The organism is Sphaerotilus sp. (genome assembly GCF_031429695.1).
GTDB lineage: Bacteria > Pseudomonadota > Gammaproteobacteria > Burkholderiales > Burkholderiaceae_C > Sphaerotilus.
In genome coordinates this window covers 1-57,552 of record NZ_JANPAB010000025.1, presented here as the reverse complement: position 1 = coordinate 57,552, position 57,552 = coordinate 1, and the positions used below count along the sequence as shown (strand labels likewise).

Annotated in this window: 50 protein-coding genes and 1 tRNA gene (1 of these 51 only partly in view); 35 read left to right on the top strand and 16 right to left on the bottom strand. The window is 66.2% G+C overall.

Features of this window, described 5'->3' with window-relative positions; translation table 11 throughout:
- Together fdhF and RMP06_RS05215 are read left to right on the top strand one after the other, a co-directional pair.
- Positions 1–53: the 3' portion of a formate dehydrogenase subunit alpha gene (gene fdhF / locus RMP06_RS05220; protein ID WP_409050101.1), read on the top strand. 2,896 nt of this gene lie to the left of the window's left edge; only the last 53 of its 2,949 coding nucleotides appear in the window; its start codon lies beyond the left edge, outside the window; its stop codon occupies positions 51–53.
- Positions 50–304, top strand: coding sequence for a formate dehydrogenase subunit delta (locus RMP06_RS05215; RefSeq protein WP_310460713.1), 255 nt, complete (start codon positions 50–52; stop codon positions 302–304). The genes fdhF and RMP06_RS05215 overlap by 4 nt, the downstream gene beginning before the upstream one ends.
- Here the strand turns inward: RMP06_RS05215 and RMP06_RS05210 are convergent.
- Positions 301–1,992, bottom strand: a complete 1,692-nt coding sequence (locus RMP06_RS05210) for a S8 family peptidase (protein ID WP_310460712.1) — start codon at positions 1,990–1,992, stop codon at positions 301–303. The genes RMP06_RS05215 and RMP06_RS05210 overlap by 4 nt on opposite strands.
- A 283-nt stretch (positions 1,993–2,275) precedes the next feature.
- Here RMP06_RS05210 and RMP06_RS05205 point away from each other — a divergent pair, with 283 nt between their 5' ends.
- The 4 genes from RMP06_RS05205 (at position 2,276) to RMP06_RS05190 (ending at position 6,233) form a co-directional block, all read left to right on the top strand.
- Positions 2,276–3,037, top strand: coding sequence for a WecB/TagA/CpsF family glycosyltransferase (locus RMP06_RS05205; protein ID WP_310460711.1), 762 nt, complete (start codon positions 2,276–2,278; stop codon positions 3,035–3,037).
- Between the two features lie 3 nt (positions 3,038–3,040).
- The gene (locus RMP06_RS05200; RefSeq protein ID WP_310460710.1) at positions 3,041–3,856 is read left to right on the top strand and encodes a WecB/TagA/CpsF family glycosyltransferase; all 816 of its coding nucleotides are present in this window, start codon (positions 3,041–3,043) and stop codon (positions 3,854–3,856) included.
- Positions 3,857–3,899: 43 nt separating this feature from the next.
- A complete protein-coding gene (locus RMP06_RS05195) occupies positions 3,900–5,012 on the top strand; it encodes a DegT/DnrJ/EryC1/StrS family aminotransferase (RefSeq protein ID WP_310460709.1) in 1,113 nt (370 codons plus the stop codon).
- Positions 5,013–5,150: 138 nt separating this feature from the next.
- The gene (locus RMP06_RS05190; RefSeq protein WP_310460708.1) at positions 5,151–6,233 is read left to right on the top strand and encodes an NAD-dependent epimerase/dehydratase family protein; all 1,083 of its coding nucleotides are present in this window, start codon (positions 5,151–5,153) and stop codon (positions 6,231–6,233) included.
- Here RMP06_RS05190 and RMP06_RS05185 read toward each other — a convergent pair.
- The 11 genes from RMP06_RS05185 to RMP06_RS05135 all read right to left on the bottom strand — a co-directional run bounded on the left by RMP06_RS05185 (position 6,220) and on the right by RMP06_RS05135 (position 17,508).
- Complete coding sequence (locus RMP06_RS05185; protein WP_310460707.1) at positions 6,220–7,461, bottom strand: glycosyltransferase family 4 protein; 1,242 nt, start codon at positions 7,459–7,461, stop codon at positions 6,220–6,222. The genes RMP06_RS05190 and RMP06_RS05185 overlap by 14 nt on opposite strands.
- Complete coding sequence (locus tag RMP06_RS05180) at positions 7,421–8,311, bottom strand: glycosyltransferase family 2 protein (RefSeq protein ID WP_310460723.1); 891 nt, start codon at positions 8,309–8,311, stop codon at positions 7,421–7,423. Before RMP06_RS05180 ends, RMP06_RS05185 begins: the two co-directional genes overlap by 41 nt.
- 35 nt (positions 8,312–8,346) lie before the next feature.
- Positions 8,347–9,684 carry an O-antigen ligase family protein gene (locus RMP06_RS05175; protein WP_310460706.1) on the bottom strand — a complete coding sequence of 446 codons (1,338 nt, stop codon included), beginning with the start codon at positions 9,682–9,684 and terminating at the stop codon, positions 8,347–8,349.
- Positions 9,666–10,946, bottom strand: coding sequence for a lipopolysaccharide biosynthesis protein (locus RMP06_RS05170; RefSeq protein ID WP_310460705.1), 1,281 nt, complete (start codon positions 10,944–10,946; stop codon positions 9,666–9,668). The genes RMP06_RS05175 and RMP06_RS05170 overlap by 19 nt, the downstream gene beginning before the upstream one ends.
- Before the next feature lie 8 nt (positions 10,947–10,954).
- Positions 10,955–11,638: an exosortase-associated protein EpsI, B-type gene (epsI, locus tag RMP06_RS05165; protein WP_310460704.1), complete on the bottom strand. Its 684-nt coding sequence runs from the start codon at positions 11,636–11,638 to the stop codon at positions 10,955–10,957.
- Positions 11,639–11,657: 19 nt separating this feature from the next.
- Positions 11,658–12,551, bottom strand: a complete 894-nt coding sequence (gene xrtB / locus RMP06_RS05160) for an exosortase B (RefSeq protein ID WP_310460703.1) — start codon at positions 12,549–12,551, stop codon at positions 11,658–11,660.
- Between the two features lie 9 nt (positions 12,552–12,560).
- Complete coding sequence (locus tag RMP06_RS05155; protein ID WP_310460702.1) at positions 12,561–13,484, bottom strand: polysaccharide biosynthesis tyrosine autokinase; 924 nt, start codon at positions 13,482–13,484, stop codon at positions 12,561–12,563.
- 42 nt (positions 13,485–13,526) lie between these two features.
- Positions 13,527–14,951 (bottom strand): chain length determinant protein EpsF, encoded by a 1,425-nt coding sequence (gene epsF, locus RMP06_RS05150; RefSeq protein ID WP_310460701.1) that lies wholly within the window; start codon positions 14,949–14,951, stop codon positions 13,527–13,529.
- Positions 14,952–15,030: 79 nt separating this feature from the next.
- Positions 15,031–15,876: a polysaccharide export protein EpsE gene (epsE, locus tag RMP06_RS05145; protein WP_310460700.1), complete on the bottom strand. Its 846-nt coding sequence runs from the start codon at positions 15,874–15,876 to the stop codon at positions 15,031–15,033.
- Between the two features lie 3 nt (positions 15,877–15,879).
- A complete protein-coding gene (locus RMP06_RS05140; RefSeq protein ID WP_310460699.1) occupies positions 15,880–16,869 on the bottom strand; it encodes an EpsD family peptidyl-prolyl cis-trans isomerase in 990 nt (329 codons plus the stop codon).
- Between the two features lie 477 nt (positions 16,870–17,346).
- Positions 17,347–17,508, bottom strand: coding sequence for a hypothetical protein (locus RMP06_RS05135; protein ID WP_310460698.1), 162 nt, complete (start codon positions 17,506–17,508; stop codon positions 17,347–17,349).
- Between the two features lie 7 nt (positions 17,509–17,515).
- Here RMP06_RS05135 and RMP06_RS05130 point away from each other — a divergent pair, with 7 nt between their 5' ends.
- The 24 genes from RMP06_RS05130 (at position 17,516) to RMP06_RS05015 (ending at position 41,404) form a co-directional block, all read left to right on the top strand.
- Positions 17,516–19,576 carry a hypothetical protein gene (locus tag RMP06_RS05130; RefSeq protein ID WP_310460697.1) on the top strand — a complete coding sequence of 687 codons (2,061 nt, stop codon included), beginning with the start codon at positions 17,516–17,518 and terminating at the stop codon, positions 19,574–19,576.
- A 190-nt stretch (positions 19,577–19,766) separates the two neighbouring features.
- On the top strand, positions 19,767–21,716 hold the full coding sequence (locus RMP06_RS05125; RefSeq protein ID WP_310460696.1) for an O-linked N-acetylglucosamine transferase, SPINDLY family protein: 1,950 nt from the start codon (positions 19,767–19,769) through the stop codon (positions 21,714–21,716).
- A gap of 9 nt (positions 21,717–21,725) precedes the next feature.
- Positions 21,726–22,502, top strand: a complete 777-nt coding sequence (locus tag RMP06_RS05120) for a DUF5672 family protein (RefSeq protein ID WP_310460695.1) — start codon at positions 21,726–21,728, stop codon at positions 22,500–22,502.
- On the top strand, positions 22,499–22,981 hold the full coding sequence (locus RMP06_RS05115) for a class I SAM-dependent methyltransferase (protein ID WP_310460694.1): 483 nt from the start codon (positions 22,499–22,501) through the stop codon (positions 22,979–22,981). Before RMP06_RS05120 ends, RMP06_RS05115 begins: the two co-directional genes overlap by 4 nt.
- Positions 22,982–22,995: 14 nt before the next feature.
- Positions 22,996–23,823, top strand: coding sequence for a class I SAM-dependent methyltransferase (locus tag RMP06_RS05110; protein ID WP_310460693.1), 828 nt, complete (start codon positions 22,996–22,998; stop codon positions 23,821–23,823).
- A 79-nt stretch (positions 23,824–23,902) separates the two neighbouring features.
- Positions 23,903–24,925, top strand: coding sequence for a UDP-glucuronic acid decarboxylase family protein (locus tag RMP06_RS05105; RefSeq protein WP_310460692.1), 1,023 nt, complete (start codon positions 23,903–23,905; stop codon positions 24,923–24,925).
- A 31-nt stretch (positions 24,926–24,956) separates the two neighbouring features.
- Positions 24,957–26,075, top strand: a complete 1,119-nt coding sequence (locus tag RMP06_RS05100; protein WP_310460691.1) for a hypothetical protein — start codon at positions 24,957–24,959, stop codon at positions 26,073–26,075.
- Positions 26,072–28,279 carry a type I secretion system permease/ATPase gene (locus RMP06_RS05095; RefSeq protein ID WP_310460690.1) on the top strand — a complete coding sequence of 736 codons (2,208 nt, stop codon included), beginning with the start codon at positions 26,072–26,074 and terminating at the stop codon, positions 28,277–28,279. Before RMP06_RS05100 ends, RMP06_RS05095 begins: the two co-directional genes overlap by 4 nt.
- An 11-nt stretch (positions 28,280–28,290) precedes the next feature.
- Positions 28,291–29,541, top strand: coding sequence for a beta-barrel domain-containing protein (locus RMP06_RS05090; RefSeq protein ID WP_310460689.1), 1,251 nt, complete (start codon positions 28,291–28,293; stop codon positions 29,539–29,541).
- 7 nt (positions 29,542–29,548) lie between these two features.
- Complete coding sequence (locus tag RMP06_RS05085) at positions 29,549–30,952, top strand: TolC family protein (RefSeq protein ID WP_310460688.1); 1,404 nt, start codon at positions 29,549–29,551, stop codon at positions 30,950–30,952.
- Positions 30,953–31,130: 178 nt separating this feature from the next.
- A complete protein-coding gene (locus RMP06_RS05080) occupies positions 31,131–32,369 on the top strand; it encodes a tyrosine-type recombinase/integrase (RefSeq protein ID WP_310460687.1) in 1,239 nt (412 codons plus the stop codon).
- Positions 32,369–33,058: a hypothetical protein gene (locus RMP06_RS05075; protein WP_310460686.1), complete on the top strand. Its 690-nt coding sequence runs from the start codon at positions 32,369–32,371 to the stop codon at positions 33,056–33,058. The genes RMP06_RS05080 and RMP06_RS05075 overlap by 1 nt, the downstream gene beginning before the upstream one ends.
- 70 nt (positions 33,059–33,128) lie before the next feature.
- Positions 33,129–33,347 (top strand): helix-turn-helix transcriptional regulator, encoded by a 219-nt coding sequence (locus RMP06_RS05070; protein WP_310460685.1) that lies wholly within the window; start codon positions 33,129–33,131, stop codon positions 33,345–33,347.
- 167 nt (positions 33,348–33,514) lie between these two features.
- A complete protein-coding gene (locus tag RMP06_RS05065) occupies positions 33,515–33,847 on the top strand; it encodes a hypothetical protein (RefSeq protein WP_310460684.1) in 333 nt (110 codons plus the stop codon).
- 100 nt (positions 33,848–33,947) lie between these two features.
- Complete coding sequence (locus RMP06_RS05060; protein WP_310460683.1) at positions 33,948–34,949, top strand: DUF7146 domain-containing protein; 1,002 nt, start codon at positions 33,948–33,950, stop codon at positions 34,947–34,949.
- Positions 34,946–36,553, top strand: a complete 1,608-nt coding sequence (locus tag RMP06_RS05055; RefSeq protein WP_310460682.1) for a YfjI family protein — start codon at positions 34,946–34,948, stop codon at positions 36,551–36,553. Before RMP06_RS05060 ends, RMP06_RS05055 begins: the two co-directional genes overlap by 4 nt.
- Positions 36,554–36,862: 309 nt before the next feature.
- Complete coding sequence (locus tag RMP06_RS05050; RefSeq protein WP_310460681.1) at positions 36,863–37,279, top strand: single-stranded DNA-binding protein; 417 nt, start codon at positions 36,863–36,865, stop codon at positions 37,277–37,279.
- A 41-nt stretch (positions 37,280–37,320) separates the two neighbouring features.
- Positions 37,321–38,499, top strand: a complete 1,179-nt coding sequence (locus RMP06_RS05045) for a baseplate J/gp47 family protein (RefSeq protein WP_310460680.1) — start codon at positions 37,321–37,323, stop codon at positions 38,497–38,499.
- An 82-nt stretch (positions 38,500–38,581) separates the two neighbouring features.
- A complete protein-coding gene (locus tag RMP06_RS05040; protein WP_310460679.1) occupies positions 38,582–39,055 on the top strand; it encodes a DUF5681 domain-containing protein in 474 nt (157 codons plus the stop codon).
- Positions 39,052–39,258 (top strand): hypothetical protein, encoded by a 207-nt coding sequence (locus RMP06_RS05035; protein WP_310460678.1) that lies wholly within the window; start codon positions 39,052–39,054, stop codon positions 39,256–39,258. The genes RMP06_RS05040 and RMP06_RS05035 overlap by 4 nt, the downstream gene beginning before the upstream one ends.
- Positions 39,255–39,536, top strand: coding sequence for a hypothetical protein (locus RMP06_RS05030; RefSeq protein WP_310460677.1), 282 nt, complete (start codon positions 39,255–39,257; stop codon positions 39,534–39,536). The genes RMP06_RS05035 and RMP06_RS05030 overlap by 4 nt, the downstream gene beginning before the upstream one ends.
- Positions 39,537–39,682: 146 nt before the next feature.
- A complete protein-coding gene (locus tag RMP06_RS05025) occupies positions 39,683–40,606 on the top strand; it encodes a sigma factor-like helix-turn-helix DNA-binding protein (protein ID WP_310460676.1) in 924 nt (307 codons plus the stop codon).
- A 265-nt stretch (positions 40,607–40,871) separates the two neighbouring features.
- Positions 40,872–40,997, top strand: coding sequence for a hypothetical protein (locus tag RMP06_RS05020; RefSeq protein ID WP_310460675.1), 126 nt, complete (start codon positions 40,872–40,874; stop codon positions 40,995–40,997).
- A 266-nt stretch (positions 40,998–41,263) separates the two neighbouring features.
- Positions 41,264–41,404 (top strand): hypothetical protein, encoded by a 141-nt coding sequence (locus tag RMP06_RS05015; RefSeq protein ID WP_310460674.1) that lies wholly within the window; start codon positions 41,264–41,266, stop codon positions 41,402–41,404.
- Between the two features lie 23 nt (positions 41,405–41,427).
- Here RMP06_RS05015 and RMP06_RS05010 read toward each other — a convergent pair whose 3' ends face one another.
- From RMP06_RS05010 to RMP06_RS05000, 3 genes are all read right to left on the bottom strand, one after another.
- Entirely contained in the window at positions 41,428–41,766 is a 339-nt protein-coding gene (locus RMP06_RS05010; RefSeq protein ID WP_310460673.1) for a hypothetical protein, read from the bottom strand.
- Positions 41,767–42,390: 624 nt separating this feature from the next.
- Positions 42,391–42,480, bottom strand: a tRNA-Ser gene (locus RMP06_RS05005).
- A gap of 47 nt (positions 42,481–42,527) precedes the next feature.
- Positions 42,528–43,349: a symmetrical bis(5'-nucleosyl)-tetraphosphatase gene (locus RMP06_RS05000; protein ID WP_310460672.1), complete on the bottom strand. Its 822-nt coding sequence runs from the start codon at positions 43,347–43,349 to the stop codon at positions 42,528–42,530.
- Positions 43,350–43,413: 64 nt separating this feature from the next.
- Here RMP06_RS05000 and RMP06_RS04995 point away from each other — a divergent pair, with 64 nt between their 5' ends.
- Positions 43,414–44,718, top strand: coding sequence for a hemolysin family protein (locus RMP06_RS04995; protein ID WP_310460671.1), 1,305 nt, complete (start codon positions 43,414–43,416; stop codon positions 44,716–44,718).
- A 64-nt stretch (positions 44,719–44,782) separates the two neighbouring features.
- On the opposite strand, the gene RMP06_RS04990 is transcribed toward RMP06_RS04995, so the two are convergent.
- Positions 44,783–46,837 carry a S8 family peptidase gene (locus RMP06_RS04990; RefSeq protein WP_310460670.1) on the bottom strand — a complete coding sequence of 685 codons (2,055 nt, stop codon included), beginning with the start codon at positions 46,835–46,837 and terminating at the stop codon, positions 44,783–44,785.
- 311 nt (positions 46,838–47,148) lie between these two features.
- Between RMP06_RS04990 and RMP06_RS04985 the strand changes: the two genes are divergently transcribed.
- Genes RMP06_RS04985 through recD form a run of 4 tightly spaced genes read left to right on the top strand, consistent with a single transcriptional unit; the run spans position 47,149 to position 57,420 of the window.
- Positions 47,149–47,874, top strand: coding sequence for a helix-turn-helix transcriptional regulator (locus RMP06_RS04985; RefSeq protein WP_310460669.1), 726 nt, complete (start codon positions 47,149–47,151; stop codon positions 47,872–47,874).
- Positions 47,875–47,913: 39 nt separating this feature from the next.
- Positions 47,914–51,537 carry an exodeoxyribonuclease V subunit gamma gene (recC, locus tag RMP06_RS04980; RefSeq protein WP_310460668.1) on the top strand — a complete coding sequence of 1,208 codons (3,624 nt, stop codon included), beginning with the start codon at positions 47,914–47,916 and terminating at the stop codon, positions 51,535–51,537.
- Positions 51,530–55,342, top strand: coding sequence for an exodeoxyribonuclease V subunit beta (gene recB / locus RMP06_RS04975; RefSeq protein WP_310460667.1), 3,813 nt, complete (start codon positions 51,530–51,532; stop codon positions 55,340–55,342). Before recC ends, recB begins: the two co-directional genes overlap by 8 nt.
- Positions 55,342–57,420, top strand: a complete 2,079-nt coding sequence (gene recD / locus RMP06_RS04970) for an exodeoxyribonuclease V subunit alpha (RefSeq protein WP_310460666.1) — start codon at positions 55,342–55,344, stop codon at positions 57,418–57,420. The genes recB and recD overlap by 1 nt, the downstream gene beginning before the upstream one ends.
- Positions 57,421–57,552: the final 132 nt, after the last annotated feature.

Sequence of the window (57,552 nt, the reverse complement as noted above, 5' to 3'; positions counted from 1 at the left end):
AGCAAGGTTTGCTCGCCCAGGCCCACGCCGTGCAGCCGGAGGCCACGCGATGAGTGCGCATGGCCACGACCCCGACCAGACTGTCGTTCGGTTGGCGAACCGGATCGGCGAGTTCTTTGCCGTTTTTCCGGACCGTGAGGAGGCGATCGAGGGCGTCGCCAACCACATCCGCAAGTTCTGGGAGCCGCGGATGCGGCGCCAGCTCTATGCCCATCTCGACGGCCCCGCGGCCGGAGCCGGACTGAGCGAGCTGGTGCTGGCGGCGGTCAGCGCGCGCCGGGCGATGCTGCGACCGGAGGCTTAAGGCTTCACGATGGGCGTGCTGCTGCGCAGGTTGTCGGCCGCCTTGTAGGTCATGGCGGTGCCGCTGAGCTGGGTCACGGCGAAGGTCAGCCCCGCCGTGCCGAGTGGCAGGTTGACGCTGCGCAGCACGCAGGTGCCTGCGGCGGTGGTCGTGCAGGCGACGAGATTGGACCGGTTCGAGAACTGGCCGGTGACCTTCACGCTCTTCTGGGGCAGTCCGTCCTCGTTGTGGACCGTGACGGTGACCCCGGCGTTCCAGCTGCTCCGGGTCACGTCCTTTCCCAGCGGGCTGAGCTGCGCGACATGCACGATCCAGGGTGTCGGGAAGTACAGCTGCTTGCCCGCTCCGGCGAACAGCAGCTTGTTGGGTGAGCCCTTGGCGTCCGTGATGACGGCCGAGCTGGCCTGGTAAAGCATCTGGCTGGCTACCTGGACGGGGGTGAGTTTCGGGCGCTCCTGGAGCAGCAGTGCCGCGGCACCGGTCACGTGGGGCGAAGACATCGAGGTGCCGCTCTTGATGGTCCAGCCGTGCGGATCGGTGTTCGCCGCCGAGCTGATGGCGCTGCCGGGGGCGAAGAGATCGACGCAGCGTCCGTAGTTCGAGAAGCCCGAACGCACGTCGGTGGACGTGCTGGCGGCGATGGTCAGGGCGCTTGGCGTGCGCGCGGGGGATTGGGTACAGGCGTCGGTGTTGCTGTTGCCCGCCGACACGACCATGGTGAAGCCGGCATTCGCGATCCGGGCAACGGCCTCGTCGAGTGCGGTGGCTGCACTGCTGCCCAGACTGAGATTGACCACGCCTGGTCGAATGCCGTGGGCCATGATCCAGTCCAGCCCCTGGAGGATGTCGCTCAGGCTGCCGCTTCCTCCGCAGTTCAGTACCCGCACGGGCACCAGCGTGGCTCCGGGCGCAACACCGGACCGCGTGCCACCAGCCGTTCCGGCGACATGGGTGCCGTGTCCGTGGCAGTCGGTGGTGCCACGCCCGTCCTGGATGGCGTCGTAGCCCTCGCTGGCGAGCCGGCTGCCGAAGTCATCGTGCACGCTGATGCCGGTGTCGACGATGTAGACGTGTACGCCGCTGCCGTCCAGGCTGTTGCGGAAGGTGTTGTTCAGCGGCAGCTTGAGCTGGTCGATGCGGTCCAGGCCCCAGGTCTGGCTGTCCATCGCACGGGTGACTACCGCGGGCGTGGCGGCGGTGGTGGTGATGGTGGCAACCCTGTCGTATTCGATGCGGACGACGGCTGGGTCGTTTTGCACGCGCTGGAGGAAGTCCGCGACGTCCGATGTCGGCACCGTGGCAGCGAATCCCTGGAGCGCGTGGGCGTAGATCCGGTGCGCGCGTGCGCCGCTGGTCGGTGCGCCCATCAGCCGTGCGGTGACGGACTGCACGGCGCGCTCCGCCAGTGTCTGCGGCGATCCGGCACCGAGCGTTCGCGCGTTCGCGCGTTCGTTCTCCGCGACGGCAGCGGCATTGAGCGTGACGATGAAGTGTTCGTTTCCCGGCGCAAATTCGGGGCGCAGTGCGGCCAGGGCCTGCCGCTCGGTGGCGTCGAGCGCTTCCAGCTCCAGGGTGGCCGATTCGGCGGCATCGGGCGCATCACCGACATCCCCGCCGCCGCAAGACACCAGCAGTACGGCCAGGGCGGTGATCATCGCCTGTCGGCGCAGCGTTCGAGCTTGTTGCATCGTCGAGTTGTCCAGAGGAGTGGCCTTGAGGACCGGTGACGGGTCAGGCGGGTTGTCCATCGGGTTGTCGATCGCTGCAAAAGAAAGTGAAATCCCGTCTTTTCATTTCGATGCGTCACGGCAGGCATGCGTGAAATCGTGCGCGTACATATCGTGCGGCGCGCGTCAGAGGGCTCAGGTTTAAGGGGTCTGCGCCGACGGCCCCGCTTACCATTCAAGCCCCCACGTTTCCTAGACCATGCTCCATCGGCCCGACCACTCCAGCGCAACACCTCCTGTGCATATGCTGACTTCGGCTGGGGCGCGTACGCTGGTCAGTGTGGTGGGCGCGCCCATCGACGCCATTTCCTGGGATGAGACCTGCGCGGTGATCACCCGTTGGGCGCAGCGGCGCGAGAGCCGCTACGTCTGCATCTGCAATGTCCACTCGGTGATCACCGCGCAGCAGGATCCGGATTTCCATGACGTGATCCAGGAGGCCGACCTGGCAACGCCAGATGGGGCACCGGTGGCCTGGATGATGCGACGCCTCGGGTACCGCGACCAGATGCGCATCAACGGACCCGATCTGATGTTCCGCTACTGCGCACAGGCTGCGCAGCGGGACGAGCGCATTTTTCTGTATGGCAATACGCCGGAAACGCTGGAGACGCTCCAGAAGCGGATGCACAGGGCATTTCCCACGCTCCAGATCGCCGGCTGCTACTCGCCGCCCTTCCGTGCACTGACACCGGAGGAGGATGCCGAGGTTGTGCAGCGGATCAACGCCTCGGGCGCCGGCACGGTCTGGGTCAGCTTGGGTTGCCCAAAGCAGGAACGCTGGATGGCGGCCCACCGGGGGCGCATCCATGCCGTGATGGTGGGCGTCGGCGCGGCGTTCGACTACCACGCCGGCACCTTGCAGCGGGCACCGCTGTGGATGCAGCGGCACGGCCTGGAGTGGCTGCACCGCTTCTGGTCCGAGCCGCGGCGGCTGGGCCGGCGCTACATGATCACCAACACCAAGTTCATGGTGCAGGTCGTGAAACAACTGCTGAGCCGCTGAAGGATGCCACCGTCAACACTGGACGTCGGCGTGCCGGCGCGATCGCGACACCCGGTACTGGGTGTGCCTGTTGACGTGCTCGACTGGTCGGTGGCGGTGGAGCGCATCTGCGACTGGGCCGGGCGCCGGGAGTCCCGCTATGTGTCCATCTGCGATGCCCACTCGATCGTGCGAGCCAGCCGGGATCCGCAGCACGGGCGCCACATCGACCTGGCCGACATGGTCACACCGGACGGCTGGCCCGTTGCCTGGATGCTCCGGCACCTCGGCTACCCCCGGCAGGAGCGCATCAATGGCCCGGACCTGATGGAGCGGTTGCTGGTCGAGGCTGAAAGACGCGGTCTGGGCATCTATGTCTATGGCACGACGGACCGCACTCTCGCGGCATTGCAGGTCGCACTGATGGCGGCCTATCCGAAGTTGAATATCGTGGGCTTGTACTCACCGCCGTTTCGCCCCCTCCGCAACGAGGAGGTTGCGGCCGACATCGTGCGGATCAATGCGTCCGGTGCGCACCTGGTGATGACCGGGCTGGGCTGCCCGAAGGAAGACCGGTGGATGTTCGAGCACCGTGGTCGTGTGCAGGCGGTGATGCTGGGCATTGGTGCCGGCATCGACTTCCACGCCGGCACCGTGGCCCGTGCCCCGACCTGGATGCGGGACCACGGCCTGGAGTGGTTGTTCCGGCTGACGCAGGAGCCCGGCCGGCTCTGGAAACGCTACCTGGTCAACAACACCCTGTTCGTGGTGGGTGCCTTGGGGCAGTTTGCACGGCACGCGCTGGTACACCTCCGGTGGAACGGCACTCCCCGCGATTAAGCTTGCAGCGGACATCAACCGCGGGAAAAAGGGGATAAAACACATGCAGTTCCACCGTATTCAGCAGGTCGAGCCTTGGCTTGGACGCTCGGAACTCGAAGCACTCAATGGCTGTATCGAGCGGAACTGGCTGACCGAGGGGCCAGCCGCATCGGCCTTCCGGCAGAGCCTGAGCCAGCTCACTGGCGCCAACCACATCGCGCTGGCGCCCAACGGCACGCTGGGGCTGTTCCTGGCCCTGCTGGCGCTGGACCTGCCTCGCGGCAGCGAGATCATCATCCCCGGGTTCACCTTCATGGCCTCGGCCAGCGCGGCGGTGTTCGCGGGGCTCAAGCCGGTGCTCATCGACGTCGATCCAAACACCTTCACTGCACGGCCCGAAGCGTTCGAGCGCGCCATCACGCCGCGCACTTCGGCCTTGATGCCGGTGCACATCTACGGCCAGGCCGCCTATGCGGCGGAGATCGCCGCCGTCGGCAAGCGCCGCGGTCTGGCGGTCATCGAGGATGCGGCCCAGGCTTGCGGTGTGCGCTACCGCGGTCAGCACGCTGGAACCTTCGGTGATGTTGGCGTGGTTTCGTTCTTCGCCGACAAGACCATCACGATGGGCGAGGGCGCTGCGGTGCTGTCGCGGGAGCAGCGGCTGGCGCGTCGCATCAGCCTGCTGCGCAACCAGGGGCGCGAGTCGAGCGGGTCGTTCATCCACGAAACGCTGGGCATGAACTTCCGTGTCACCGACATGCAGTGCGCGGTCGGGCAGGCGCAGATGGCGCGCCTCCCGCAGGTCAAGGCCGATCGGCTGCGTCGCTACGCCTTGTTTCAGGAGGGTCTGACTGGCCTGGAGCAACTGCGCTTCATGAAGGTGGACCCGAACTCGGAGTTCATCCCCTTCCGGTTTCCAATCCTGTGTCCGCGCATGCCGGAGTTGCGCGATGCGCTGGAGTCGGCAGGTGTGCAGACGCGCTCGATGTTCTACCCGCTGCACCGCCAGCCGTGTCTGAGCGGCCTGATCGACCCCGTGGACCTGCCGATCTGCGACACGCTGTATGGCGAGGGGCTGTGTCTGCCGGTCCACCAGGGACTTCAGGACAGCGACGTGCACCACGTGGTTGAGGTGATTCGCAACACCTTGTCTCGCAAGCCCACTGGCAGTTGACTGGCAGTTGATTAGTTCTCACGTTGAACGGGTTTTTGGAAACAACCCGTGTTCGAGGGGACTGGATTCCGTGACCGAAGCGGCACAGTCGCGCAGTAGCAAGACTACTGCTCAGCCCCTCACTCCCTTCCGATCATCATGGACCGACCTCAGCAAATTCTGGTCACCGGTGCCGCCGGCTACATCGGGTCGGCCTTGGTGCATTCACTGTTGGCGCGGGGGCATTCCGTCACGGCCGTGGACAGCATGATCTTCGGGGAACAGGGGCTGGAGGACATGCGTCATCACAGCCGCCTGCACATCCGCCGCATGGACACCCGTGCGCTGCACCGCGGGCACCTGACCGGCATGCAGGCCGTGGTCGATCTGGCGGGCCTGTCCAGTGAACTGGCTGCGGAGTCGGATCCCGCCGGTGCAGATGCCGTCAACCACCGCGCGCAGGTCCGTCTGGCGCAACTGGCGCGCAGCTGCGGGGTGCCTCGCTATCTGCTGATCAGCAGCTGCAGCGTCTACGGCCATGCCAGCACGACGGAGTCGACCGAGACCTCGCCGGTGCGGCCCCTCACGCACCAGGCGCAACATTGCCTGATGGCGGAAGCGGCGATCCTGCCGCTGGCAGGGATCGGTTTTGCACCGTCGGTGCTGCGGATGGGCCTGGTCCACGGGCGCGGTTCGCGCATGCGCCTGGACCTTCTGGTCAATGCCATGGTCCTGAGCGCCTTGCGTCTGCGGCAGATCACGCTGGACAACTACGGTGTGCAGTGCCGGGGACATGTGCACTTGAGCGATGCCGTTGCAGGGATTCTCGCGGCACTTCACGCCCCGGCAGGCGTGGTCAGCCGGCAGATCTTCAACATCAGCCACCACAACGTGAGCGCTGCGGCCGTGGCGGACGTCGTCCGGGCAGAGCTGGGGGGGACGGTCCGGATCAATCCGCAGGGGGGCGCGCCAGACCTCCATCACCACCGCCCGGACTACCGCAAGGCGCAGGAACTGCTGGGTTATCGGCCCGAGGTCGCGCTGAGGGAAGGCATCCGCCAGTTGATCGATGCGCTCGATCCGGGAGCCTCCGCTGAACTGCCGGAAGTCCGTGCCATGCGCTGGATCCATGAAGTGCTCGCGCAAGGGCGAGAGGCCAAGGCGGCCATCGAGCACACGGCGGTGTTTGGACGTGCACCAGTCAAACTGCGGCGTCCTGGCGGCAGCCTCACGCTCCAGTGAGGCCGGCCGTTGCGCGCCGGTGGACGATCGCTTCCCGGTAGATCGCCATCAGTTGCCGGTAGTTGGACTCGGGTGTGTAGTGGTCCAGATAAGCCTGTCGTGCCGCGATGCCCATGTCACGCACTGCCTCGGGATGTTCATCGGCCCACCGCAGCTTGTCGGCCAGATCCCGGGCATCCCCTGGCGTGAAGAGCAGACCTGTCACGCCGTCCTCGACCAGTGTTGCCAAAGGCCCGAGGCGACTGGCCAGCACTGGCAGGCCGCTGCAGTAGGCTTCCACCAGCGTCATCGGCAGGCCTTCGTAACACAGGCTTGGCAGGACCAGCATCCTGGCCCGCCGCATCTTGTCCCGCACGGCATCTGCCGAGACCGTGCCGCTGTAGACGACATTGCTTCGGGCTGGCAATTGTGCTGCAAGCGGCCCGCCGCCGGCGATCTCGAACCGCAGTTCCGTCATCTGTCCTGCCGCCTCGACCAGTACGTGGGGCCCCTTTTCCTCGGACAGTCGACCAACGTACAGGAACCCGGTCCGGTCCGGGGTCGACTGGGTGTCTGGCCCCGGGTCCGACACGAAGTTGGGCTTGATCGCCATCAGCGCCGCGGGAAATCCGTTGGCCACATATTTGTCCCGGGCGAACTCGCTCAGCGCGATGATCCGGTCCGCGTGCCGGTGCAGGGAACCCAAGGCGGTATGGAGGCCATAGGTTGCCGCCATCACCGCGCTCTGCACGGCGGAGTCCCGATAGCAGCGGTGAACCACCGCGCGCCACGCCACCTTGCCGATGCAGTCTTCGCAGATCTTGCCATCCCGCAACAGCGTTGCCTTGGGACAGAACCAGCGGTAGTTGTGGAGCGTTTGCACCAGTGCGACGCCGCGTGGCGCTGCATCGACCGCCCAGTAGACCGACGGCGACACCAGTGGCAGCGTGTTGTGCACATGCACCACGTCGGCCTGAAACTCGTTGATCAGGCGCGTGACATCAGCGTGGCTCGACGGCGACCAGAGGGTATCCCGCAACAGGACGAGCCGCGACTTGCCGTCTATGTCATGGTTGTCGCGCTCGTAGAGCCGCACTTCATGTCCGTGGCCGCGCAGCAAAGCGATCTCGGCATCGACGACGGATTCTTCGCCGCCACGGATCTGGTAGCGGTTGTGGACGATGAGGATGCGCAGGGGCAGAGGAGGCTTACCCACCATAGTGGCCGCCGCCGTAGAATCTCGCGGCAACTTTCCCCAGATTCCCTAACAGGCTGCGAGCATACTGCATGTGTCGGGCATGCCCTATAGCCAGAGTGAACAGCAGTGGTGGTATGAGTATCAACGAAAATAGGAGGCCATATATCCCATAGTAGACGTAGGCCAAAGGGCTGACCAGAATTGCTTGTAGTCGCACAAACGTGCGACCTCCATTGAACGCTCTCTCCAGCACCCAACGTCGAGTCATGCGGTTGAGCGGAACTGTCTCAGTGACCATCGCTTTGTCGCACCAGACTAGTTTGTGGCCAGAAGCGGCAGCCACAGCGAAAAAAAGGGAATCTTCGCCGCCTGTCTTGGCAAATTGAACAGGAAATCGCTTTCCGTCGTTCAGTAATGAACGACGGAAAGCGACATTGTTCGTCTGCGCATTTCTCCATTCGACGGTACTTCCAGTTGGAAAACGTGCGCGTTGGTGCGCGCCGGTTAATCCTATCCATGCGGGCGGTGGAGCCTCAAAGCTAGGAATCACTGGGCCAAAAACGGCATCTGCGTGATGCGCGTCAAGCGTCAAGATAAAATCAATTAACCAGTGTGGGCCGACATATTCATCATCGTCAATGAAAGTCAGGACGCTGCCACTGGCTTCATCAATGCACCGGTTGCGCGCATAACTGACACCTGGTTTCGTTTCAACAAAGTAATGCACAACCGCATTCGGTCGATTATTTTTGATGGCGCTTACTATTTCTAATGCTGATTCATCGCGGTCGTTGTCAACGACGATGAATTCCACTCTCCAGCCTGGAGGGATATCTGCATCAATCAGACTGGTTAGAGCTCGGCGTATACCGTCAGGTCTACGGAATGTGCATATGCACATTGAAATAAGAGGTGCCGTTGCATTGGTATTTAAATTCATTTGATGTGATTAAATTTTTTCGCATGAACTCGATTGAATACCTCAATGATGGAGCATGTAAGTATTATCCATGATATATTTGTTCCTTGGATTAGAGATGACTCGGCGTAATTTACAATCAAGGTGCTTATGACTATTGAGATGTGCAGTGGAAAATTATCTCGCGGACTTATTTTGTATAAAATGCAGCACCGATATATGTGTGACATAAGTACAACCATAATTATTGCCATGCCTATAAAGCCGATTTCATTGACTGCATCAATATAGCCGCTATGGGCCTGAGTGGGTGGGCCCCAATCGAGTCGTTTCACCAGCGCGCCCGCAGCACCTTCCAGACCAACCCAGAATCCGCCGAAGCCTGTTCCAAACCAAGGGTGGCGTTCTATTTCTGCACCCATTAGTTTCCAGAGAAATGTACGACCGGTAAGCGTCGTGGACTTGTCCGTTGCCTTGAACACCAGTTCGATCAAATCATTGAATGGCAGGTGGCCGTGCAAGATAGAGTAAACAAGGGTGGATACCGCACTTGCCAATACAAGGGCCAGTACGAGCAACTTGCCTGTCATATTTTTGCTGGATAAGCTTTGTAACAGTATGACGCATAATGACGAAAAAATGAACGCCAATAGGCTGGTCGCACTTTTCGACATGTACAGCATGGCCAATGAAATTACGAGTAGCGGCAGGTACAGTTTCCTGTTGTCACGGGACAAGAATTTGTTGAAAAAAATAATCGAACACAGCAGCATGAACTGTCCCCAGGTGTTCTTGTGGGAGGTATAAGCGCGCAACGCTCCATCACTGTCGAATGCTAAGGTCGGCAGTGCTGCAGCGATGACTGCGCCGCCCAGCATGAAGATGGCAAGCGGTCTGGTCAGAATTTTGACGAACGACTTCTCCGAAATTGATATTTTCGTGGAGAGTACGGCAATTAATAGAAGACCGATGAGCAATATGTAGCGTTTGAATGAACTGAGCTTGTAGTCTGACCATCCGATTGAAATGAATATGAATCCATAGAGAATCAATAGTTCCATAGGAAAATGAATGACAGGTAAATATTTTTCCTTTCGTGGCCTGTAGATGCTAATGAAACAGAGTATATACAAGATCCCCCAGGTCCCCTGCTTGAACAGGCTGCCACTACCGTCCGGGTCAGTTCCACCAAAAGCAAAAAAAGCTATGCTGAAGATATAGAAGTACAGCCATTTCTGCGGGTGCATGACTCCCCAGGGCAGAAACAATCCCAGAAAAACTGCAAGCAGTATGGCAACAGAAAAATAGGGCCCAAGGCCAGCGATGATCTGGAAAATTAGTTGAAGGCTGGGCATCGCTGTACCTGCATGTGAAATCGCTTGCGCCTGATCAAGGCAATCTGAATGACTTCCAGAAAAGCCAGCGCCAGCACGATCGATCCTGAATAGGGCGTTGCACTGGCGATGAGCATCACGGCAACAGTCGCCGCCAACGTGATAACGCCAATGCGGCTGAGATCCTTGAAACCCGTGTCGCCGGTCATGAGCGTGGCCGCGTAGATGCCCTTGATGAACGCCAGTCCTGTCTGTGCGGTCCACAGGAGCGTCAGCATTTTGAGATTGGCATATTTGTCACCGAATAGGAATCGGATCAGATCGCCGAAAAAGTAGACCACGATGCCGACAAGCACTGACAGCGTAGTTGCTGCAACTACCGAATTCTGGACGGTCGAGTCCAGTTTTTCATATTGGTGCTCCGCCGCCCATTGGGATAATCGGGAGCGCATTAAATTAAACCAAGCTGCACCGATCAGTGCGATGGGCATCGAAAGCAATCGTGCCACCGAAATGTCGGCAACTTCGGATTTGCTGAAACTGATTGCGGCGATATAGGGATAGGTATTGCTGGTCAGGAAGGTTACGAATGAACCCAGTACTGCCCAGCGACCGCAGGCCCAGAATTCGCCCAGCAACTGGCGACTGCGCGCTGTTGTACCTCCGGCCATCGGTGCGATCTGTATGCCGGATTTCAGCAGACGCGGCATGCTCACGAGGGCACTGGAGATCCCGATCACCATTAGCACGCTTGCAGCGGATACCGTTTTTGTCAGCAGCATCAGAAAAATGCTGCTGATCAGTAGCCCGCCGTAGACAAGATTGTTTTTCAGCGCTGCAGTTGGATTGTTCTGCGAGTAGTTGAATACCCTAATATTGTCTTTCGAGACAGAGCCCAGAATACAGACTGCGAAACCGGCCCCTGTCGCTAGGGTCATCAGCGAATCATGCGACGCGGTTCCATAGATCACGTACCCCAAGAAAGCGAGCAAGGCTGACACTAGCGCGAATGCAAGTGTCCCGCGGGTATAGACATCCACAACCGCACGTTGGTTGTCGCCGTGCGTGCGCGGATAAATGGTGGTGTACGGGGCCGACAGCAGCGCTCCGCCGATTCCTTGGAAAAATAGCGAGGTATTGAGGAGCAGAACGTAGAGCCCGAACTCGTCCTTTGACAGTTCCCGGACAAAGATGAGAGAAATCAACAGACTGATGCCACTCAGCCATGCTTGGTCAAATATCGAGGTGCCAACCTTGGCGGCTTTGCGCCAATTGATTGCCATGTAACAAGTTACCTGGTGAGGCCAGCCAGGCGCAGGCGGTCTTCTGCAGAAAGCGAGGCCATCATGGTCGAGATGAACTGTTTCTGGGCGGCAAAGGCCCGAGACAGGTCTGGATCGATGCTGGACACCCGGAACAGCAGACCATCGGCAATCTGACCTTCCATCGCATACTGTATTTCTTTCAGCTTCTTGTCCGTGCCTGACTTGACGGCGTAGTTCCCAATGGTCGTCCAGTAAGTAACTGGCTCGACCCGCTGGGACTGGTAGGTTGTTTTTAGCTGCTTGGCCGGTATCCCGCCATACGCCGTGTCGACGGTAGTATGATTGTTGGTCAGGACCTGAAATCCTTGCGCTGGATAGCATATTTCCGGCAAATGAACCTGGAACGAATCATTCTGGTTTTTGCCATAAGCAATGGACAACATAATCCTGTAGCCTTGGTCGGATACATAGGTTCGGTTGACTTGCTCTGAATACAACTCGTCGAGCAATTGCTGCTGCTGCGGGTTGACGATGTTGCCGGTGAGGTCCTGTTGCTGCCAATTGCCGAATTTCGCTGGAACGATCTGAGCCAGTTTTCGATCCCCGCGGGTGTCGGAAAAATGGTGCGTCGGCCGTACATAGTTGGCCGAGGCCGCCGTGATGGACATCAATATCACAGCGACGACGGCAGTGAGGGATCGCTTGTTCATGGATGGATCTCGCCTAGATTCAGTATTCAGGCTGCCGGTTCGGCACGATCATGCGCAACAGACCGTCCGATGCAATGATCAGCGTCAGCGCGGCGAGGAACAGGACCATGCCGGCGAATCCGTGCAGAAACCCTTGTCCGGCTGCATCGCCAAAATGGTAGGTGATCAAGGTGAGTACGATCACGCGGATCACGTTTGCTGTGAAACTGATCGGGACGATGAAAATCGCCAGCAGAATATTTCTCATGGCCGACTGGTGTCGGACGAGATTGAGATACAGCAACCCGAGTGCTTCGAGTGTGAACAGGGTATTTAGACCTGCACAGGCGTCTGCCACCAGTAATTGATATTGACCAATCTGCAGGATCACGCCGCTACGACTGATGGGGTAGCCAAGATGGTACAGAACGAATTCGGCGACATACGATACAGCCATCTTCATTGGCTGCGTGAGCGCGTCGACAAATAACCCAGGCAATGGGACCATGAATGCCATGAAAAACAGGGGGAACCACATCAGCTTCAAGGCAGAAGAACCGCTCAAGAGAAGCAGCATGCTGGCTGTCACAAAGACGATGGAACCGACCTCGAATATCAGAATATTCTGCGATCTGCCGACCAGATACAGCACCAGACCGAAGGCGAGCAAAGACCAGCCTGCAATGGGTTTTGGCTGGACCGGTAGCGTATCCAATTCATTCCGTTTTTGCCAAAGCAACCAGATGGAAATGGCGAGCACGATTGGACCGTGGCCTTGCTGATCGCCGGCCCACAGCCCGTGGAAGAGATCCCAGAAAGTCGGGCCATACATGGCCAGAAGACCGGCAATGGCGATCAACCAAGGCACGAAATTGCCGATTGTGCTGTTGGGGTGTCCGGTGCGGCCGGACTTGTTCGTGTAGGTCAATTCCATGTCCGCAGTTCAGAACTCGTTGACGATGACGCCTGTCAGCTTGGCCGTGGTTTCGCTCAGCTGGCCGACGAGATCATGGAGCTGCTTCACGCGGGTCTTGTTTTTTCTGGCCAGTGTCATGGCAGCACCACTGCGCGCAGCGATCACCAGCGCGTCACTGCCGAGTGAACTTGCTGGGGTATCGACCACCACATGGTCGAATTTCCGGAGCAATTCGCTCATCAGCAGGCGGAAGGCCGGACGCTCCAGCAGTTCGAGCGGGTTGGGTGGAATGACGCCGACGGGCATCACAAACAAGCTTGGAATATCCGGTGCTTGGTAGATGACGTTTTCTTCCTGGCGTCCGCTGAGAATGCCTGTCAGTCCGGATGTATTGGGGAGATCGAACAACTCATGCAGGCGGGGATTGCGCAGATTCGCATCGACGATCAGGGTACGACCACCCAACTGGGCCAGTACAACGCCCAGATTGGCTACCAGGAATGTCTTGCCGTCGCCGCCTTCCGGGCTCGTCACTGCCAGTGCCCGTTTGGGCTCCTGCGGGCTGAAGATGCGCATCATCAGCTGGCTGCGAATCGCCCGAAACGCTTCGGCCTGCTTGCCGAAAGGTTGTGCCGCCGCGACCAGCTCACGGTGATTGGCACGCCGGCTTTCCGGTGCGTACGGGTAGTTGAACTGCTGGCTCAGCGCAAAGACGATGTCGGAGTCGGACACCAGCCCAAGTTTGACCGCCGACTCTCCGAAGCGGAGGTTGTTGGCGCGCTGATACTCCAGAATCTGGTTGACCTGCTCCTGGGTCAGGCTTTTTGTCTCGCGGATGATGTCGCCGATGCTGCGGTCCTGATCGAGGGTGCTGTGCACATCGTCTGCATTCATCGAACTGTTCCGGTCATGATGAATACCTTTCGGAGTCGTCTGGGCGGCAATGGTCATGTTGAGATCTCGGTCAGCGCTGTCGAAGAGTGTGTCAGGCGATCAGATGCCCTGCTTCGGCAGCCGCTTCAGGATATTGCTGGGTAATACCATTGGCGAATTGCGTCCGGACAGGCTCGAACGCAGCGGCTTGGGAATCATGCCCAGTACGGCGACATCCAGACCGGAGGTTAGGTCGTCCAGTGTGCGGACACGGCGGTCCGTCAACTCTCTCAGGATTGCGAAGCTGACCCCGAGCAAAGTGCCAACGAACACACTCACCAGGATATTGAGCACGATCTTGGGCGATGAGTGCTCGGTCGGCTCATCCGCTGGCGACAGCACCGATATGTTCGTCTGGTTCAGCTGGCTTTCGAGGCTGGTCTGGTTCAGACGCTGGGTGACCTGGTCGTAGGCGCGTTGAGAGGTTTCCACTTCCCGCTGCATCACCACGGCTTCGTCGCGCAGTGCTTTCAGGCGCAGGATCTTGTTGCGTTGTGTGTCCAGTGCGGCCCGTGTTTCGGCCTCGCGCTGCCGATTGATCGAGCCTGTGACACCGACACCGCCGGTGACGCGGCGAGTTTCGCCTTCGATGCGCTGGCGCAGCTCGCCAATGTTGGCGCGCAGTTCCTGCACCAGCGGGTGGGCGTCGCCGAACTTGGCGTTCATCTCGGTCAGCTTGGCTTCCTGTCGCGTCAGATCGGAGCGCAGCGATGAAACCAGGCTGTTGTTGATGACCTCCTGCATCTGATCACCTGAAGTCCGGACTTGTGCGGAGCGACTCGACGATTCCGCGGCGATGGCCTGCAGGGTGACCAGTTGGGTATTCAGTTCATTGAGCCGCTGGGTCTCGATGTCGAAGCGCTCATCGGCGCCGGTCAGTCCATTGGCTTTCTGGAATGTCGAGAGTTTCTCCTGGGCACGCTCAACCGCTTCGCGCAATTCCTTGCCTCGGGCATCGAAGAATTCGTTGTACTGCTTGGCTGGTGATGCGCGCAGTCCGATGCTGGTGTCGATGTAGGCCTGCACAAAGGTATTGGCCAGTGCACTGGCAAAACGTGGGTCGGCATTGGTATAGCTGACGTGGATGACGTTGCTTTCCCGGGACGGTTTGACGTCGAGTTTTTTCTGGAAAATGTTGGCGATCCAGGCTTCGAAACTACCCTTGCCGCCTGTCTCTTCATTCCAGCGCTTGCGCATCTCCTGATTCTCGTTCAGGTGCAGTTTCTGCACCACGCGCTGAGCGACCCGGTCGCTGGTCAGGATGTCGACCTGCGTGGCCATGTAGGAGGGCGAGGCCATGCCGTTCATCGGCATGCCGACGATCGGATCCGGGGAACGAACGTCCAGCAACACCGACGCCGTCGCCGTGTAGTTCTTGGGCATCAGCAGGCTGGCGGCAATGGTGGCACCGATCGTCAGCAGCGCCACCACGATCGCTGAAATCCAGCGTGCTTTCAGGATCGACAGGAGTTGCGCAAAGGTCATGTTGGATCGCACCCGGGTTGTTGTTGGCGCTGCGGGGACGCCATGCACGCACGGCCGTCCCCGCAGCAATGAAGCAAGGTCAGAACAGGCTCTCGCGGACGTAGATCACGTCGCCGTCCTTCATCGGGTCGTTCATGCCGGGCTGCAGGATCTCGACTTTGCCATCCGCATTGCGACGATGGACGCGCAGCCCTTTTTCCGTGCCGCGCTGCGTCAGACCGCCCCCCGTTGCCAGTGCCTGGATGACGGTCATGTCGCGTTCGAGGCGCATGGCACCCGGGCGCTGCACTTCACCGTAGATGTAGACCATCGGCATGCGGTCGACGTAGACCGTGTCGCCATTGACGATCACCGGGTCGTTGGCCTTGGTCGACGCTGCGAACAGGTTCGGCAGATCGATCACCACGCGGAAGGCGCGGTTGTCACGCATGCCGCTGAGCGTGACCAGGTCGCTGCCGCCCGTGGCGACGCCACCTGCGGTGGCGAGCAGCTCGCTCAGGCGCATGCCGGTCAGCTCGATCGGATAGCGACCCGGGCGGTTGACCATGCCCAGCACCGAGGCCTGGTTGCCGCGGACCTGGGTGACCAGGATGCTCACCTGCGGCTGGCGCACGAAGTTGCCGTTGCGCAGGCCGTCGGCGATGACCTTCTCGGCCTTGGGCACCGACAGGCCGCCGAGCTTGATCTGGCCGAGCAGCGGGAAACTGATGCTGCCGCTTTCGGCGACGCGGGTTTCCAGCGTCAGGTCGGCATTCTGGTAGACGCTCACGCGGATCACGTCGCCCGCACCCAGCACGTAGTCACGCTGGGCGTCGGACACCTGGGCCCAGGACAGCATCGGCGCCATCAGGGTCAGAAAGGCGAACAGCACACGCCGGAGCAGGCGTGCGGAGAGGGACGAGGTGGTGTTTAGCGTGAGCATCATGTGTTACTTCAGGCCCGAAAGACCTTTTTGGAGGGCGGAGGCGTCCAGCGCATCGGAAGCGCCGGCTGGCGGCGTCGGTGCCACGGTCGGTGCTTCGACAGCGCTGCCGGTGTCGGCAGAGGCCGATGCGGCTGCAGCGAACTGACCGACGTACTCGATCTTGGCAGATCCACGCAGCGCCTTGATGCCGTCAGTGACCAGTTTGCGCTTGCGATCGCTCAGAAGGAACTGTTCGATCGCTTTCTTGGCGGCCTCTTCCGTCACCGGTGCGGACTTGGCCGAGGCGACCAGCGCGGCGTTCAGGCCGGTTGGCGTCGCGACCACGACCCACTGGCCTTCGCTGAGCTTGGCGAGCTGGTCGAGGAAACCCATCGGAATGTTTTCCGGGGCCTGCGACACGTTGCGCGCGGCGAATCGGATGCTGGTGGCCTTGAGCGCGCCCGCGAGTTCCTCGGCACTGCGCAGGGTCGGAATCTTGGCCTGCAGTGCCGCCTTCTGGTTGGCGTTGGCCTCGATGTTGAACTCCTGCAGACCGTAGATGCGGCGCTTGGAGAACAGGGCCGGCTTGCTGTCGTAGTAGGCCTTGATGTCTTCAGGCGTCGGCGCAGCGGCTGCCTCGGCGATGCGGTCGGCATAGGCACGTGCCAGGATGTCCCGGCGAGCCGCTTCGATGGCAGAGACGATGCGGGGGTCGCGGTCGAGCTTCTGCTCGATGGCCTGCTGGACGGCGAGTTCCTGGTCCACAAGGCCTTCCAGCACACGCCGGCCCACGGCCTGCGCCTGCTCGGGCTTCAGACCCTGCTGACGCTGCAGCACGAAGTTCACCTGGTGCACGGAGATCTCGCCGGAGTTCACCTTGGCTGCCACTTGGCTGGAGCCTTTCTTGTCGCCTTCACCCCCGCCGCAGGCGACGAGCAGGGTGGCAGTGGCGATCACGCCCAGAGCGAGCGAGGCACGCAGACAGGCGGTGGAACTGAACAGGGGCAACTTCATGACTTGCATACTCCGGAGGCGAGTGGATTGCCGAATCCGATTTGCGTACTGGCCGGCACTCGCAATGAAAGGGGTGATAAACGGGTAAAACCGGTCGCAGTTTAGCGGTTGGCCGTGGTGGTTTGCTTCCCCGGGTTGCAGGGGCGCCGCTCATTCCCGGTCGGCACGTTAAGTCTGCACGGCAGGCTTTCACGACTGAGTTTCAGGTGGTGAGCCATCGCCCGATAACTATCGGTCAGCAGAAAAGTGCCACGAAATTCACATTTACAGAAGGTATTGGCGAAGCGCTCCAGAGCGCGATGTCGGCAAACGAATTCGGATCGAATTGACGCCGAGAAGCGTTGGCCGCATGTGAAAATTATGAAAGTTCTTGCGCTCGCCCTGTACTTTGGGCGGATGCGCTTCCTGACAGGTATTGGAGAAAGGCTTGGCATGTGCTGTTGAGGCTGGCGGGGCGTCAAGGGGAGGCGGATGGCTTCAGTTCCGCAACCCGGTGTCGATACCGCCACAAGAGGAAGCGGTGATGTGGTCTCCGACGTCAGCTTCCACCTCGGCACTCTTACCAAGGCACCGCACCATGTCGACCGTCTCTTCCATCACATCCACTGCAACCTTTGCTGGGCTGTCGACCACGACCATCGCTGCGTTGTCCACGACCGAATGGGCCAGCGCAAGCACCGCTCAGATCGCGGCGCTGACCACCAGTCAGATCGCGGCCATGCAGACTGCAGATCTTGCTGTACTGTCCACCAGCAATGTCGCTGCCTTCACCACGACGGGGCTGCGTTCGTTGTCCACCGTGCAGTTGCAAGCCCTGAGCACGGCCCAGGTCGGCGCCCTCACGACGGCGCAAGTGGCGGCGCTGACGACAGGCCAGATCGCCGCGCTGGAGACGGCCGACATCGTGGCGCTGGGCAGCAGCCAGCTGGCGGCGTTCGGCACGGCGCAGATCGCGGCGCTGACGACGGCGCAGATCGGGGTGCTGGAGACACGCGACCTGGTGGCGCTGGGCACGGCGGCCATCCGGGCACTGGAGACGGCCGACATCGCCGCGCTGAGCAGCACGCAGGTGGCGGCGTTCACGACCACGCAGATCGCCGCACTGGGCACGGCGCAGATCCTGGCGCTGGAGACGCGTGACCTGGTGGCACTGGGCACGGCGGCCATCCGCGCGCTGAACACCGCCGACATCGCGGTGCTCAGCACGGCGCAGGTCGCGGCCCTCACGACGGCGCAAGTGGCGGCGCTGACGACAGGCCAGATCGCCGCGCTGGAGACGGCCGACATCGTGGCGCTGGGCAGCAGCCAGCTGGCGGCGTTCGGCACGGCACAGATCGCCGCGCTGACGACGGCGCAGATCGGGGTGCTGGAGACACGCGACCTGGTGGCGCTGGGCACGGCGGCCATCCGGGCACTGGAGACGGCCGACATCGCCGCGCTGAGCAGCACGCAGGTGGCGGCCTTCACGACCACGCAGATCGCCGCACTGGGCACGGCGCAGATCCTGGCGCTGGAGACGCGTGACCTCGTGGCACTGGGCACGGCGGCCATCCGCGCGCTGAACACCGCCGACATCGTGGCGCTCAGCACCAGCCAGATCGGGGCGCTGACCACGGCACAGGTGGCGGCGCTGACCACCGCCCAGGTGCTGGCGATGGAAACCGCGGATGTCCATGCGCTGACCGCCACCCAGATTCGTGCGCTGAATACAGCGGACGTCCACGTCTTCACGACATCCCAGATCAACGCCTTGGGTACTGCCCAGGTGGCGGCGTTCAGCACGGCGCACATTCAGGCCCTGACGACCGCCGACATCGTGGCCTTCAACACCGCGCATGTCTCCGCCTTCACCACGGCGCAAATCATCGCGTTGACCACGGCGCAGGTGCTGGTCCTGGAGACGGCGGACATCCACGCGCTCAACACCATGCAGGCTTCCGCGTTCGAGGCGGCGGATATCGCGGTGATGTCTGCTGCTCAGATCGATGCACTGCCGCTGGTGACCCCGATCGTGCTCGATCTGGACGGCAACGGCATCCGCACGCTGGCTGCTTCGCACGGCGTCCACTTCGACCTGGGCGCCACGGGAGTGGCGCACCAGGTGGGCTGGGTGTCCTCGGGCGATGGCTTGCTGGTCCGGGACATCAACGGCGACGGGCGGATCAACGACGGCCGCGAGTTGTTCGGCACAGCCACCCAACTGGCCTCTGGCGAGCGGGCAGGTGATGGCTACAGCGCACTGCGGTCGCTGGATTCCAACCACGACGGCAAGCTGGATGCCGCAGATGTGCACTTCGGCGAACTCAAGGTCTGGGTCGACGCCAACTCGGACGGGATCGCCGATGCCGGCGAGTTGAAGACCCTGGCGGATCTGGGCATCGTGTCGATGGATCTGACGACCCAGGCCGGGAGCGAACTGGACAACGGCAACGTCATCGCGCTGTCCTCGCGCTACGAAACCGCCGATGGGCAGACCCACCAGATGGCCGACGTCTGGTTCGCCAAGTCAGACACGGCACCGGTGACGGATGGACAAGGGCCGACCATGGCGTCGGACCTGCTGGTCGCCGCCCCGGAAGCTCCCTTGGCTGATGGTGCTGCCGTGGTGGCTGCCACGCAGACACCGATGCTGGATGGCGGACTCCTGGCTGCGCAGGCCTCGGCCCAGGCGCTGGAGGAACTGCTGCGCCAGCAGCCGATCATCTGATCCAGGGCTGACTGTCCTGCTCCCGCAAGGGCAGCGCATCAGGTCCGCGCGGACTTGATGCGCGGAAATGCGCCGGCCCAGTCCGGCGCTTTTCGCCATGTCAGGCCAGGGATTGCTGCAACCATGCCGGTACCGATCCCCAGTCGTGTCCTCTGGTTTCAGCGCGGGCACGGCGCCTGCCCGAGCTGTTATGACCATGGTGCCAACCGCCACGCCCCGCGCCTCTGTCGACACGTCGACCGTGACCCCGACGGTGGACCGTTCGGTGCTGATCCGGGCGATCGAGCTGCAGAACCAGGGGCATGTGGACGCGGCGGAACAACTGCTGCGGCACTACCTGACCCAGCTGCCGGCCGATCCGGTGGCGCTGTATTCGCTGGCCGTGATCTGGCTGCGGCGGCAAGACACCGCCGCCGCACTGGAGTTGCTGGAGCGCGCGGTGAAGGCGGTCGTGAATTTCCCGCCGCTCTGGTTCGCCCACGCCACGGTGCTGGTCAACGTCGGGCGCCGTGACGACGCCCTGCGCAGCTACCAGTGCGCGATCGACCTCAAGCCAGACTTCGCGGATGCCCTGATCAACAGCGGCGTGCTGCTGCGCGACCTGCAGCAGCATGTGGCGGCGCTGACCCGCTTCCAGCAGGTGCTCGCGCTGCAGCCCGACAACGTGCTCGCCCTGGCCAACGCCGCCACCTTGCTGACGGAGTTCAAGCGCGGCGAGGAGGCGGTGGCCTTGCTGGAGCACCTGGTGCGCCTGGCACCGCACCACGACTACGCCCTCGGCATGCTCTGCCACGAGAAGCTGCAGGGCTGCGACTGGAGCGGCTTCGAGGCCTTGTCGCAGCAGGTGATCGACGGCGTGCGCGCCGGCCAGCGCAGCAGCAAGTCACTGGGTCTGATGGCCATCTCGGATTCCGCGGAAGACCACCAGCGCTGCGCCCGGCTGTTCGCACAGCAGCGTTACCCCGTCGCTGCCACGCCGCTGTGGACCGGAGAACGTTACCGCCACGACCGGATCCGCATTGCCTATGTCTCACCGGACCTGCGCGAGCACCCGGTCGGCCACCTGATGGCCGGTATCTTCGAGCGCCACGACAAGACGCGATTCGAGACCACCGGCATCTCGCTCGGCGTGGACGACGGCAGCCGCCTGCGTGAACGCATGACCCGTGCGTTCGATCAGTTCATCGATGCCCGGCAGATGACCGCCGTGCAGATCGCGACGCTGTTGCGCACGCAGGAGATCGACATCGTGGTGGATCTGGCGGGCTACACCGCCGATTCGCGCGCCGAGATCTTCACATGGCGTCCGGCGCCGGTGCAGGTCAACTTCCTCGGCTATCCGGGCACGATGGGGCTGGCCTGCATGGACTACATCCTGGCCGACCGCCACGTGGTGCCGCCCGACCACTGGCCGTTCTACGACGAGCGGGTGGTGTACCTGCCGGACGCCTACCTGCCCCCCGCCTCCGGCCTGCAGATCTCCGAAGCCACACCGAGCCGCGCCGACTGCGGCCTGCCGCCGACGGGCGTGGTGTTCTGCTCGTTCAACCATGACTACAAGATCCTGCCGGCGGTCTTTGCCGTGTGGATGCGGCTGCTGCTGCAGGTGCCGGGCAGCGTGCTGTGGCTGATGTCGCGCAGCGAGCGTTCGCAGACCAACCTGCGCGCCAGTGCGCGGGCGGCGGGTGTCGACCCCGACCGCCTGGTCTTCGCCCAGCGTGTGCCGCGGGTCGAGGACCATCTTGCCCGCTACCGGCTGGCCGACCTGTTCCTCGACACCCATCCCTACAACGCCCACAGCACCGCGGCCGATGCGCTGCTGGCGGGGCTGCCGGTGCTGACGTGTTCGGGGCAATCCTTTCCATCGCGGGTGGCCGGCAGTCTGCTGCATGCGGCAGGGTTGCCCGAGCTGGTCACGCACTCGGTGGCCGACTACGAGCAGCTTGCTCTTGCACTGGCCCGTGATCCGGCCCGACTTGCTGCCCTGCGGGCGCGTCTGGGTGACCGGCGTCAAGGCGGTGCGCTGTTCGACGTCGACGGATTCACCCGCCATCTGGAGACCGCCTACATCGCCATGTGGCGCCAGTCGCAGCTCGGCGGTGCGCGGGACGCGCTGAGCGCACCGGCCCTGTCGGCCTGAGGTCCGGCCGTGTCGCACACCGTTGTTCTGGTGCCCATCTACCAGCCCGTGCTGTCGGCGCTGGAGCAGTTCTCGCTGGACCACTCGCTGCCGCTCCTCGCCGAGAAGGGGCGCGACGTGGTCTTCATCGGGCCGCAAGGGCTGGACCTGGGGTATTACGCCCGGCGCTATCCCGGCATCGGTTTCCACGGCTACGCGCCGAGCTACTTTGGCTCGATCCGCGGCTACAACCTGCTGTTGCTGGATCCCGGGTTCTACGAGCGCTACGCCGCACATGAATTCCTGCTGATCCTGCAGACGGACGCGGTGCTGCTGCGCGATGACCTGGACCACTGGGCAAGCCTGCCCTACGACTACGTCGGCGCGCCCTGGCCGCAGGGCCTGCAGGTGAAGGTGAACCTCGACCGCTTCGAGGGCGGCAACGCCAAGACCGTGCGGGCGCTGGTGGGCAACGGCGGGCTGAGCCTGCGCCGGGTGCGCGCGTGCCAGGCGCTGCTGCGCGAGTTTCCGCTGGCGGCCGAGCATTTCCGCCTGAGCGGCTCCAGCGAAGACCTGTACTTCGCCGTGATGGGCCTGCTGTCGACCGCGTTCGTGCTGCCCAACGAGCGGGTGGCCTCGCTGTTCGCCTGGGAGCTGGCGCCCGAGCACTACCACGCCGTCAATGGCGTGCCGCCGATGGGTGGGCACGCCTGGTGGAAATACAACCCCGAATTCTGGACCCGGTTTTTCCGGATGCCGCCGCCGTCCGCCGGCCACTCTGTCTCTTCCCCTGAGGAACCACGATGAGCAAATCCCTGGACCTGGGCTGCGGCCTGCAGCCGAAGAATCCATTCAATGCGCAGGAGGTCTACGGCGTCGATGTGCGCGATGACGCCGAGGCGCACATCGTCAAGGCGGATCTGGTGGTCGAGCCGATTCCGTTTCCGGACAACTCTTTCGAGTATGTGACAGCACATGACTTTCTCGAACATATTCCGCGCCTGATTTATGCGCCACAGCGCAGAAATGCCTTCGTCGAGGTCATGAACGAAATCCACCGCGTGCTCAAACCCGGTGGTGTCTTCATGTCGTTCACGCCGGCTTACCCCCATGCGGCGGTATTCCGGGATCCGACGCACATCAATTTCATCACCGAAGAAACCTTCCCGCTGTATTTCGACAACCAGTTGCGCTGGGCGTCGGTCTACGGGTTCAAGGGCAGTTTCGAGATCGTCAGCCAGGAATGGCGCGGGCCGCATCTGCTGAGCCTGCTGCGCAAGGTCTGAACAGGAATTCGACCATGAAAAACGATATTCTGGCGCTGGCCGCCCGTGGAGATATTGTCAATGCTGCGCGGCTCGTGCGCGAAAGTCTGGCCACCGGGGGCGCCGAGTTGCGCGACATCCGCGTGCTCAGCGCGCACCTGCTGTTCCAGGCCACGCCCTGGGACGAGATCTCGGCGCTGCTGCCGCCCGACACCAACGGCGTGGTCACTTCGGGCCTGTTGAACTCGGTGCGCAAGGGCCGCCCGCTCAATGCGCAGGACGCGCCGATTCCGTGGTTCACCTACCCGGCGATCGACTTCCTGGATGGCGTCGTGCGGCCCGAGTGGACCGTGTTCGAGTGGGGTTCCGGCAATTCCACGCTCTGGTGGGCAGCGCGCACGGCGCATGTCGTGTCGGTCGAGGACGACGCGGCCTGGCACGCCGAGGTGGTCAAGCAGGTCCGGCCGAACAGCGCGTCGCTGTTCAAGCAGGGCGCGGATTACTTCGATGCCATCCGCGCCTATCCCGACGCTGCATTCGACGTGATCGTGATCGACGGGTCCAGCCGCAACGACTGCGCCCGCGCCGCGCCGGACAAACTCAAGCCTGGCGGCCTCATCGTGTTCGATAACGCCGACGGGCAGGAATTCGACGCCGGCCAGCAGTTCCTGATCGACCAGGGTTACTACCGCATCGATTTCTGGGGTTTGATTCCTTCTTACCTCTACAAGAACTGCACGTCGGTGTTTTTCAAGGATCCTGCGCTGCTGCGGCGCACGGCCGTGCCGTCGGTGCACCGCTCCTCGGTGGGTATTTCCTGTTTTCAGGCGATGAACCGCGGCAGCCGCGCCCCGGAGATTTGACCTGCAAAACCCGTGTTGCTCGGACCGGTGTCCGGGCAGGGGCTGCGGCACCATGGGCTGACACGAACGGACCTGTCCCATGAGCATCCACGATCGAACCGTCAGCCTGGTCACCGGTGGCGCCGGCTTTCTTGGCTCCCACCTGTGCGAGCAGTTGCTGGCCCGCGGTCACGAGGTGATCTGTGCGGACAATTTCTTCACCGGCACGCGCCGCAATGTCGAGCACCTGATCGGCCACCCGCGCTTCGAGCTGATGCGCCACGACGTGACCTTTCCGCTGTTCGTCGAGGTGGACGAGATCTACAACTTCGCCTGTCCGGCCTCGCCCGTGCACTACCAGCACGACCCGGTGCAGACGACCAAGACCAGCGTGCACGGCGCCATCAACATGCTCGGCCTGGCCAAGCGGGTGAAGGCCAGGATCCTGCAGGCGTCCACCAGCGAGGTCTACGGCGACCCGCAGGTCCACCCGCAGCGCGAGGACTACTGGGGCCATGTCAACCCCAACGGCATCCGCTCCTGCTACGACGAGGGCAAGCGCTGCGCCGAGACGCTGTTCTTCAATTACCACCGCCAGCACCAGCTGCGCATCAAGGTGCTGCGCATCTTCAACACCTACGGCCCGCGCATGCACCCGAACGACGGCCGTGTCGTCTCCAACTTCATCGTGCAGGCGCTGCAGGGCCAGCCGATCACGCTCTACGGCGAGGGCTTGCAGACGCGCTCCTTCTGCTACGTCGATGACCTGATCGACGGCGCGCTGCGGCTCATGGGCACGCCCGACAGCGTGACCGGCCCGGTCAACGTCGGCAATCCGATCGAGGTGACGATCCGCCAACTGGCCGAGACCATCGTGCGGCTGACGGGCTCGGCCTCGCCGCTGGTGTTCCGCCCGCTGCCGCAGGATGACCCGATGCAGCGCTGCCCCGACATCACCAAGGCCCGCGAGGTGCTGGGCTGGGCGCCGCGCGTGCAGCTGGAGCAGGGCCTGGCCCGCACCATCGACTACTTCGAGCGCCTGCTCACGGCCAGCAGCGGGCCGTTGCCACACGGGCTGCAGCCGTCCGCCATGCCGACGCCGGCCGAGGCCCTCGCGGCCTGACTCTTTCCCGAACCGATTCGCAGGTGCGCGCATGACCCAGCCATCCCTCTCGGCCTCCCTCCAGATCAGCGAGCGTTTCCTGGGTCTGCCTGACCGCGGCCTGCCCGCCCGCCACAGCACCGAGCTGATGGCCCACGCCCAGAGCGACGCGCTGTTCCACCTGGCCGCCGCCAAGCAGGTGCGCACCCGCCAGTTGCAGGCGCATTTCGGCGGCCGGCGCATCGAGCGGTTGCTGATCTCGGCCAACCTGAGCGGCTTCGAGCACCAGCGCCCGGACTGCACCGTCGAGTTCCTGCCCAAGGGCTATTTCCAGCCCGCCGACGCCGCTACCCGTGATGCCCGCGTGGCCCACCTGCGCGACGCGGTGGTGATCGTCAACAACAACGATGTGGGGTTGGACAGCGGTGGCCCGGCCTTCGCCGAACTCTTCAGCCGCTGTGAGCACACGGTCTTCGCCGCCTGGGACTGGGACAACCACCACTGGCTCGACCTGAGCACGCTGCTGGCCACGCACAGCGACGTCTACGCGCCCGCGCACCACGAACACCTCTACCTGCTGAGCCGCTACAACGCGACCATCGCCGGCCCGGTCTACTGCGGTTCGGTGCAATGGCCACGGCCCTTCCTGGCGCAGCAGCTGCCGCAGATGCTGCAGACCGGGCGCTCGGATCTTCCGCTGGGCATGCACATTCCCTATGCGCCGTTCGCCTTCCGCAACCGGGTGGTGACGACGCTGGGCCAGCATTTCCCCTCGGTCGGCTTCAGCGACCGCAGCTTCCACGTCCGCACGTCCGCCGAGCGCCTGGCCGAGTGGACCGCGCACAAGGCACACTGGATCGTGCCGGTGCTCAACGACGTGCCGATCCGCATCTTCGATGCGCTGATCTCGGGCGGCATTCCGATCGTGCCGGACGCGCTGCGCCACCTCGCACCGGTGCGCGACATCGACCCGCGCCACATCGTCTTCTACGGCCCGCACGATGTCATCGCGCCGCAGGCCGTGGTGGCGCAGGCCAACGCGCTGTTCGACCAGGGCGGTGCGGACCAGCTCGTCGCGCGCCACCGCTACGCGCTCGACCACCACCATGGCGACCAGAAGATCGCGCAGATGCTCGACGCGGTGCGCCGACAGTTCGGATTTCTTGCATGACCGAGATCGCTGCGGCGGACGACACGCTGCTGTCGGCCGCCCTCTGGCTGTGCCGGCACCACGGCATCGAGCGCAGCCGCGCCTCGCTGCTGTCGCCGCTCGGGCTGGTGTCGCCGTTGACCACCGAGACCGTGCAGCAGGTGCTGCGCGAGGCCGGCTTCCAGACCTCGCTGGTGCGGCGCGATCCGGCACAGGTGCTGAGCCTGCTGCTGCCGGTGATCCTGCTGCTGCAGGACGGTCAGGCCTGCATGCTGGTCGACCGCGAAGAGCGCGCCACCGGATTGCACTTCCGCATCCTGCTGCCAACGGCCGATGGTACCCAGCCGGTGGAGCGCTGGCTGGATGCTGCCGAGATGCAGGCGCAGTGCAGCGGGCAGGTGCTGATCGCCATGCCGGCGCTGGCTGGCGGTCCGGACGGTGAAGGTGCGTCGGGTCTGGCCGGCCAAAGCCCGGAGGCGGGCCACTGGCTCTGGCAGACGTTGCGCCGCTATGTGCCGTACTACCGCGGTGCGATGCTGGCAGCGATGCTCAGCAATGTGCTGATGCTGTTCACTGGCTTGTTCACCTCGGTGGTCTACGACCGCGTGATTCCGCACCAGGCGATGACGACGCTGTGGGCGCTGGCCATTGGAGCGACGATTGCCGTGGCCTTCGACCTCGCGGCGCGCCAGTTGCGCAGCCACCTGATCGACCACGCCGGCCGCAAGGCCGATCTGGCGCTGGGTGCCAAGCTCTTCCGCCAGTCGCTGTCGATCCGTCTGGAGCACCGCCCCGACTCGTCCGGCTCGTTTGCGCACCACATGGCGCAGCTCGAAGTGGTGCGCGAGTTCTCGACCTCGGCGACGATGTCGGCGCTCAGCGATCTGCCCTTCGTGCTGCTCTTCATCGGCGTGACCTGGCTGATGGCAGGGCCGCTGGCGATGGTGCTGGTGGTGGCGGTGCCGCTGATCCTGCTGCTGACGGTGGGGGTGCAGCAGTGGCTGCGCCGCTCGATGACGGCGCAGCAGCGCCAGTTTGCCGACATGCAGGGCCTGCTGGTCGAGACGGTCGAGGGCATCGAGACCATCCGCGCCTGCGGGGCGCAGGGCCATTTCCAGCGCCAGTACGAACAGGCGAACGCGGCGGCGGCGCAGGCCTCGCTGCGGGCGCGCACGCTGTCGAGCTGGGTCAGCAACGTGACGATGGTGTCGCAGCAGTTCGTCACCGTGGTGATGCTGGTCTGGGGCGTGCACCTGATCCGCGACGGCCAGCTCACGGGCGGTGCGCTGATCTCGGCGGTGATGTTCGCCGGCCGGACCGTGGCGCCGCTGGGCAGCGTGGTGGCGCTGGCCTCGCGCTACCAGGGTGCGCGGGCGGCCTTGCAGATGCTCGACCAGATGATGGCGCTGCCCAGCGACCGCGAACCCGGCCGGCGTTACCTGGCGTCGCCACAGATCCAGGGCGCGCTCGGGCTGCGCGAGGCGAGCTTCGCCTATGGCCAGCAGGCAGCCCATCTGGTGCTCAAGGCCATGGACCTGCACATCCGCGCCGGCGAGCGCGTGGCGATTCTCGGCAAGATCGGCAGCGGCAAGTCCACCGCGCTGCGCCTGCTGGCCGGCTTGTACCAGCCGACGCAGGGTGCAGCGGAAGTCGATGGCATCGACCTGCGCCAGATCGACCCGGCCGACTACCGTGCCCGCGTCGGCTTCGTCGAGCAGGAGCCGCGGCTCTTCCGCGGTTCCTTGCGCGACAACATCCTGCTCGGCCGCGACAGCGCCAGCCCCGAGGCGCTCGCCGATGTGCTGCACCTGACCGGGCTGGACCGCATCGCCGCGGCCCATCCCCAGGGGTTGGACATGCCGGTGGGCGAGGGCGGGGCGATGCTCTCGGGCGGTCAGCGGCAGCTGGTGGCGCTGGCGCGCTGTCTGGTGACACGCCCGCTGATCCTGCTGATGGACGAGCCGACCAGTTCGATGGATGCACAGACCGAACAGCAGTTCGTGCAGCACCTCAAGCGCCTGCTCGGCCGGCGCACGCTGGTGGTGGTGACCCATCGGCCGGCGATGCTGGAGCTGGTGGACCGCATCGTCGTGGTCGAGGCCGGGCGCGTGCTGGCCGATGGCCCGAAAGCCAGCGTGCTGCAGGCACTGTCCGGGCAGAGGCCCGCCGTGGCCACACCCGAACCAGCTTCGGCCCCGGCAGCGTCCGACGTGGCGCCGGTTTGAGCGAGATTCCGATGAAATCCAGCCCCGTTCTTTCGCCGTCCGCCGGGCGCTTCGTGCGGGGGGACGAGCAGTTTCTCTCGGGCACCCGCCAGGCGAGTCTGGTCGAGCCCACGCCACACGCGCTGTGGGCCATCTACTTGCTGTGCCTGATCGTGGTGTCGGCGGGCGTCTGGGCGGCGCTGTCGCCGGTGGACGTCATCACGCGCGCCCAGGGCAAGGTCGTGCCGGACGGCCAGGAGCAGGTCATCGCCAGTCTGGAGGGTGGCCTGCTGCGGGCGGTGCTGGTGCGCGAGGGCGATCTGGTCGAGGTTGGCGCCGATCTGGTCCAGCTCGATCCGACCCGCGTCGCCGCGCAGCAGAATGAAGGCCGCGCCCGCCAGTTCGCCTTGCTGGGCACGGCGGCCCGCCTGTCCGCCGAGGCCAACGGGCGCGCGCTGAACGTGCCAGCCGAATTGCGCGCGGCCGGTGCTACCGGTGCGGCGATCGTCGCTGCCGAGTCGGACGCGCTGCAGGCCCGCCGTCGCGTACTGGAAGACTCCGTGTCGGCCAGCCGCAGCAACATCGTGTTGCTGGAGCAGGAACTCGCCACTGCGCGCCAGATGGCCGAGCGCGGCCTGATGTCCGACGTCGAGGTCATGCGGCTGGACCGCCAGCGCAATGATCTGCTGATGCAGGTGCAGGAGCGCCTGAACCGGTTCCGCCAGGAGGCCGCCACCGATCTGGTGCGCGTGAACGGTGAACTCGCCCAGATCGCGCCACAGCAGGTCGCCAAGGTCGACGCAGTGCAGCGCACGACGCTGAAATCCCCCGTGCGCGGCATCGTCAAGAACGTGCGCATGACGACGGTCGGCGGTGTCGTCGGGGCGGGGGCGCCGATCATGGAAATCGTGCCGCAGGGCGAACGGGTGCTGGTCGAGGCCCGCATCGCGCCCGCGGACATTGGCTTCGTGCATGCTGGCTTGCCGGTCACGGTCAAGCTGAGCACCTACGACTTCTATACCTACGGCGGTCTGGAAGGCACGATCGAGGTCATCAGCCCGGATGCGCTCGGCGAGGACCGTCCCGGCGCGACACAGGACACCACGTATTACAAGGCCCGCATCCGGGCCGATGCGACGCGCCTGCACACGGCGACTGGCCATCCGCTGGCGGTGTTGCCCGGCATGACGGCCTCAGTCGAGATCCGCACCGGGGAGCGCAGCGTGCTGGAGTTTCTGGTGTCCCCGATGCTCAAGGGGCGCGAGGCCTTCCGTGAGCGGTGAGGATTCCATGTCGACCACTCCGTTTTCCGCACCCCACGCGCTGCGCGCTGCACTGGCTGCACTGGCTGCGCTGTCTGTGCTGTCTGTGCTGTTCGCCGGGGGTGCCCAGGCTGCACCGGGTTGCGAGGATCCGCCGCCGGTCCGGCTTCCCGTGTCCGCCGAGGCGGCTGCCGCACCTGATGATGCGCTGAACCAGCTCGCCACGCTGGCGCGCGAGGCCCTCGCACAGAGCGCGGACGTTCGTGGGGCGCAGCACGGCAGCCGCGCGGCGCGCTTTGATCTGGACCAGACGGCGGCGGCGGCCAAACCTGCGGTCGGCCTGAGCAGCGGACTGGGGTTGAACCAGTCCGCTTACGACGGCGACACCCGCCGCGAGTCCCGCACCGGCAGTCTGGCGCTCAGCGTGTCCGCGCCGCTGTACGACGGCGGGCGGCTTGGCGAGCTGGTCCGCTACCGGCAGCGGATGGCGGATGCCGGCGAGGTCAGCGTTGGCTCGGTCCGCGAGCGGGTGGTGCGCGACGCCGTGGTCACCGCGCTGGAGCGCAACCGCTACACCGTGCAGCTGGTGGTGCACGACCGCTACGTCGGCAAGATGGCCTGCCTGGTCCGCATGATGGAGCAGGTGGTCGAGTTGGACCGGGGCCGCAGCAGCGAACTCGTCCAGGCCCGCAAGGGCTTGCGCCAGGCGCAGCTCGCCCGCGAGGATGCGCTCACGGCGCGGCGCCAGGCGGACACGCGGTTGCAGCAGCTCGTCGGCGGGCTGGCCATCCTGCCGTGGTCCGACGCGGGCCAACCGCTGCAGGAACTGCCGCCGCTGGCGCAGGTGGTCGACGAAATCGCGGCCAGCCCGGATGTGCGCCAGTTGCGCCTGCAAGCCGAGGCGATGGACGCTTACGCCCGCGCCAGCCGTGCCGAAACTGCACCGCAGGTGCGCTGGCAGGTGGGCGCGAGCCAGTCGCGTTACGCCCATGTCGACACGGCCAACTGGAATGCCGGCCTGACCTTGAACCTCACGCTGGCGGACGGCGGCGCCGCCACTGCCGGCAGCAATGCCGCGGCCGAGCGTGCGCTCGCCGCGCGGCGCCAGGAAGACGCCCTGGTCGAGGAGCGCATGCGCACGGTCACCACGCTGCACGATGCCGCCAGCAGCGCACGCACGCGGGCCGTGCAGATCGTCGAGGTGCTCAAGGACAGCGAACTGGTCCGCGCGGCAACCTACGAGCAGTGGGCGCGGCTGGGCCGGCGTTCGCTGTTCGACCTGATGTCCGCCGAGTCCGAGCATGTCCAGTTGCGGCTGGCCGAGGTCAATGCGCAGCACGACGCCTGGTCGGCGGTGGCGCAGTTGCGCAGTGCGGGGGCGGGGTTGTTGCCGTGGCTGGTGCCTGAACTGGCACCACCGGGCATGCGCTGAGCGGCATCCGGCGGGTGTGTGGCTGGCGGAAGCGGTGACCGCCATTTTGGGGGATCAGACCGGATCAAACCGTATCCGTAAGTGCCTGTCACGCTTGAGAAATCCCGTAATCATTGAATCACGCTAGATCGCGGCATATCATCCAATCTCACCGCTTATGGTGGATTGGAAGGTGGACATGCCGAAGAGAGCCAAGGATCTGACGGCCGTAGAGGTCAAGCGCCTGACGGCGACCGGCTGGCACGCTGTCGGCACTGTGGCCGGTCTCGGTCTGAAGGTGTCGCCCACTGGAACCCGTGCATGGGTGCTGCGTGTCGTGGTCGGCACCAAGCGCCGCGAGATGGGTCTGGGCGGGTATCCCGATGTACCGCTGGCCGATGCTCACGCCAAGGCCCGTGTCATGCGCGCCGAGATCGAACAGGGTGTTGATCCGATTGAGAAGCGGCTGGCCGTGGCATCTGCCCTGCGCGCCGCTCAGACTGCTGGCCTGACCTTCGAGCAGTGTGCCGCCGCGTACATCACCGCGCACGCACCAGCCTGGAAGAACCCCAAGCACCGCCAACAGTGGGAGAACACCCTGGCGACCTACGCCGGCCCGGTGATCGGCGCCATGCTGGTGCGCCATGTCGAGACGCCGCACGTTCTGGCCGTCCTTGAACCGATCTGGATGGACAAGACAGAGACGGCATCCCGTCTGCGTGGCCGGATCGAGTCGGTTCTCGACTGGGCGACCACCCGAGGCCAGCGCGAAGGCTTGAACCCGGCTCGGTGGCGTGGACACCTTGACACGCTGCTTCCCGAGAAGTCCAAGGTCAGCAAGGTCAAGCACCACGCCGCGATGCCCTGGCGCGAGATCGGCCAGTTCATGCCCCGTCTGAGGGCCGCTGAGGGCGTCGGTGCCCGCTGCCTGGAGTTCGCCATCCTGACCGCCGCCCGGTCTGGGGAGGTGAGGGGCGCCACCTGGAGCGAGATCAACCTGGACGCTGCCCTGTGGTGCATCCCGGCTGATCGCATGAAGATGGACCGTGACCACCGCGTGCCCCTGTCGCCTGCCGCGCTGTCTCTGCTGAAGAGCCTGCCGCGCATCGTCGGTAATGACCTGGTGTTCCCGTCGTCAGTGAAGAAGTGCGAGCTGTCTGACGCGACGCTGGGCGCGATCCTGGCGCGCATGGAATTGCCTTTCACGCAACACGGGTTCCGCTCCACGTTCCGGGATTGGGCCGCAGAGGCCACGGCATACCCCGGTGACGCTGTGGAGCTGGCGCTGGCGCACGTCGTCAAGAACAAGGTGGAAGCCGCCTACCGCCGCGGCGACATGCTCGACAAGCGGGTTCGACTCATGGCTGATTGGTCCGACTGGTGCGCCCGGACGACGACCGGCGAGGTGATCGGCATCGGGTCGGCGAGGGCCGCGTGATGAGCGACGCTTTTCAAAAACGCCTGCCGAACAGTACCGACAAAACCGACGAAACCCCCATGCAAGCCCCTTCGAGCACCGAAATTCAGCGAAACGCCCCCGCTGAGGCACTGACAAAACCGACGAAACCCCGGAACCAAGGCGAACCGATGAGCGAGCGTGACGCCGAGATCAACCGGCGCAACGCCGAGTTCTGGGCGGGGCATAACGCCCGCTTGGCAGCGAAGATGGATGCCATCACTGCGGCTCAGGCCGCGCTCATCGCCGCGATTCAGGACTGGACCAGTGACGAAGCGTTCGGCGCTGATAAGGCTGCGATGGACAGGGCTTGCGAAGTCGTTGCTGCCCCTCTCGACGCGCTACGGCTGGCGATCTCGCGGCGACAGAAGGATGCGGCGAAGCGCAAACGCCCCAAGAAGCAGCCGTCAAACAAGTCTGAGGTTGTCGAGGCGATGAGGCTGTTTCGTGTATCTGGAGGGACGCTTGACGCCTTCATTGATGCGGCCGAGGTCGGAAGCATTGCGGACGTGAGCTTCACGGCGGCCAAGCGCAGAGGACTGCCTGACCGGTGGAATGTCTTGTGTGACCAAGTGACATATCCCGAGACCACTCCCGCTGGAGCGATCACTGCGCGCGGCACGATGGCCGGCTGGTGGCGAGAGGCCGGCCGCGAATCTACAACGGATTAGCCGGCTGGCTCATGGGTCGATCGATAGCCTTACTGCATTGAATCACCACATCGCAAGAAGGATCGACCCAATGGCACAGACCGCCGTCCCTGACCTGAAGAGCTTCAACGATGCCCCCGACACCGCCAAGACCCGTGTCGGCACGGTGGCCGCGTTGTTTGGCATCTCCGTCCCGACCGTGTGGCGCCGTGCCCGTGCTGGCCTGATCCCGGCCCCGCACAAGATCGGTGGCACTACCGTGTGGAACGTGGGCGACCTGCGCCGTGCCCTGGCTGGTGGCGCTCAATGACCACCGCAAAAGAGAAGGCCCGCTCAGTCCTGGCCGGGACTGGCGAGCCGTGTTCAACCGTGAAGCCTGAACCGGAGCATTTTCACATGCATCTGACCACCGATCAATGCCACGTCAAGCACGTGGACGCCAGCCACATCGGCGCCTAGACACCCAAGGAAACCAGCATGAACACGTCAAGTGTTGAGCCGCTGCATTGCCTGAAGGGCGCCGCAGAGGCCGAAATCAACCCCGTCTCCACCATGAAGAGCCCGCGCCATCTGCGTGCGCTGGGCGCCCTTCTGAACCGTGGCCTGCTGTCTCGCGAAGAGTTGGACCGCATTGCGGGATGCAGCAACTTTCCCGGCATTGTCTTCTCGCTGCGTGGAAAGGGCTTCGATCTGCCGTGCGAGCGGGAAACCCTCGTTGACCGTGACGGCCGCACCTGTCGCCCCGGCTTCTACCGTTTGAGCCCTACCGACCGGACCAAGGCGCGCGAACTGCTGAAGGGAAGCGCATGAGCCGCCGCCTGATCGACCACGCCACGCGGCTGCTGGCTGTGGCTGCCATCCTGGCGCCTGTCTGCATCCCGGCTTGCACCGTGGCACTTAGGGCCGCAGCATGACACCGCGCCGCGAGTACACCGCCGCCGATGCCTTCGACGCCGGCCAGTTTGTGCCGATGGATGGCACCCGTGACGATTGGGTGCGAGCCCTGGCCGCCGGCCGGGATGCTGGCCTCACCGATGACGAGCTGATCGGCCTGTCTGCCTGCGCGCCGAACTACGGCGGCGAGCGGGCGACACGTGCCGCGCTTCGCAGCATCAAGCCGGGTGCCGTCAAGGCGGGGACGTGGTTCTTCCTGGCGCGTCAGGCTGGGTGGAAGCCGCGCAAGGACGGCGAGCCGCCGCGCGCTGCCCGTCCTGCACCAGTAGTACCGCGCCCTGTGGAGCCTGTGCGCCCTACGCATGAGTCACTGAGCGAATACGGCCGCCGCATCTGGAGCGAGTCCCGCCCGCCGGCCGGCACCATCGGTGCGGAGTACCTGCTGGCCCGCCGCTGCGTCATCCCGCCCGCTGACGGGGACTTGCGCTTTCACCCGGCGCTGCCTTATCCGAAGCTGGGCGACACGCCGGAAGAGCGCGCAGCACAGCCCGACTACTGCGGCCCCGCGCTGGTGGCGCTGGTCACCGACATCGTGACCGGCGAGCCGATCGGCCTGCACCGCACATGGATCTGTGCGGACGGCACCAAGCCGGTGAACCTGCCCGGCCCGGCCCGCCTGACCCTCGGGGGGCATCGCAAGCAAGGCGGGTGCATCCGCTTGTGGCCTGACGAGGCTGTCACCACGGGGCTGGGCATCGGCGAGGGGATCGAGTCCTGCCTGTCGCTGGCGCACGGGTTCGCCCCGGTCTGGAGCCTGATCGACGCCGGCAACCTCAAGGCGCTGCCCGTGCTGCCCGGTATCGAGGCGCTGGTGATCGCCGCTGACCACGACCCCGCCGGCATCGCCGCCGCTCAAGAGTGCGCGACGCGCTGGGCGGCTGCTGGGTGCCGTGTCTCCCTTCTCATGGCGCCCGCTGTCGGCGCCGACCTGAACGACGTACTGAAAGCCGCTGCATGACCGAAAACCACTCGATCGAACGTGACGCCATGCGTGCGCTCTTGGACACCGCCCAGGTGATCGAGCCGCCCGCGCCTGTCTCGCCCGCCGCCCAGCACTGGCCGGAGCCCCGCAAGCTGGAAGCAGAGCTTCCCCCGGTGCCTGCCTTCGACGCCGCTGCCATGCTGCCGGGTGTTCTCGGCGAGTACGTGCTGGATGAGGCCGATCGGATGTCGGCGGCCCCCGACTTCATCGCTGTGCCGCTGCTGATCTGCCTCGGCGCCACCATCGGAGCACGCTGCGGAGTGAAGCCGAAGCGCCACGATGGGTGGATTGTCCCGGCGAACCAGTACGGCGGCATCGTCGGCGACCCTTCCAGCCGGAAGACGCCGGCCATGTCTGCCGCTACCAAGTTCATCGGCATCCTGGAGAAGCGCGAAGCGGAGCAGCATGAAGAGGCTGTGCGCGTCTACGCCGCAGAGCTGGCCGCTTTCGAGGCGCAGCAGGCTGCGGTGAAGCAGAGCATGAAGAAGGCCGCGAGCGGCAACGGCGATGAGATCAAGATGCGCGCCGCCATCGCTGACCTTCAATCGCTGGTGCCACCCGAAGAGCCGAAGCAGCGCCGACACCAGACCGGCGACTGCACCGAGGCGAAGCTGGGCGACCTGGCCGCCAAGAACCCGGTGGGCGCTGGCGTGATGGTGGTGAACGATGAGCTGACCGGCTGGCTTTCTGGGATGGAAGGCGAGCAAGGCCGTTCGGCGAAGTCGTTCTTCCTGGAAGGCTGGAACGGATCTGGCACCAAGGCAATCGACCGCATCGGCCGTGGCTCTATCGTGGTCCGCCCGTTCAACCTGTCGGTGCTCGGCGGCATACAACCCGGCCCGCTGTCCCGGTACATGCTGGGCGCCTCTGCTGCGATGGAACAGGATGGCTTTCTGGCCCGCTTCCAACTGCTGACCTTCCCCGATGCCGTACCGTGGACGTGGGTAGACCGCCGCCCCGTGCCGGGTGTGCGTGACGAGGTGCGAGGCATCTTCGAGCGGCTGGCATCGTTCGATCCCGTCATGGATGGCGCCACGCCGGCCGATGACTTCAACGCCATCCCGTCGTTCAACTTCGACGATGAGGCGCAAGACCTGTTTGTCGAGTTCGCGTCTGATCTGCATCTGACCCGCGCGCCAGCCGAGCAAAACCCGCTGCTGCGTCAGCACCTGCTGAAGTTCGAGCGGCTGATTGCGTCCCTGTCGCTGGTGTTCCACGTTGCCGACGGCGGCATCGGTGACATCCGGGCAAGCAGTGTGCTGCGTGCCTGCGCATGGGCCGACTACCTGGAAGGCCACGCCCGCCGCGTCTACGCACTGGCGGAAGTCGGGCGGCTGGACGTGGCAGCAACGCTCGCCCGCCGCATCGCAGACGGGAAGCTGAACGACCAGTTCACCGCGCGAGACGTGGTGCGCAAGGGCTGGTCAAGCCTGTCCACGCCCGCCCAGGTGGACAACGCGCTGGGTTTGCTGGTTGAGCACTCGCACCTAGCCGAGATCGAAGAGCCACCCGGCGAGGCCGGCGGCCGTCCGACCGTTCGCTACGTCGTCAACCCCCGCGCCATGAAGGTGAAGCCGTGAGCAAGTGGATGCAGCGCGCGCGTGAAAGTGCGCAGAGCCCCGCCTACACGAACCGACAAAACCGACAGAACCGGGTTTCGTCAGTTTCGTCAGTACCCACCGAGGCACAAAAACCGCAGCGCCCGCAGTCCTGCGACTCCTGCGCGCATATGTCCAAGGTCCGGACCTGCCTTGAGCCTGTCGCGGCTGGCGTGGCTGGGCACTTCCACATCGTCTGGTGCGATCTGCTGAACGGACACGGTCGCACCTGCCCCGCTTTCGCACCCAAGGGCGCCCGCGCGCCGAAGTCACCCAGGGAGGAACCCAGCAATGATTGAAGCCATCGTCACGGGCAAGCTGCACCAGCGAGCCGAAGAGCGAACCAGCAAGGGCGGGAAGCCGTTCGTCACTGCGAAGGTGCGCACCGCTGCCGGAGAGGCTGACAGCCTGTTCGTCAATGTCGTGGCGTTCTCAGAGTCGGCGGCATCTGCCCTGCTGGCGCTGGAGGCCGGCGACGCGCTGGCCCTGGCCGGGACGCTCAAGCCGGGTGCATGGATCGACCGCGAAGGCAACGCCCGGCCGAGTCTCGACCTCGTGGCCGCCCAGGTCATGACGCTGTACGGGCTGAAGCGCCGTCGTGCTGGTGCCGACCCCGAGCCGCAGGAACGCCCCGCGCAGGCCCGCCAACCCCATCAACAGCGCCAGCACGACCCCGAGGGCTTCGGCTCGCAGGACTGGCCGGCGTGATCCGCGCCAACTACATCACCCACCCGACACAGGACCGAAACATGAACATCACCACTGCCCCCACGATCACCCCCGCCGGAATCTCGGCACCGTCACCCGCCGAAGTCATCGCCAGCCTGGAAGAAGCCTACCGCGGCATTTTCGGGTCTGACATCGATGTCAGCGAGTCCTCGAAAGAAGGCCAGTTGCTGCGCGTGTTCGCCCTGGCGATCAGCGACGCCAATGCCGCCGCCGTGGCCGTCTACAACGCATTCAGCCCCGCTACCGCGCAGGGGGCTGGCTTGTCGTCCGTCGTCAAGATCAACGGCCTGGCCCGCAAGACACCCGCTGCATCTCAGGCGCTGGTCCGCATCGTCGGCGTGACCGGCACGACAATCAGCAGCGGCATTGTGCAGGACATTGCAGGGTTGAAATGGGATCTGCCGGCGTCCGTCGTCATCCCGACCGCTGGCGAGGTCACGGTCACCGCGACGTGCCGTAAGCTGGGCGATGTGTCGGCGCCGATTGGAACGATCACCACGATCCTGACGCCTACGCTCGGCTGGCAGTCGGTCAGCAACACCGCTGCAGCGACACCGGGGGCCGCCGTCGAGACAGATGCCGCCCTGCGCCGTCGTCAGGCGCTGTCCACTGCCATCCCTTCCACCACGCTTCTGTCTGGCCTGCGTGGCGCCCTGTCGGCGCTTCCTGGCGTCACATCTGCGGAGGTGCTGGAGAACGACACGGGCACGGCTGACATGAACGGCCTGCCCGCTCACTCGATTGCCTGCATCGTCAAGGGCGGCGACACGGCTCAGATCGCTCAGACGATCATGCTGCGCAAGACCCCAGGCACCTACACCCACGGCACCATCGAAAAGACGCTCTACAGTGATTCCGGCATCGGTTCGACCATCCGGTACTTCCCGCCGACCCCTGCGCCTGTCCGCGTGGCCGTCACGCTGCGCGCATTGGCCGGCTACAACACGGCGACCGTCAACGCGATCAAGCAGGCTGTGGCCGATCACATCAACGGCCTGCCGTTCGGCGAGGATGTCGTATTCACCCGGCTGTACGGGCCGGCGCTGCTGATCGGAGCAGCGGATGCGCAGAGGTTCCAAGTCGTCAGCCTTCAGTCGGCAAAGGGTGCCGGCACGCTCGGAACGGCCGACCTGGTGCTGGCCTTCAGCGAGCAACCGACGTGCAGCCCGGCTGACGTGACCATCACGGTGATCGCATGAGCACCTTCGAGGACTTCACCGCGTTCCTTGCAGGGTGCTTGCTGGCTTGGCTGGTCATCGATGCCGTTTCCAAGGGGATCCAATGACCGAGGCCACCAACAACCCGCCGGATGGCGAGGCCCCTGACAGCAAGCCGACATCAGGCCGATGGAAGCCGGGTCAGTCGGGCAATCCTGGCGGTCGGAAGCGCCGCAGCGAGGCCGACCGCAAGATTGAGGAGTTGGCGCGCAACGCCAGCGAGGACGCCTTCGAGACAGTCCATGCACTGATGAGCACGGCCGACCAAGAGCGCACCAAGCTGGCCGCAGCACTCGCCATCCTGGAACGGGCTCACGGCAAGCCCGGTGAGCGCCTGGCCGAGCCGATTGAACTGGCGCCCGATGCCACGCTCGCAGACCAAGGCCGGGCCGTCATGCAGGCCGCTTGCCGGGGCGACCTGACGCCGACCCAGGCCGGCGCGTTGCTAGGGTGCCTGAGTAGCCTGGCGCGGCTGGTCGAACTGACCGACCTTGAGGCGCGGATTGCCGCACTCGAAAAACAGGGAGACGGCGCTTGAACGCGACCATGAAACGCCGGCTGGCCGCGCTTGAGGGCGCCAAGCCGCCCGCGCCAGAGGATGAAGCGCACCTGTCGTGGGAAGAGCGGTACCGACGAATGATCTCTTTGCCCATGCCGCGCCGACGATTGAAGGGGCCGGATGGCCCGGACATGACGCCGGAAGAGGCGTACAGGATGATGCTCGTGGGAGACCCCTCTTGAACGCCGGCATCGCCCGAAGACTGCAAGCCCTGGAGCGGGCCGCACACGCCGCTCATGGAAGCGCGCTACCCGCGGCAGACAAGGCCCTGTTGCAGCGGTCCATGGTGATCCTGCTGGCTCACGCGCCCGACACCGATGTCGAGAGCTTCGGTGATCGGCTGGCGCATGGGACGCCGACCGGTGCAGACCATGACACGCTGCGCCAGCTCGCCCAGGCTGGGCAGCCCGACCCGGCCGGGTTCGTGCGCTGGGTGGCGGACCTGAGCCGCAGCGTCTGACCGGCGGCACGACCCCGAGGCCCGCTCAATCGGCGGGTCTTTTCACGTCCGGGCGGTGCTGGTGATCAGCAATGAAACCCCCTTGTTTCACCAGTGCGCCGAGATGAATTATCATCAATGAAACCCCCATGTTTCATAGGTAGCCAATGAAGCCCACTGATCCCGCCACCGTCGCCCGAGCCATTGCCCTGCGCCGCACACACTCGCTGCGCCAGATTGCCGAAGAGCTGGGCGTGTCCCTTGGAACCGTGAAGACGTGGATGTCGCGTGCCGGCGTCAAGCTGGGCAACAACGAGGCGTTGCGCACGCTGATGTCGTTGCCGCCGATCACCACCAGCGAAGGGACTGCCGTAGTCGTGGCGCCCGAACTGCCGGCGCAAGAGGCTGTGACTGGCATCAAGGACGTTGACGCGATGCTGTGGCTACGGGCTGTCATCGCCACCGAGCACCCGGACCACATCGCCAAGGCACTGGAAGCGGTCAAGCGGGTCAAGACGAAGCCGAAGGACTTGGAGACGGCCTACATGATGTGGCTGCGCTCACGTCAGGGAGACATGGCCGCCATCTTCGGATCGATGGGCTTTGCAGACCTGGAAGGCGCCGCCCGGAGCGCCACGGAGCGTGCAGCCACCAAAGCCGAAGCACTGGCCCGGTTCGGCACTGCCGAGGCGCTGCTGGCCGATACCGATGGCGAGCGGTTCTGCATCGAGGCGTGTCACGGCCTGAAGTGGCACACCGAGGCGCCGCACTACGGCGGGTTCGATCCTGCCGAAGCGGCCACGAGGTTCAAGGCCCGCCCCGAGTACCTGCCGCACACGCTGGATGACTGCCTATTCGAACTGGCCCACTGGAACGACCTGTGCCGGCTGCGCCGCCCGTTCGATGTCGCCGATCAACAGGTGGAGGTGAACGCCCGGGATGACTTCCTGTTCGGCGAGCTGGCGCACATCCGGCCCCGCACCAAGGCGGAGGCAATCGACGTGCTGCGCTATCTCGCTGAGGACGGAGGGGACCGCATGGACCGCCGCGAGACGCCCGCCATCCTTGAGAACCTGGTCGGCACGCCCTGACGCAACACGGGGGCTGCATCGAGGGGGTCGCGGATCACGACCCCCTTTCACGGCCTGCCCGCAGAAGCCCGGGCACCACGACGGTTTCGTAGTGCTGGCGGATGTTGAGGGCTGTTGAGCCTCAAGGTTTCAACGGGTTGAGCCGGCCATGCTGCACAGATCTGTACTTCATCCCTGGCGATCGTCCGGGGTTCCGTTTCCCGGAACGACACCCTGGCCGCCAGCGCGTGCGAGGTGCAGCATCTGCACCCCATCGGGTGAGGTGGTGAAGCGCCACCCCATGCCGGACATCATCCAGTTCTGGAGCATCCCGAGCACCTGGCCGAAAGTGGCTGGCGCGTTCGGTGGCTGGATGGGGCCGCTGTCCAATCGGTCGAAGCGCGAGGGATGACCCGCGCCAGCGATGACGACCGCGTCCGGGCTTTGTCGTTCCTGGCTGGTCGAGTGCTGGGCATACCCGGCGACGTGCCGGAAACTTTCCCGCCACGTTCCCGATGGTCTGCCGCGTGCCTGTGGTCAAGGGTCTGCACTGAACGCAGATCCCGAGGGTGAGGGAAACGCTCACCCCTTCGCGCTGCTGGTGGCTGGGCATGAGGTGGCGGACGTGGCCGGCGCTGCCTGGCTGTCGCATCTGCTGGCGCCAAGGTGATCGGCTGCATGTTCGAACGGATGTTGCAACTGCTGGCGCTGATCGAGTCCGGCGCCGACCGTTCCTCAGTTCTGAGGATCGACACGCCGACCATTGCCTCGTGCGCTGGCCGGGCTGTTCGAGAGTCCGACCACGCCGCTAACCTCTGACATCAGAGCAATCAATAGCCCTTCTACTCTGCCGTCAGTGAGTCATAAGACTGTCTGAACGACATGCACGCCTGCTCTTCACCTTCGTCCTTGAGGATGTTGCGAATGATCGTCAAGACCTTTTTGATGGCATCGTCAGCCGCCTTCTTTTGTACCAATGCTGGGCAGCCGGCGCGGCCATACTCGTACTTGATGACCTGAGATGACCGCTCGCGGTAGCCGCACGCCGACTCTACGGATTGGGCAAATACGCCTGATGTCAAGATATTCAGGCATCCCTTGATTTTCGTGTCGTCACCGGCAATCGCTGACCCGCTTGTCATGACAGCCGCCAGCGTGATGGCGTGAAGTCGCTTGCTCATCTCATCCCCCCTCATCGTTTGACTGAAGCCACCGATTCTGGCGATGAACGTGGCGGGATGAGGTTTCGTCGGTTTCGTCAGTACGTGGCGACGCTCAAAAAACACGCGATTGCCTGCTGGGAGGGGGTTTCGTCAGTACGCCGGGAGGGGTTCAAAACAAAACGCGAGGGCTTGGGCTGGCACTGCTGGCCGGGCCGATCCTGTTGCCCAGGCTGAGGGCTGGCACCAAGGGGAAGGGCTACAGGCCGCCGATCTGCTTGTCACTGCCCGATGACCGGCACCACGGCAGACGCTGCCCTAGGCTCGGTCCAGTGCCACTGGTGAGCCTTCCTGCTGGAACACCTGCACCAAGGTGAACATGCTCAACGCCTACCCACCACCTACCTACTAGAGAGAGACTAACTAAATCAGAGAGATTTAATTAGTAGGGAGAGAGGGTATGTAGGAGGGGGGTAGTAGAGAGAGAAGAGGTAGAGGGAAGGGGATCTTCCTTCTGGGGCTGTCTTTTGAAGGCGCTGATCTGGTGTTGCGCCGTCGCATCGCATCAAGCGCCACCCGGGATGGTGGAATGGATGGTGGATGGATCTGGAAAACCGCTGTAAGTGCTTGATTCCATTGGCCTGCTGGCGGAAGCGGTGGGATTCGAACCCACGGATGGGTCACCCCATCGCTAGTTTTCAAGACTAGTGCCTTAAACCGCTCGGCCACGCTTCCTGCAGGGGCGCCATTGTGTCAGAAGTAGAGGTCGGAACCCGGAAGCCTCACATCAGCGCCATCGCCGGCGGGCAGGCGACGCTGATCAGGTCACGCCGTCCACCGTCCACCCGTGCCGCCGTGAGGCGACCACCCCAGACACAGCCCGTGTCCAGCGCGAGCAGGTCGGGGCGGTCCATTGGGCCGAGCGTGGACCAGTGGCCGAAGGCGATCGGTGTGTCGGCGGTGCGCCGGCCGGGCACGTCAAACCAGGGCATCAGGTGGGGCGGGGCGGTGTCTGCGCCTTCCTTGAGCTTGAAATCGAGCGTGCCGTCGGCCTCGCAGAAGCGAATCCGGGTCAGCACATTGATGGTGAAGCGCCAGCGGTCCGGCCCCTGCAGCGTGTCGTCCCAGCGGGCAGGGTCGTTGCCGAACATGACCTGCAGGAACGCCGGCAGATCGGCGTCGCGCAGCAGGGCTTCCACCTCTGCCGCGAGCGCCAGGGTTTGCTCGGCACTCCACTGTGGCGCCACGCCGGCATGCACCATCAGCCAGCCGTGCGCGTGCACGGCCAGCCGCTGCTGGCGCAGCCAGGTCAGCCAATGGTCGCGCCGCGGGCTGGCCAGGATCTCGTCCAGGGTGTCGCTGCGGTGCGCCCGCCGCACGCCGTGGGCGACGGCCAGCAGGTGCAGGTCGTGGTTGCCGAGCAGGCAGGTGGCCGCGTCGCCGAAACCGGCCAGTCGCTCCAGTACTTTCAGCGAACACGGCCCTCGGTTGACCAGATCGCCCAGCAGGAAGATCCGGTCGCGCGAAGGCGAGAAATCGAGGGTGGCCAACAGTCGCTCAAAAGCGTCACAGCAGCCTTGCAGATCGCCGATCAGGTAGTTCATGGCGCGGATTCTGCTACGCTCTTCGCGCCTCAACTGCCGGCGCGAACGCTGTTTCGTGCCCTTTATGGACCTAGCTCTTCTCTTTGTTCTGATCGTGATCAACGGCGTCTTCGCCATGTCGGAGATGTCCCTGACAGCCAGCCGCAAGGCGCGCCTGCAGGTGATGGCCGAGACCGGAGATGCGGGCGCCCGTGCCGCGCTCGCCCTGCACGACAGTCCCACCCAGTTTCTCTCCACGGTCCAGATCGGCATCACCTCGATCGGTGTACTGAACGGTATCGTCGGTGAAGCGGCCTTTTCCGGTCCGGTGGCGGCTTGGTTGCTGGCGAATCTGCCCATCAAGGCTCCGGTGGCCGATGTGATGGGCACCGGCCTCGTGGTCGCGCTGATCACCTTCATGACGATCATTTTCGGCGAGCTGGTACCCAAGCGGGTCGGGCAGATGTACCCCGAGACGGTCGCCTGTCTGGTGGCGCGCCCGATGCGTGGCCTGTCGGTTGCGGCCGGTCCCTTCGTCAAGCTGCTGGCCGGCACCACGCAGGCGGTGCTCAGCCTGCTGGGTGTACGCGAAAGCGCCAACCGCGGCGTGACCGAAGAGGAAATCGCCGCGAGTCTGGAAGAGGGCCTGGATGCCGGCGTGATCGAGGCGCACGAACACCAGATGGTGCGCAACGTGTTCCGCCTCGACGACCGCCAGATCGGCTCGATGATGATTCCGCGCGGCGACATCGCCTGGCTGGACGTCGATGCCAGCCGCGAAGAGATCCTGCCTGCACTGACGGAGCATGGCCACTCGCGCTACCCGGTCTGCCGCGGCGGGCTGGACGAGGTGCTGGGGGTCGTGACGGCGCACCAGTTGCTGATGCAGCTGGCCGCGAGCCGGGAGATCTCGCTGATCGATTCGATGCAACCGCCCGTGTTCGTCCCGGAAACGCTGTCGGGCATGGAACTGCTGGAGCATTTCCGCGGCTCGCCGGTGCAGATGGTGTTCGTGGTCGACGAGTACGGCGTGGTGCAGGGTGTGATCACGCTGCGCGATGTGCTCGAAGCCATCACCGGCGAGTTCACGCCCCACTTGGCCGAGGACGCCTGGGCCGTGCAGCGCGAGGACGGCTCCTGGCTGGTCGACGGCATGATCCCGGTGCCCGAACTCAAGGACCGCCTGGGCCTGAAACAACTGCCGGACGAGGACCGCGGGCGCTACAACACGCTGGCCGGGATGGTCATGCTGCTGCTTGGCCGCCTGCCGCAGATCACCGACTCGGTCGAGTGGGCGGGCTGGCGCTTCGAGGTGGTCGACCTCGACGGCAAGCGGGTGGACAAGGTGCTGGCCAGCCGCACCGGTGACGAAGAAGGGACGGCAGAATGACCGCCATCGGGTGCCATGTGGCAGCGCGCGAATGCCAGCAGATTCGGGCGCGCCGGCGCTGCGTTCATTGAACGGCTGAACCCGCGCGGCGGCGGCCCCAGGCCAGCAGCGCCACCACGGCGGCCAGCCCCGCCAGCCAGCCGAAACCCATTGCGCCGCCGCCTTCCGACGGACTGGCATCGCTCGCATCCAGACCGCAGACCGCTGCTGGTGCGTCGCCCGCCCGCAGGACCGCCGTGCTGCGGCTGGTGCTGCCGCTGCTGTCGGTGACGGTCAGCTCCACCGTGGCCAGCCCGCTGCCCAGTGCGCTCAGCACGGCGGTGCTGTTGGTTGACGCACCGGTGAATCCGGCCACGGCGGCGCCGTCCGTGATGCGCCACTGGTAGCCGGTGACCGTGCGGCCAGCGCCGGTGCTGGAGCCGCTGGCGTCCAGCGTGACCGTGCCGTTCAGCGGGATGCGCGTGCTGGCATCGCCCAGTCGCGCGAGCACGGAGGTGCCGGCCGCCGCCCGCACGGCGGCGCCAGCGTCCAGCATGCCGGCACCGCAGGTCGCGGTGGTGCAGTGGCACTCGATCTGCGAAACGCTGGTGTCGACGCTGCACGCTGGCGCCGTGGCACCCGCAGGCCGGACCGGAAACGCCCGCACCGTGGACCGCAGCAACTCCAGCACGCGGGTCGGCGTGAGTGTCGGCTGGGCCGAGAGCATCAGCGCGACCGTGCCGGAGACCAGCGGCGCGGAGAAACTGGTGCCCAGGCCGGCCGTGCCGCTGCCGGTCGTGTAGCTCGGGCACGCCGGGCCGGTCTTGCCGGTGTTGGTGGCGCTCAGGATCGGGTAGAGGCACTCGCCGGTCGCGTTGACGCAGTTGCCCGCCGGGGCCGCGATGGCGACTTCGGCGCCCAGGCTGGAGAAGCCGCTCTTGTCCCCCGCATGGCGCAGCCCGCTGACGGCGATCACCCCGGCGCAGTTGCCTGGCATGTTGACCGCGCGGTTGTCGTTGCCCGCCGATGCGACGATGACGACACCGACTTGGCGCAGTTCATTGATGGCATCCAGATACAGCTTGGCGACACCAGGTCGGGTGGGGTCGGCGCCGACGGTGCAGGAGCCGATTTCTCCCAGGCTCATGTTGATGACACGCGCCGGGGTCGGGTTGTCGGGCACGCCGTCGACGTGCAGGCCGCCTGCCCAGCGCATGCCGGCGACGATGTCGGCGTCATAGCCACCGCACTTGCCCAGCACCCGCACCGGCAGCACGCGCACATGGCGTCCCATGCCAGCCATGCCCGTGCCGTTGTTGGTGGCCGCGCCGACGAGGCCGGCCACCTGCGTGCCGTGCCAGGCGCTGTCCTGGGTGCCACAACCGGCGAGCGTTTTCGAGTTGGCGTCTTCGTCGGCAGTGATCCAGTCGCCCGGGTCGGTCGGGTTGCTGTCGCGGCCGTCGCCGTCGTTGCTGGTGACCGACTCGCTGATGAAGTCGTAACCGGGCAGCAGCTTGCCGTCCAGATCGGGATGGTTGAAGCGCACGCCGCTGTCGAGCACGGCGACGACGATGTCGGCACGGCCGGTCGTCAGCGCCCAGGCCGATTCGGCGTTCACGGACGACACCACGGCGGCGTTCGGGGCTTGCAGATACCACTGTCCGGCCGCGGGGCTGATGCCCGGCCCGCCGGTGAAGAGCGGGTCGTTCACCACAGCAGCGTGTGCGCGCCGGCGGCGGTCCTCGACCACGTACTCGACCTGCGGGTCTGCGGCCAGCGCCTGCATCAGGCGGGCATTGCTCAGGCCTTGCGCATGGATCACCTGGGTGTCGGCAGAGACCGCCGCGCCGTCGCTGAGCCGCAGTCCGACCCGTTGGCCGAGCGCCAGGGCGCGGCGCGGTGTCGCGTCAGCCGTGGACGTGCGGGTCGCTGCGGACAGTGCGCTGACCTGCCGCGCCGACCGGAACTTGACGATCACCCGCGCCTCCCCGGCGGGTGTGCCGCTCAGGTCTGCCCGCGCGGGTGGACTGGCTTCGTTCCCTGCCGCGGCGATCGGTCCGATGCCGCAGGCGAGCACCAGGGCCGTGAGGGTTGCACGCAGCTGGAACAGCGGCGAGGAATGCAGGTTCTGTCGTGGCATGGTCGATCGTCCGTGAACGTCGCACGAGTGTAGGCCGCCCTGTTGTCGGCCATGTTGCCGGGTTCTGAATCTTCGGCCGGGACCGGCATGTGCGCGGTGCGCGTCAAACCCCTGCCCTCTGGGAGTGCGTAGTGCGCAAGGACGTCTCGGGCGCATGGATCTGTCCCCTGAACACGGGGTTCGGGCACGCTGGATTCACGGAACCCCACCGCTACCATCAGGCTCGATTCATGAGCCAGCCCCAAGGTCTGCGCATGAATCTGGCGTTTTCTGGCGAGGCCCGCACCTCGCCCATCTGGGGATGACAAACCATGGAACGCACGGAACGTTTCTGCAAGATCGAGATGCTCATCCGCAGCCGCGGCTGCGTGAGCTTCGCCGATCTGATGGACGAGCTGGCTGTCTCGCGCGCCACGCTCAAGCGCGATCTGGACCACCTGCGCACGCGCATGGATGCCGCGATCGTCTACGACCGCGACCGCAATGGCTACCGCTTCGAGACGGTCGGCCGCAATGGCCGACGCAGCTTCACGGCCGAGTCACCGGGGGTCTGGTTCAACGAACGGGAGATCCACGCGCTGCTGACGATGCACCAGCTGCTCGACGGTCTGGGCGTCAACGGCAGCATGGGTCGCCACCTGCAGCCGCTGCTCGACAAGCTCAACGGCATGCTCGGCACCAGCGAAAGCGAGGCGCGCGAGCTGACCCGGCGCGTGCGTGTGGTGGCACCGGCGCATCGGCCCGTGCGCGGCCGGCATTTCGAGCGGCTGGCCAGCGCGGTGCTGGAGCGCCGGCGCCTGCGGCTGACGGTGGAGGGCGACGCGGGGGCCCGGGACCGCGACCGGGTGGTGTCCCCGATGCGCCTGGTGCACGAGGAAGGGATCTGGTTCCTCGACAGCTGGGACCACGAGGACGAGGCGCTCTGCCGCATCGCGCTGCCCAGCGTGCGGACGGTGCAGCTGCTGGAGGCCCGTGCCAAGGAAGTTTCGATGCGCGTGATCGAGGCCGAACTGGACGCCGCCCTGCACCGCGCCTGAGGCGGCCTCCGCCACGGAGCGTGGGCGATACTGGCGCCCATGCCCGAGATTGAAAGAAGCCGCCCCGCTTCGCCCGCCGCCCCCCGTTCTCCGATCATGCCCGGCCTGCTGGTGCTGCATGGCAACCGGCTGGAGCTGTTGCAGGAGGCGGTCTTTGCCTGGCTGGAGCGCCACCCGCTCGACCCGCTGGAGCAGGACGTGCTGCTGGTGCAGAGCAACGGCATCGCCGAGTGGATGAAGATGTCGCTGGCGCGGCGCAGCGGCATCTGCGCGGCGACCCGCGTGGAGCTGCCGGCGCGTTTCCTCTGGCGGCTGTACCGGGCGATGCTCGGCCGCGAGGGCGCGCCTGCGCGCTCGCCGCTGGACAAGGCACCGCTGACCTGGCGCCTCATGCAGGCGCTGCCCGCGTGGATCGACAAGCCCGGTTTCGAGCCGCTGGCGCAGTTCCTGTCCGCCTCGCCGTCCGCCGACGGCACGCACGACCTGGGTCGCCGCCTGCAGCTCGCCGAACGGCTGGCCGACCTGTTCGACCAGTACCAGCTCTACCGCGCCGACTGGCTCGATGCCTGGGGCCGCGGCCGCGAGCACCTGGTCCGCGCCAATGGGGTCACGGTGCCCCTGCCGGACGACCAGCGCTGGCAGGCGCGGCTGTGGCACCGGCTGGTCGAGGGGCTGGACGAGTCGGGCCGGCGCGCGGTGCGCAGCGATGTGCATCGGCGGTTTGTCGCCGCGGTGGACGCTGGCGATGCGCCGCGCCAGCCGCTGCCACGCCGCGTCGTGCTGTTCGGGCACAGCCACCTGCCGTGGCAGACCTTGCAGGCGCTGGCGGCGCTGGCGCAGCGCGCGCAGGTGCTGCTGGCGGTGCCGAATCCCTGCCAGTTCCACTGGGCCGACATCATCGACGGTCGCGAACTGCTGCGCGCGCCCCGCCAGCGCCACGGCCACCGCCGCGGCGTCGACCTGGGCGCTGTGCCGCTGGACCAAGCACACGGACAGGCGCATCCGCTGCTCGCCGCCTGGGGGCGGCAAGGCCGGGACTTCATTCGTCTGCTGGACGCCTTTGATGACGCGGAAACCTCCCGCCAGCGTTTCCAGATCCCGCGCATCGACCTGTTCGACGCGGGCGACGGCGACACGCTGCTCGCGCAGGTGCAGAGCGCCATCCGCGACGGCCTGCCGATGGACGAGCTGACCCAGCGCGTGCAGGCTGGCCCGCCGCTGGCCGACGGTGACCGCTCGATCGTCTTCCAGATCGCCCACAGCGCGATGCGCGAGGTCGAGGTGCTGCACGACCAGTTGCTGCACCTGCTGGCGCACCCGGGCGCCACGCCGCTGGCTCCACGCGACATCGTCGTCATGCTGCCGGACATCGAGCCCTACGCGCCGATCCTCCATGCCGTCTTCGGCCAGCACGCGCTTGGCGACGCACGCCACATCCCCTACGAGATCGCCGACCTGCGCCAGCGCGGGCGCCAGCCGCTGCTGATGGCGGTGGAGTGGCTGCTGCGCGTGACCGAGCAGCGCTGCACGGCCAGCGAACTGCGCGACCTGCTCGACGTGCCGGCGCTGGCCCGGCGTTTCGGGCTGCACGACGAGGACCGCGCAACCGCCGCCCGCTGGCTGGCGGGTGCCGGCGTGCGCTGGGGGCTGGATGCGGCACAACGCGACGGGCTCGGGCTGGGTGCCTGTGGCGAGCAGAACACGGGCCTGTTCGGGCTGCGCCGGATGCTGCTGGGCTACGCCTGCGGACGCTCGGACACGGCCAGCGCCGAACCGCCGTGGCGCGCGATCGAGCCCTACGACGAGATCGGCGGCCTGGACGCCGCCATCGCCGGCGCGCTGGCCGGGCTGATCGACGCGCTGCGCGGCTGGTGGCAGCAGGCGGACCAGCCCGTGGCACCTGCGCAGTGGCACGTCCGCTGCCGGGCTTTGCTGGAGGTTTTCCTGGACCCGGCCGACGAGGACGATCGCCTGATGCTCTCGTCGCTCGACGATGCGCTCGGCCGCTGGCTCGATGACTGCGAAGACGCCGGTTTCGACGCGCCGGTGACGCTGCCCGTGCTGCGCGAGGGCTGGCTCGCCGGGGTGGACGAACCGAGCCTGAACAGCCGTTTCCTGGGCGGTGGGGTGGTGTTCTGCACGCTGATGCCGATGCGGGCGATTCCGTTCGAGGTGGTCTGCCTGCTGGGCATGAACGACGGTGACTACCCGCGCCGCGCGCCGCGCAGCGACTTCGATCTCATGGCGCTGCCCGGCCAGCACCGTCCTGGCGACCGCGCCCGGCGCGACGACGACCGGATGCTGATGCTGGAGGCGCTGCTGGCTGCGCGCCGCGTGCTGTCCATCAGCTGGGCCGGCCGCAGCGTGCGCGACAACACGCACCAGCCACCCTCGGTGCTGGTGTCGCAGTTGCGCGACCACCTGGCGGCAGGCTGGGGCGAGGCAGTGGTGGATCGGCTGACGACCGAGCATCCGCTGCAGCCCTTCAGCCGGCGCTACTTCGAGGGGGGCTCCGCGCTGTTCACCTACGCCCGCGAATGGCGCGAGGCGCATGAGGCGACCGATCCCGTGGTCGCGGTGGCGAATGCCGGCAGGGGGCAAGCCAAGCTCTCCGCCGCCGAGCGCGCGGCCATGCTCCCGCTGACCCTGCGCCGTCTCGACCACTTCCTGCTCAACCCCGTCAAGGACCACTTCCGCGAGCGCCTCGGCGTCGTCTTCCAGCCGCTGGATCTGGCCGTGGCCGACGACGAGCCGTTCGACCTGAACGCGCTGGACGAGACCCTGCTGCTGCGCGAGCTGCTGGAGACCCCCGCGGCCGACGCACCGACCGCCCTCGCCGCCTGCCGGGCGGAGCTGCAGGTGCGCACCGAGCGGCTCGTGCGACGCGGGGATCTGCCGGTGGGCGGGCTGGGCCAGCGCTGGCGCGGGCAGTTCGTGCAGCAGAGCGCACCGATGGCGCTGCAGTGGAACGCCTGGCGCCGCGAGTTGTCCGAGCCGGCCAAGCCGCGGCAGGTCGCCGCCGATCTGGACGGCATCGCGCTGGACGACTGGCTCGACGAGCTGCGCCAGGCGCCGGGCACAGACCGGCCGGTCTGGCTGACGCTGGACGCGCGCCGGTTGTGCGTGTTCGACAAGAAGGCCCAGGTGCTGCGGCCGGTGGCGCACAAGCTGGTGCGGCCGTGGCTGCGGATGCTGGTGGCGGGGGCGTGTGGCATTGATCTGGAGGGACGCATCGTGGCGCGCGACGCGCTGCTGGTGCTGGCGCCGCCGCGCATGGCGGTGGCGCAAGTGGTGCTGGACGAGCTGCTCGATGTCTGGGAACAAGGCATGGTGCGCCCGCTGGCGGTGGCGTGCCGCACCGCACTGGTCTGGCTGGCTGCGCGCGAGCAATTCCCCGACCAGCCCGACAAGGCCGACGATGCCGGGCGCACTGTCTACGAAGGCGTTCACACCCGCCGTGGTGAAGTGCAGGACGCCGCGCTCGCCCGCCTGTTCCCGGACTGGGACACGCTGTGCGCCGATCCCGCCTTCGCGGAGTGGGCCGAGCGCCTGTACGAGCCACTGCGGCAGTGGGCTGCCGACCCTGCCCATGTGACCGTGCTGCCATTGCCCGATGCCAATCCCGGCGCCGACGAGGACGACGAGGACGCCCGCGATGACTGAGTCTGTCCCCCAGCCCCTGAACCTGCTGGACCCGCTGACCCTGCCGCTGGCCGGCAGCCGCCTGATCGAGGCCAGCGCCGGCACCGGCAAGACCTGGACCATCGCCGCGCTCTACCTGCGGCTGGTGCTCGGCCACGGTGACCACGGCGACCGCCCGTCGCAGCCGCTCGGGCCTTCGCAGATCCTGGTGATGACCTTCACCCGCGCGGCCACCCGCGAGCTGTCCGACCGCATCCGCGCGCGGCTGATCGAGGCGGCGCAGTGCTTCCGCGGCGAGGCCGAACCTGCGTTGCACGACACCTTCCTGCACGACCTGATCGCCGACCATGCCGAGGGGGATGTCCGCTCGCAGGCCGCCTACCGGCTGGCGCTGGCCGCCGAGGCGATGGACGAAGCGGCGGTCCACACCATCGACGCCTGGTGCCAGCGCATGCTGCGCGAGCACGCCTTCGACAGCGGCAACCTCTTCGACGAGGAACTGGTCGCCGACGAGGCCGAGCTGCTGGCGCAGGCGATGCACGATGTCTGGCGCCGCGAGGTCTACCCGCTGGACACGGGGCCGCTGGAGGCGCTGCTGGCGGTGTGGCCGTCGGTGGCGGTGATGCAGCAGCAGGTGCAGCCGCTGCTCCACCAGACCGAGCTGCTCGGCGCGGACGCCACCCCCCGCGCCACGCTGCAGGACTGGCTGCCCGCCTGGGTGAACGAGCGTTGCGCCACGCTGGCGCAACTCAGGACCGGCTGGGCGGACAAGGCGCGGCGCATCGCCGGCTGGATCAACGCCCAGCAGCAGGGCGGTGCGAACCCCTTCAACGGCAACCTGCTGCGCGCCAGCTCGCTCGACGCCTGGATCGAACAGATCGTGGCCTGGGCGGACGACCCGGACGCGGGCCTGCTGGTGCTGTCGCCCGATACCGGCCGGACCCGCCTGACGCCGGACGGTATCGCCAAGGCTTGCAAGAAGGGCTGCCGGCTGCCGCCCTTGCCCCCCGAGTTCGCCGAGTTCGAGGCGCTGCAGCAGGCGCTCGACACGCTGGAGCCGCTGGCGCCGCGGCTGCTGCGCCACCTCACGCACCGCGTTGCCCGGCGGCTCGACCAGCTCAAGCGCCGCAGCGCCCGTTTCGGCTTCGCCGATCTGCAGGCGCGGCTGGACCAGGCGCTCTCGCCCGCGGCGGGGGAGGCCGGCGAGCGCCTGCGCCAGAGCATCCTGGCGCAATACCCGGTCGCGCTGATCGATGAGTTCCAGGACACCTCGCCGCTGCAATACCGCCTGTTCGACCGCCTCTACCGCGTCGCCGACCACGACCCGGCCACCGCGCTGCTGCTGATCGGCGACCCGAAGCAGTCGATCTACGGCTTCCGCGGCGCCGACATCTACAGCTACCTGCAGGTGCGCCAGGCGACCGAGGGCCGCCACCACGTGCTCGGCACCAACTTCCGCTCGACCCGGGCGCTGATCGGCGCGGTCAACACGGTGTTCGCGCAGGCGGAGCGCCGCTGGTCGGGGGGGGCTTTTGCCTTCACCAAGGGCGGGCCGCTGGCGCTGCCGTTCGATCCGGTGGCGGCGCGGGGCCGTGGCGAAGTGCTGGTCCGCGGAGAGGCGCTGCTGCCGGCGTTGACGGCCCGCGCGCTCGATGCCGCGATGCCACAGCGCTCGCTCACCGACGTGCTGGCGCAGCACGCCGCCGAGCAGCTGGTGGACTGGTTGAACGATGCGTCGGTGGGTTTCCGTGCCGCGGACGGCGGCTGGCAGCGGCTGGCGCCGGGCCATGTCGCGGTGCTGGTGCGCAGCCGGCGCGAGGCGGACGCCGTCCGGCTGGCGCTGCGCCGGCGTGGGGTCAGCTCGGTCTACCTGTCGGACCAGGATTCGGTGTTCGCCTCCGCCGAGGCGGCCGACCTGCTGCGCTGGCTGCAGGCAGTGGCCGACCCGCTGAACGCGCCGCTGGCCCGCGCCGCCTATGCCACCGCGACGGTCGGCCTGGACCTGGAGGCCCTGGCGCGGCTGGTGTCCGACGAGCTGGCCTGGGACGAGCGGCTCGCGCAGCTGCAGCGCCTGCGCGGCGTGTGGCAGCGCCAGGGCGTGCTGACGCTGGTGCGCCAGACGCTGCATGCGCTGGACCTGCCGGCGCGCTGGCTCGGTGCTGCGGACGCGCCGCCCGACGGCGAGCGCCGGCTGACCAACCTGCTGCACCTGGGCGAACTGCTGCAGGCCGCCGCGGCCCAGCTCGACGGCGAGCAGGCCCAGATCCGCTGGCTGGCCGAGCAGATCCACGGCTTGGGCGGCGCGGGCGACGAGCGCGTCGTGCGGCTGGAAAGCGACGCCGAGCTGGTCCAGGTGGTCACCGTCCACAAGTCCAAGGGGCTGGAGTACCCGGTGGTGTTCCTGCCGTTTGCAGCGTCCTGCCGCGAGGTGGACCGGCGCGGGCGCCGCTTCATCACCTGGGTGGACGACGCAGGCACCCGCGCCCTCGACTTCACGCTCGGCGACGAGACCATGGCCTCGGCCGAGCGCGAGCGGCTGCGCGAGGACCTGCGGCTGTTCTATGTCGCGCTGACGCGGGCGCGGCATGCGCTGTGGCTTGGCGTCGGGTTGCTCAAGAGCAAGGGCAGCAAATCGGGTGGCAACAAGCTGGACCGCAGCGCGCTGGGCTATCTGCTCGGCGGCGGGCAGGGCGAGTTGTCGCCCGCGCTGGCGCTGGAACGCCTGAACGACTGGGCGAGCCCGGACGACGGGGCCACGCCCGGCAGCGTGTCGGTCGAGACGCTGTCCGCGCGCCCCGGCTACACCCGGCTGCGGCGCGCGGCGGCGCCGGCTGCGCTGGCCGAGGCGCCGCGCTACGCGGCCACCTTTGACCGCCGCTGGACGGTGGGCAGCTTCTCGGCGCTGGTGCGCGATCTGCGCGAGGCGGAGGGCGACCGGCGCGTGCCCGCGTCGCCGTGGGCGGTGGATCCGGCGCGGGACGAGCAATTGCGCGAGGAATGGCTGGCCGATCTGGCGGTGGCCGAGGGGGGAGACGACGACGCGGTGTTCGCACCCCTGCCGGTGCTGGCCGATGCGGCGTGGCACCGCTTTCCCAAGGGCGCACTGGCGGGCAACTTCCTGCACGAGCTGCTGCAGTGGCTGGCCGAGGAGGGCTTCGACCGCTGGAACGCACCAGCCGTGCAGGCGCTCACCCGCCGCCGCTGCGAACGCCACGGCCACACCGACCGCGCCGACGAGGTGCTGGCGTGGATGGGTGCGGTGCTGACCACGCCGCTGCCGGCGCTGGGTGGCGCGTCGCTGTCGGAGATCGGCGCCGTGCTGCCGGAGATGGAGTTCTGGATGCCGAGCGTGGCGCTGCACAGCGCGGCGCTGGACCGCGTCTGCCGTGAGCGTCTGCTGCCCGGTCAGGCCCGGCCGGCACTGGTGCCGCGGGTGCTGCAAGGCCTGTTGATGGGCTTCGCCGATCTGGTGTTCGAGCACGGCGGGCGCTGGTGGGTGCTGGACTACAAGTCCAACCACCTCGGCGATGGCGACGCCGACTACCACGCCGGTGCGCTTGACACCGCCATGCTCGCGCACCGCTACGACCTGCAGGCGGCGCTCTACCTGCTCGCGCTGCACCGCCTGCTGCGCCACCGGCTGGGCGACGGTTACGACCCCGCGTCGCACTTGGGCGGCGCCATCTACCTCTTCCTGCGCGGGGTGCGTGGTCCGCAGGCGGGCTGCGTGGTGGTGCCGGCGCCGCTGGGGCTGCTCGATGCGCTGGACGCCTGTCTGAACGACCCTGTTCCTGAACCCGACCTTGATCCGATGGTGAGTGCCTGATGCCGCAGACCCTGGACCCCACCGGGCCGCTGACCGCCACCGAGCTGCTCGCTGAACTCGACCGCTGGTGCGACGCCGGCTGGCTGCGCCGGCTGGACGTGGCGCTGGCACGCTGGCTGGCGGCCGAACTGCCGGATGCGGCGCCCGAGTTGCTGCTGTGTGCCGCACTGCTGGCCCAGCGCGAAAGCCGCGGCCACACCTGCATCGCGCTGGACGAGTTGCTGGCCCAGCGCCGCCCGGACGTGATCGCCCGCCCGGACGACGATGCTTGGCTCGACGGCCCAGGCGCGGCACGGGCCGCACTGGCCATGGCCCTGCAGCGCCTGCCGCCGGACCGCGCCGACTGGCTGAATGGCCTGCAAGACAGCGACGCCGTGGACGCGGGCGCCGGCGCTGCCAGCGGACAGGCGCCCCTGGTCCTGGAACACACCCCCGACGGCGCACGCCTGTACCTGCGCCGCCACTGGCGCGACGAGCAGGCGGTGGCGCGGGCGGTGTTGTCGCGTGCTGTGGGGCCGCATCCCGGCGAGGTGGTCCCCGACGCGGGCGTCGTGCGTGGCTGGCTGGACCGCCTGTTCGGCCTCGCCCGCGACCCGGCGGCCCCCGACTGGCAGCGCGCCGCTTGCGCCATGGCCCTGCGTGGCCGGCTGGCCCTCGTCACGGGCGGCCCTGGCACGGGCAAGACCTACACCGTCGCCCGCCTGCTGGCCCTGCTGTTCGCGCTGCACCCCGCGCCCGAGACGCTGCGCATCGCACTCGCCGCCCCGACCGGCAAGGCAGCGGCGCGGCTGAAGCAGTCGATCGACCAGGCACTCGGCCAGCTCGGCGCTGCGCTGCCCGACGCGCTGGACTGGGCACTGCTGGCCAAGCGCCTGAAGGAGGCGCTGACGCTGCACCGTCTGCTCGGCGCCCGCCCCGACACCCGCGCGCTGCGCCACGACGCACGCCATCCGCTGGACGTCGATCTGCTGGTGGTCGACGAGGCCTCGATGGTGCATCTGGAGATGATGGCCGCGCTGCTGGCAGCGCTGCCCGAGCGGGCGCGGCTGGTGCTGCTGGGCGACAAGGACCAGCTCGCCTCGGTCGAAGCAGGCGCCGTGCTGGGTGACCTGTGTGGACAGGCGGAGTGTGGGCAGTACGACGCTGACAGCGTCGCCTGGATCACGGCCTGCACCGGTGGCACGGTGCCGCCCGACCTGCGCCACCGCACGGGCACGCCGCTGCCCGCGCTGGCGCAGCAGACGGTGATGCTGCGCGAGAGCCGGCGTTTTCAAGGCGCCATCGGCGATCTGGCCAAGGCGGTGAATGCGGGCGATGTGCGTGGGGCGGACGCCGTGTTCCGCCGCAAGGACGCGGCTGTGCAGCGGCTGGCGCTGACCGAGGCGCAGGCCTTGCCCGCCGTGCTGGCGCTGGCGCTGCAGGGACGCGCCGGAGCGCCGATCGGCTACGACCTGTACCTGGCCGCCTTGCAGCAGCGGCCACCACCCGGCGATGCCGAGGCGCACCAGGCCTGGGTCGTGCGGGTGGTGCAGGCGTTCGAGCGTGTGCGGCTGCTGTGTGCGCTGCGGGAAGGGGAGTGGGGCGTGACCGGGCTGAATGCGCGCATCGAGGCGCATCTGCGCGGGCGCGGCGCGATCGCCCGCCACGGCGAGTGGTACGCCGGCCGGCCGGTGATGATCACGCGCAACGACGCTGCGCTCGGTGTCTACAACGGCGACGTGGGCGTGGCGTTGCCGGGCGTCGAAGGCGGCGCAAGTCTGCGTGTCTGGTTGCTGGAAGGAGCGGGCCAGCCACCGCGCTCGGTGATGGCGAGCCGGCTGGCGGCGACCGAGACCGCGTTCGCGATGACGGTGCACAAGTCGCAGGGCTCGGAGTTCGACGACGTGCTGGTGCTGCTGCCGGCGCAGCGCAGCCCGGTCGTCACGCGCGAGCTGCTCTACACCGCGGTGACGCGGGCGCGCCGACGCGTTGCCGTGGCCGCGGGCGAGGAACTCGTCGCGGCCGCTGTCACGGCGCCGACGCAGCGGCGCTCGGGCCTGATCGCGCGGCTGCGCGATGCCGCGGACGGCGACGGTTGACAGGAGGCCGGTCGCACCCCCTCGACGCCGCATCCACCGAACCGGTTTCAAGGTGAGCGCGGTGGACATCGGCGCGATGCTGCCCAGGACCCGGTCGGACCGGCACTTGTTCGCCGCCCCGCATCGACTATG

What these genes read in the sequence shown, in the direction of transcription:
- RMP06_RS05215 (WP_310460713.1), top strand. Translation starts at nt 50, where the DNA reads ATGAGTGCGCATGGCCACGACCCCGACCAGACTGTCGTTCGGTTGGCG.
- RMP06_RS05125 (WP_310460696.1), top strand. Translation starts at nt 19,767, where the DNA reads ATGACCATGGTGCCAACCGCCACGCCCCGCGCCTCTGTCGACACGTCG.
- RMP06_RS05075 (WP_310460686.1), top strand. Translation starts at nt 32,369, where the DNA reads ATGAGCGACGCTTTTCAAAAACGCCTGCCGAACAGTACCGACAAAACC.
- RMP06_RS05115 (WP_310460694.1), top strand. Translation starts at nt 22,499, where the DNA reads ATGAGCAAATCCCTGGACCTGGGCTGCGGCCTGCAGCCGAAGAATCCA.
- recC (WP_310460668.1), top strand. Translation starts at nt 47,914, where the DNA reads ATGCCCGAGATTGAAAGAAGCCGCCCCGCTTCGCCCGCCGCCCCCCGT.
- RMP06_RS05000 (WP_310460672.1), bottom strand. Translation starts at nt 43,349, where the DNA reads ATGAACTACCTGATCGGCGATCTGCAAGGCTGCTGTGACGCTTTTGAG.
- RMP06_RS05205 (WP_310460711.1), top strand. Translation starts at nt 2,276, where the DNA reads ATGCTGACTTCGGCTGGGGCGCGTACGCTGGTCAGTGTGGTGGGCGCG.
- RMP06_RS05100 (WP_310460691.1), top strand. Translation starts at nt 24,957, where the DNA reads ATGACCCAGCCATCCCTCTCGGCCTCCCTCCAGATCAGCGAGCGTTTC.
- RMP06_RS05045 (WP_310460680.1), top strand. Translation starts at nt 37,321, where the DNA reads ATGAACATCACCACTGCCCCCACGATCACCCCCGCCGGAATCTCGGCA.
- epsF (WP_310460701.1), bottom strand. Translation starts at nt 14,951, where the DNA reads ATGACCTTTGCGCAACTCCTGTCGATCCTGAAAGCACGCTGGATTTCA.
- RMP06_RS05105 (WP_310460692.1), top strand. Translation starts at nt 23,903, where the DNA reads ATGAGCATCCACGATCGAACCGTCAGCCTGGTCACCGGTGGCGCCGGC.
- RMP06_RS05040 (WP_310460679.1), top strand. Translation starts at nt 38,582, where the DNA reads ATGACCGAGGCCACCAACAACCCGCCGGATGGCGAGGCCCCTGACAGC.
- RMP06_RS05080 (WP_310460687.1), top strand. Translation starts at nt 31,131, where the DNA reads ATGCCGAAGAGAGCCAAGGATCTGACGGCCGTAGAGGTCAAGCGCCTG.
- RMP06_RS05140 (WP_310460699.1), bottom strand. Translation starts at nt 16,869, where the DNA reads ATGAAGTTGCCCCTGTTCAGTTCCACCGCCTGTCTGCGTGCCTCGCTC.
- RMP06_RS05090 (WP_310460689.1), top strand. Translation starts at nt 28,291, where the DNA reads ATGAAATCCAGCCCCGTTCTTTCGCCGTCCGCCGGGCGCTTCGTGCGG.
- RMP06_RS05180 (WP_310460723.1), bottom strand. Translation starts at nt 8,311, where the DNA reads ATGTGCATATGCACATTCCGTAGACCTGACGGTATACGCCGAGCTCTA.
- recD (WP_310460666.1), top strand. Translation starts at nt 55,342, where the DNA reads ATGCCGCAGACCCTGGACCCCACCGGGCCGCTGACCGCCACCGAGCTG.
- RMP06_RS05200 (WP_310460710.1), top strand. Translation starts at nt 3,041, where the DNA reads ATGCCACCGTCAACACTGGACGTCGGCGTGCCGGCGCGATCGCGACAC.
- RMP06_RS04990 (WP_310460670.1), bottom strand. Translation starts at nt 46,837, where the DNA reads ATGCCACGACAGAACCTGCATTCCTCGCCGCTGTTCCAGCTGCGTGCA.
- xrtB (WP_310460703.1), bottom strand. Translation starts at nt 12,551, where the DNA reads ATGGAATTGACCTACACGAACAAGTCCGGCCGCACCGGACACCCCAAC.
- RMP06_RS04985 (WP_310460669.1), top strand. Translation starts at nt 47,149, where the DNA reads ATGGAACGCACGGAACGTTTCTGCAAGATCGAGATGCTCATCCGCAGC.
- RMP06_RS05110 (WP_310460693.1), top strand. Translation starts at nt 22,996, where the DNA reads ATGAAAAACGATATTCTGGCGCTGGCCGCCCGTGGAGATATTGTCAAT.
- RMP06_RS05190 (WP_310460708.1), top strand. Translation starts at nt 5,151, where the DNA reads ATGGACCGACCTCAGCAAATTCTGGTCACCGGTGCCGCCGGCTACATC.
- RMP06_RS04995 (WP_310460671.1), top strand. Translation starts at nt 43,414, where the DNA reads ATGGACCTAGCTCTTCTCTTTGTTCTGATCGTGATCAACGGCGTCTTC.
- RMP06_RS05175 (WP_310460706.1), bottom strand. Translation starts at nt 9,684, where the DNA reads ATGCCCAGCCTTCAACTAATTTTCCAGATCATCGCTGGCCTTGGGCCC.
- RMP06_RS05025 (WP_310460676.1), top strand. Translation starts at nt 39,683, where the DNA reads ATGAAGCCCACTGATCCCGCCACCGTCGCCCGAGCCATTGCCCTGCGC.
- RMP06_RS05195 (WP_310460709.1), top strand. Translation starts at nt 3,900, where the DNA reads ATGCAGTTCCACCGTATTCAGCAGGTCGAGCCTTGGCTTGGACGCTCG.
- epsE (WP_310460700.1), bottom strand. Translation starts at nt 15,876, where the DNA reads ATGATGCTCACGCTAAACACCACCTCGTCCCTCTCCGCACGCCTGCTC.
- RMP06_RS05060 (WP_310460683.1), top strand. Translation starts at nt 33,948, where the DNA reads ATGACACCGCGCCGCGAGTACACCGCCGCCGATGCCTTCGACGCCGGC.
- RMP06_RS05065 (WP_310460684.1), top strand. Translation starts at nt 33,515, where the DNA reads ATGAACACGTCAAGTGTTGAGCCGCTGCATTGCCTGAAGGGCGCCGCA.
- recB (WP_310460667.1), top strand. Translation starts at nt 51,530, where the DNA reads ATGACTGAGTCTGTCCCCCAGCCCCTGAACCTGCTGGACCCGCTGACC.
- epsI (WP_310460704.1), bottom strand. Translation starts at nt 11,638, where the DNA reads ATGAACAAGCGATCCCTCACTGCCGTCGTCGCTGTGATATTGATGTCC.
- RMP06_RS05050 (WP_310460681.1), top strand. Translation starts at nt 36,863, where the DNA reads ATGATTGAAGCCATCGTCACGGGCAAGCTGCACCAGCGAGCCGAAGAG.
- RMP06_RS05010 (WP_310460673.1), bottom strand. Translation starts at nt 41,766, where the DNA reads ATGAGCAAGCGACTTCACGCCATCACGCTGGCGGCTGTCATGACAAGC.
- RMP06_RS05210 (WP_310460712.1), bottom strand. Translation starts at nt 1,992, where the DNA reads ATGCAACAAGCTCGAACGCTGCGCCGACAGGCGATGATCACCGCCCTG.
- RMP06_RS05095 (WP_310460690.1), top strand. Translation starts at nt 26,072, where the DNA reads ATGACCGAGATCGCTGCGGCGGACGACACGCTGCTGTCGGCCGCCCTC.
- RMP06_RS05155 (WP_310460702.1), bottom strand. Translation starts at nt 13,484, where the DNA reads ATGACCATTGCCGCCCAGACGACTCCGAAAGGTATTCATCATGACCGG.
- RMP06_RS05015 (WP_310460674.1), top strand. Translation starts at nt 41,264, where the DNA reads ATGTTCGAACGGATGTTGCAACTGCTGGCGCTGATCGAGTCCGGCGCC.
- RMP06_RS05055 (WP_310460682.1), top strand. Translation starts at nt 34,946, where the DNA reads ATGACCGAAAACCACTCGATCGAACGTGACGCCATGCGTGCGCTCTTG.
- RMP06_RS05070 (WP_310460685.1), top strand. Translation starts at nt 33,129, where the DNA reads ATGGCACAGACCGCCGTCCCTGACCTGAAGAGCTTCAACGATGCCCCC.
- RMP06_RS05085 (WP_310460688.1), top strand. Translation starts at nt 29,549, where the DNA reads ATGTCGACCACTCCGTTTTCCGCACCCCACGCGCTGCGCGCTGCACTG.
- RMP06_RS05170 (WP_310460705.1), bottom strand. Translation starts at nt 10,946, where the DNA reads ATGGCAATCAATTGGCGCAAAGCCGCCAAGGTTGGCACCTCGATATTT.
- RMP06_RS05135 (WP_310460698.1), bottom strand. Translation starts at nt 17,508, where the DNA reads ATGGTCGTGGTCGACAGCCCAGCAAAGGTTGCAGTGGATGTGATGGAA.